The organism is Enterobacter sp. IF2SW-B1, assembly GCF_001743375.1.
In the GTDB taxonomy this organism is placed as follows: Bacteria; Pseudomonadota; Gammaproteobacteria; order Enterobacterales; family Enterobacteriaceae; genus Enterobacter; species Enterobacter bugandensis.
The window spans coordinates 1-57,199 of sequence record NZ_MJAA01000002.1 but is presented as its reverse complement, the minus strand read 5'-3'; the positions used below and the strand labels follow the sequence as shown (position 1 = coordinate 57,199).

The 57,199-nt window shown below is 53.9% G+C and carries 53 protein-coding genes, 1 tRNA gene and 4 rRNA genes; 26 read left to right on the top strand and 32 right to left on the bottom strand.

Features of this window, described 5'->3' with window-relative positions; all coding sequences use genetic code 11:
• Positions 1-110: 110 nt before the first annotated feature.
• The 3 genes from argR to yhcN (A6013_RS04590) all read left to right on the top strand — a co-directional run bounded on the left by argR (position 111) and on the right by yhcN (A6013_RS04590) (position 1,596).
• Positions 111-581, top strand: coding sequence for a transcriptional regulator ArgR (argR, locus tag A6013_RS04600; protein WP_008502836.1), 471 nt, complete (start codon positions 111-113; stop codon positions 579-581).
• 375 nt (positions 582-956) lie between these two features.
• Complete coding sequence (yhcN, locus tag A6013_RS04595; protein ID WP_014885423.1) at positions 957-1,220, top strand: peroxide/acid stress response protein YhcN; 264 nt, start codon at positions 957-959, stop codon at positions 1,218-1,220.
• A gap of 109 nt (positions 1,221-1,329) precedes the next feature.
• A complete protein-coding gene (gene yhcN, locus A6013_RS04590) occupies positions 1,330-1,596 on the top strand; it encodes a peroxide/acid stress response protein YhcN (protein WP_069732645.1) in 267 nt (88 codons plus the stop codon).
• A 61-nt stretch (positions 1,597-1,657) separates the two neighbouring features.
• Here yhcN (A6013_RS04590) and A6013_RS04585 read toward each other — a convergent pair whose 3' ends face one another.
• The 5 genes from A6013_RS04585 to aaeX all read right to left on the bottom strand — a co-directional run bounded on the left by A6013_RS04585 (position 1,658) and on the right by aaeX (position 6,635).
• Positions 1,658-1,930 (bottom strand): barstar family protein, encoded by a 273-nt coding sequence (locus tag A6013_RS04585; protein WP_028014596.1) that lies wholly within the window; start codon positions 1,928-1,930, stop codon positions 1,658-1,660.
• A gap of 45 nt (positions 1,931-1,975) precedes the next feature.
• The gene (locus tag A6013_RS04580; RefSeq protein ID WP_028014597.1) at positions 1,976-3,430 is read right to left on the bottom strand and encodes an NAD-dependent succinate-semialdehyde dehydrogenase; all 1,455 of its coding nucleotides are present in this window, start codon (positions 3,428-3,430) and stop codon (positions 1,976-1,978) included.
• A gap of 88 nt (positions 3,431-3,518) precedes the next feature.
• Complete coding sequence (gene aaeB / locus A6013_RS04575; protein ID WP_047364742.1) at positions 3,519-5,486, bottom strand: p-hydroxybenzoic acid efflux pump subunit AaeB; 1,968 nt, start codon at positions 5,484-5,486, stop codon at positions 3,519-3,521.
• 5 nt (positions 5,487-5,491) lie between these two features.
• Positions 5,492-6,424 carry a p-hydroxybenzoic acid efflux pump subunit AaeA gene (gene aaeA, locus A6013_RS04570; protein ID WP_028014599.1) on the bottom strand — a complete coding sequence of 311 codons (933 nt, stop codon included), beginning with the start codon at positions 6,422-6,424 and terminating at the stop codon, positions 5,492-5,494.
• A gap of 7 nt (positions 6,425-6,431) precedes the next feature.
• Positions 6,432-6,635, bottom strand: coding sequence for a p-hydroxybenzoic acid efflux pump operon protein AaeX (aaeX, locus tag A6013_RS04565; protein ID WP_003860416.1), 204 nt, complete (start codon positions 6,633-6,635; stop codon positions 6,432-6,434).
• A 179-nt stretch (positions 6,636-6,814) separates the two neighbouring features.
• Here aaeX and aaeR point away from each other — a divergent pair, with 179 nt between their 5' ends.
• Together aaeR and A6013_RS04555 are read left to right on the top strand one after the other, a co-directional pair.
• The gene (gene aaeR / locus A6013_RS04560) at positions 6,815-7,741 is read left to right on the top strand and encodes an HTH-type transcriptional activator AaeR (RefSeq protein ID WP_028014600.1); all 927 of its coding nucleotides are present in this window, start codon (positions 6,815-6,817) and stop codon (positions 7,739-7,741) included.
• Positions 7,742-7,958: 217 nt separating this feature from the next.
• Positions 7,959-8,573, top strand: coding sequence for a YagU family protein (locus A6013_RS04555; RefSeq protein WP_032644925.1), 615 nt, complete (start codon positions 7,959-7,961; stop codon positions 8,571-8,573).
• A gap of 46 nt (positions 8,574-8,619) precedes the next feature.
• On the opposite strand, the gene tldD is transcribed toward A6013_RS04555, so the two are convergent.
• The 8 genes from tldD to csrD all read right to left on the bottom strand — a co-directional run bounded on the left by tldD (position 8,620) and on the right by csrD (position 20,767).
• Positions 8,620-10,065, bottom strand: a complete 1,446-nt coding sequence (gene tldD, locus A6013_RS04550; protein ID WP_028014602.1) for a metalloprotease TldD — start codon at positions 10,063-10,065, stop codon at positions 8,620-8,622.
• 84 nt (positions 10,066-10,149) lie between these two features.
• Entirely contained in the window at positions 10,150-13,830 is a 3,681-nt protein-coding gene (gene yhdP, locus A6013_RS04545; RefSeq protein WP_069732644.1) for an AsmA2 domain-containing protein YhdP, read from the bottom strand.
• Between the two features lie 42 nt (positions 13,831-13,872).
• A complete protein-coding gene (gene rng / locus A6013_RS04540) occupies positions 13,873-15,342 on the bottom strand; it encodes a ribonuclease G (protein ID WP_008502847.1) in 1,470 nt (489 codons plus the stop codon).
• Complete coding sequence (locus tag A6013_RS04535; RefSeq protein WP_028014604.1) at positions 15,332-15,925, bottom strand: nucleoside triphosphate pyrophosphatase; 594 nt, start codon at positions 15,923-15,925, stop codon at positions 15,332-15,334. Before A6013_RS04535 ends, rng begins: the two co-directional genes overlap by 11 nt.
• Positions 15,926-15,934: 9 nt before the next feature.
• Entirely contained in the window at positions 15,935-16,423 is a 489-nt protein-coding gene (gene mreD, locus A6013_RS04530; protein WP_008502849.1) for a rod shape-determining protein MreD, read from the bottom strand.
• Positions 16,423-17,439, bottom strand: a complete 1,017-nt coding sequence (mreC, locus tag A6013_RS04525) for a rod shape-determining protein MreC (protein WP_028014605.1) — start codon at positions 17,437-17,439, stop codon at positions 16,423-16,425. Before mreC ends, mreD begins: the two co-directional genes overlap by 1 nt.
• Positions 17,440-17,500: 61 nt before the next feature.
• Positions 17,501-18,544: a rod shape-determining protein MreB gene (gene mreB, locus A6013_RS04520; protein ID WP_000913396.1), complete on the bottom strand. Its 1,044-nt coding sequence runs from the start codon at positions 18,542-18,544 to the stop codon at positions 17,501-17,503.
• A 282-nt stretch (positions 18,545-18,826) separates the two neighbouring features.
• A complete protein-coding gene (gene csrD, locus A6013_RS04515) occupies positions 18,827-20,767 on the bottom strand; it encodes an RNase E specificity factor CsrD (protein WP_069732643.1) in 1,941 nt (646 codons plus the stop codon).
• 182 nt (positions 20,768-20,949) lie between these two features.
• On the opposite strand from csrD, the gene A6013_RS04510 reads away from it, so the two are divergent.
• The 12 genes from A6013_RS04510 (at position 20,950) to fis (ending at position 31,316) form a co-directional block, all read left to right on the top strand.
• Positions 20,950-21,924, top strand: coding sequence for an MDR family oxidoreductase (locus A6013_RS04510; protein WP_069732642.1), 975 nt, complete (start codon positions 20,950-20,952; stop codon positions 21,922-21,924).
• A 77-nt stretch (positions 21,925-22,001) separates the two neighbouring features.
• Positions 22,002-23,003 (top strand): protein-methionine-sulfoxide reductase catalytic subunit MsrP, encoded by a 1,002-nt coding sequence (gene msrP / locus A6013_RS04505; RefSeq protein WP_028014608.1) that lies wholly within the window; start codon positions 22,002-22,004, stop codon positions 23,001-23,003.
• Positions 23,004-23,603 (top strand): protein-methionine-sulfoxide reductase heme-binding subunit MsrQ, encoded by a 600-nt coding sequence (gene msrQ / locus A6013_RS04500; protein WP_028014609.1) that lies wholly within the window; start codon positions 23,004-23,006, stop codon positions 23,601-23,603. It begins immediately after the preceding gene.
• 234 nt (positions 23,604-23,837) lie between these two features.
• The gene (aroQ, locus tag A6013_RS04495) at positions 23,838-24,290 is read left to right on the top strand and encodes a type II 3-dehydroquinate dehydratase (RefSeq protein WP_069732641.1); all 453 of its coding nucleotides are present in this window, start codon (positions 23,838-23,840) and stop codon (positions 24,288-24,290) included.
• Positions 24,291-24,311: 21 nt separating this feature from the next.
• Positions 24,312-24,776: an acetyl-CoA carboxylase biotin carboxyl carrier protein gene (gene accB, locus A6013_RS04490; RefSeq protein WP_008502856.1), complete on the top strand. Its 465-nt coding sequence runs from the start codon at positions 24,312-24,314 to the stop codon at positions 24,774-24,776.
• 10 nt (positions 24,777-24,786) lie between these two features.
• Positions 24,787-26,136, top strand: coding sequence for an acetyl-CoA carboxylase biotin carboxylase subunit (gene accC / locus A6013_RS04485; RefSeq protein WP_003860388.1), 1,350 nt, complete (start codon positions 24,787-24,789; stop codon positions 26,134-26,136).
• 109 nt (positions 26,137-26,245) lie between these two features.
• Entirely contained in the window at positions 26,246-26,488 is a 243-nt protein-coding gene (locus A6013_RS04480) for a YhdT family protein (RefSeq protein ID WP_006178860.1), read from the top strand.
• Entirely contained in the window at positions 26,478-27,929 is a 1,452-nt protein-coding gene (panF, locus tag A6013_RS04475) for a sodium/pantothenate symporter (RefSeq protein WP_028014612.1), read from the top strand. Before A6013_RS04480 ends, panF begins: the two co-directional genes overlap by 11 nt.
• 11 nt (positions 27,930-27,940) lie before the next feature.
• Positions 27,941-28,822 (top strand): 50S ribosomal protein L11 methyltransferase, encoded by an 882-nt coding sequence (gene prmA, locus A6013_RS04470; RefSeq protein ID WP_028014613.1) that lies wholly within the window; start codon positions 27,941-27,943, stop codon positions 28,820-28,822.
• A 137-nt stretch (positions 28,823-28,959) separates the two neighbouring features.
• Entirely contained in the window at positions 28,960-29,700 is a 741-nt protein-coding gene (locus A6013_RS04465; protein WP_069732640.1) for a carbonic anhydrase, read from the top strand.
• Between the two features lie 330 nt (positions 29,701-30,030).
• Positions 30,031-30,996 carry a tRNA dihydrouridine synthase DusB gene (gene dusB / locus A6013_RS04460; RefSeq protein WP_008502861.1) on the top strand — a complete coding sequence of 322 codons (966 nt, stop codon included), beginning with the start codon at positions 30,031-30,033 and terminating at the stop codon, positions 30,994-30,996.
• A gap of 23 nt (positions 30,997-31,019) precedes the next feature.
• A complete protein-coding gene (fis, locus tag A6013_RS04455; RefSeq protein ID WP_000462905.1) occupies positions 31,020-31,316 on the top strand; it encodes a DNA-binding transcriptional regulator Fis in 297 nt (98 codons plus the stop codon).
• Positions 31,317-31,393: 77 nt separating this feature from the next.
• On the opposite strand, the gene A6013_RS04450 is transcribed toward fis, so the two are convergent.
• The 13 genes from A6013_RS04450 to A6013_RS04405 form a co-directional block, all read right to left on the bottom strand.
• A complete protein-coding gene (locus A6013_RS04450; RefSeq protein ID WP_254677880.1) occupies positions 31,394-33,010 on the bottom strand; it encodes a phage tail tape measure protein in 1,617 nt (538 codons plus the stop codon).
• A gap of 43 nt (positions 33,011-33,053) precedes the next feature.
• Positions 33,054-33,434 carry a hypothetical protein gene (locus A6013_RS27500; RefSeq protein ID WP_254677879.1) on the bottom strand — a complete coding sequence of 127 codons (381 nt, stop codon included), beginning with the start codon at positions 33,432-33,434 and terminating at the stop codon, positions 33,054-33,056.
• A gap of 21 nt (positions 33,435-33,455) precedes the next feature.
• Entirely contained in the window at positions 33,456-33,668 is a 213-nt protein-coding gene (locus A6013_RS04445) for a hypothetical protein (RefSeq protein ID WP_069732639.1), read from the bottom strand.
• 12 nt (positions 33,669-33,680) lie between these two features.
• Positions 33,681-33,899, bottom strand: coding sequence for a hypothetical protein (locus tag A6013_RS04440; RefSeq protein WP_069732638.1), 219 nt, complete (start codon positions 33,897-33,899; stop codon positions 33,681-33,683).
• Position 33,900: 1 nt separating this feature from the next.
• Positions 33,901-34,233 carry a hypothetical protein gene (locus tag A6013_RS04435; RefSeq protein ID WP_069732637.1) on the bottom strand — a complete coding sequence of 111 codons (333 nt, stop codon included), beginning with the start codon at positions 34,231-34,233 and terminating at the stop codon, positions 33,901-33,903.
• 208 nt (positions 34,234-34,441) lie between these two features.
• Positions 34,442-34,609 (bottom strand): hypothetical protein, encoded by a 168-nt coding sequence (locus A6013_RS27255; RefSeq protein WP_164883211.1) that lies wholly within the window; start codon positions 34,607-34,609, stop codon positions 34,442-34,444.
• A 2-nt stretch (positions 34,610-34,611) separates the two neighbouring features.
• The gene (locus tag A6013_RS04430) at positions 34,612-34,926 is read right to left on the bottom strand and encodes a hypothetical protein (protein ID WP_069732636.1); all 315 of its coding nucleotides are present in this window, start codon (positions 34,924-34,926) and stop codon (positions 34,612-34,614) included.
• Between the two features lie 2 nt (positions 34,927-34,928).
• Positions 34,929-35,840, bottom strand: coding sequence for a hypothetical protein (locus A6013_RS04425; protein ID WP_069732635.1), 912 nt, complete (start codon positions 35,838-35,840; stop codon positions 34,929-34,931).
• A gap of 717 nt (positions 35,841-36,557) precedes the next feature.
• On the bottom strand, positions 36,558-36,779 hold the full coding sequence (locus A6013_RS04420) for a hypothetical protein (protein WP_069732634.1): 222 nt from the start codon (positions 36,777-36,779) through the stop codon (positions 36,558-36,560).
• A gap of 9 nt (positions 36,780-36,788) precedes the next feature.
• Positions 36,789-38,477 carry a VapE domain-containing protein gene (locus A6013_RS04415; RefSeq protein WP_083264067.1) on the bottom strand — a complete coding sequence of 563 codons (1,689 nt, stop codon included), beginning with the start codon at positions 38,475-38,477 and terminating at the stop codon, positions 36,789-36,791.
• A complete protein-coding gene (locus A6013_RS04410) occupies positions 38,461-38,742 on the bottom strand; it encodes a hypothetical protein (protein WP_047054300.1) in 282 nt (93 codons plus the stop codon). Before A6013_RS04410 ends, A6013_RS04415 begins: the two co-directional genes overlap by 17 nt.
• Positions 38,743-38,750: 8 nt before the next feature.
• Positions 38,751-38,930 carry an AlpA family transcriptional regulator gene (locus A6013_RS25000; protein ID WP_001439227.1) on the bottom strand — a complete coding sequence of 60 codons (180 nt, stop codon included), beginning with the start codon at positions 38,928-38,930 and terminating at the stop codon, positions 38,751-38,753.
• A gap of 294 nt (positions 38,931-39,224) precedes the next feature.
• Positions 39,225-40,460: a site-specific integrase gene (locus A6013_RS04405; RefSeq protein WP_069732632.1), complete on the bottom strand. Its 1,236-nt coding sequence runs from the start codon at positions 40,458-40,460 to the stop codon at positions 39,225-39,227.
• A 363-nt stretch (positions 40,461-40,823) separates the two neighbouring features.
• Here A6013_RS04405 and A6013_RS04400 point away from each other — a divergent pair, with 363 nt between their 5' ends.
• Both A6013_RS04400 and A6013_RS04395 read left to right on the top strand, forming a co-directional pair.
• Positions 40,824-40,988: a DUF2556 family protein gene (locus A6013_RS04400; protein WP_014885446.1), complete on the top strand. Its 165-nt coding sequence runs from the start codon at positions 40,824-40,826 to the stop codon at positions 40,986-40,988.
• A 138-nt stretch (positions 40,989-41,126) separates the two neighbouring features.
• Positions 41,127-43,208: a bifunctional diguanylate cyclase/phosphodiesterase gene (locus A6013_RS04395; RefSeq protein ID WP_069732631.1), complete on the top strand. Its 2,082-nt coding sequence runs from the start codon at positions 41,127-41,129 to the stop codon at positions 43,206-43,208.
• On the opposite strand, the gene envR is transcribed toward A6013_RS04395, so the two are convergent.
• Positions 43,124-43,840 (bottom strand): acrEF/envCD operon transcriptional regulator, encoded by a 717-nt coding sequence (gene envR, locus A6013_RS04390; protein WP_063155260.1) that lies wholly within the window; start codon positions 43,838-43,840, stop codon positions 43,124-43,126. The genes A6013_RS04395 and envR overlap by 85 nt on opposite strands.
• A 384-nt stretch (positions 43,841-44,224) precedes the next feature.
• On the opposite strand from envR, the gene A6013_RS04385 reads away from it, so the two are divergent.
• From A6013_RS04385 to A6013_RS04355, 7 genes are all read left to right on the top strand, one after another.
• The gene (locus tag A6013_RS04385) at positions 44,225-45,364 is read left to right on the top strand and encodes an efflux RND transporter periplasmic adaptor subunit (RefSeq protein ID WP_028014617.1); all 1,140 of its coding nucleotides are present in this window, start codon (positions 44,225-44,227) and stop codon (positions 45,362-45,364) included.
• Between the two features lie 11 nt (positions 45,365-45,375).
• Complete coding sequence (locus A6013_RS04380; RefSeq protein WP_069732630.1) at positions 45,376-48,489, top strand: efflux RND transporter permease subunit; 3,114 nt, start codon at positions 45,376-45,378, stop codon at positions 48,487-48,489.
• Between the two features lie 301 nt (positions 48,490-48,790).
• A complete protein-coding gene (locus A6013_RS04375; RefSeq protein WP_008502867.1) occupies positions 48,791-49,012 on the top strand; it encodes a lipoprotein in 222 nt (73 codons plus the stop codon).
• A gap of 449 nt (positions 49,013-49,461) precedes the next feature.
• On the top strand, positions 49,462-50,487 hold the full coding sequence (locus A6013_RS04370; RefSeq protein ID WP_028014619.1) for an amino acid ABC transporter substrate-binding protein: 1,026 nt from the start codon (positions 49,462-49,464) through the stop codon (positions 50,485-50,487).
• Between the two features lie 67 nt (positions 50,488-50,554).
• Positions 50,555-51,736, top strand: a complete 1,182-nt coding sequence (locus tag A6013_RS04365; protein ID WP_069732629.1) for an amino acid ABC transporter permease — start codon at positions 50,555-50,557, stop codon at positions 51,734-51,736.
• A gap of 9 nt (positions 51,737-51,745) precedes the next feature.
• Positions 51,746-52,849 (top strand): amino acid ABC transporter permease, encoded by a 1,104-nt coding sequence (locus tag A6013_RS04360; protein WP_069732628.1) that lies wholly within the window; start codon positions 51,746-51,748, stop codon positions 52,847-52,849.
• Positions 52,850-52,856: 7 nt separating this feature from the next.
• Positions 52,857-53,615 carry an amino acid ABC transporter ATP-binding protein gene (locus A6013_RS04355; RefSeq protein ID WP_041907797.1) on the top strand — a complete coding sequence of 253 codons (759 nt, stop codon included), beginning with the start codon at positions 52,857-52,859 and terminating at the stop codon, positions 53,613-53,615.
• 106 nt (positions 53,616-53,721) lie between these two features.
• Here A6013_RS04355 and rrf (A6013_RS04350) read toward each other — a convergent pair.
• The 5 genes from rrf (A6013_RS04350) to A6013_RS04330 all read right to left on the bottom strand — a co-directional run.
• Positions 53,722-53,837 (bottom strand): 5S ribosomal RNA (gene rrf / locus A6013_RS04350).
• A gap of 43 nt (positions 53,838-53,880) precedes the next feature.
• Positions 53,881-53,956: transfer RNA gene (locus A6013_RS04345), tRNA-Thr, on the bottom strand.
• 14 nt (positions 53,957-53,970) lie between these two features.
• Positions 53,971-54,086, bottom strand: a 5S ribosomal RNA gene (rrf, locus tag A6013_RS04340).
• Between the two features lie 17 nt (positions 54,087-54,103).
• Positions 54,104-54,219 (bottom strand): 5S ribosomal RNA (rrf, locus tag A6013_RS04335).
• Positions 54,220-54,286: 67 nt separating this feature from the next.
• Positions 54,287-57,199: ribosomal RNA gene (locus A6013_RS04330) — 23S ribosomal RNA — on the bottom strand; the annotation flags it as partial.

The following is a 57,199-nucleotide window of genomic DNA, read 5'->3' as shown; positions in this document are numbered from 1 at the left end:
TCACTCCCTTTCATAACATTATTTCAGCCTGCCGTTGAGCAGATAATTTGCATAAAAATTCATCCACATGCATAATAATGTTGTTTCTTTCGTCATATTCCGGGTGACTTATGCGAAGCTCGTCTAAGCAAGAAGAATTGGTAAAAGCGTTTAAGGCGCTACTTAAAGAAGAGAAATTCAGTTCTCAGGGAGAAATTGTTCAGGCGCTGCAGGAACAAGGCTTCGATAACATCAACCAGTCGAAAGTCTCCCGCATGTTAACCAAGTTTGGCGCGGTGCGTACCCGCAACGCCAAGATGGAGATGGTCTATTGCCTGCCGGCTGAACTTGGCGTGCCGACCACCTCCAGCCCGCTCAAGAATTTGGTTCTGGATATCGACTATAACGACGCCGTTGTGGTCATCCACACAAGCCCGGGTGCCGCGCAGCTGATTGCCCGCATGCTGGACTCGTTAGGTAAAACAGAGGGTATTCTCGGCACCATTGCCGGTGATGACACCATCTTTACCACCCCGGCTAGCGGTTTCTCCGTGAAGGATCTCCACGAAGCGATTCTGGTTCTGTTCGAACAGGAACTGTAATGCGCCATCCCCCGTAGCGCCACTGCGGGGATCATTCTGCTCTCGCATCATTTCCCCCTTTATTTCACTGCCCTTGCTTTGACAATTAGTGCTTTTTACCACTCATTAACATTCACCCAGTGAATAGCAATCCCGCAAATCGCACAAAAAATCAAAAAGCATTATCCCTATGATTTTCTTATTAATACCAACACAAATTGCTCATAAAACACCCAGCATTATGCAATTAGGTTATAAAAAAAAGCGTGTTTAACACGTGATAACAAGGGAAACCATTAGCCTGGTATTAATTTTTTACGTTATTAGTGTATACTTGATTTTGTGATGAGGGTCACGAAACAAGACCCCACTAAAAAATTCGACGAGGTAAGAATCATGAAAATCAAAACTACTGTAGCGGCGCTGAGCGTCCTGTCTGTCCTGTCCTTCGGTGCTTTCGCGGCTGACGCTATTAATGCTGACCAGGCGCAATCCCGTGAGGCAATCGGTACGGTTTCTGTCGGCGCTGTTGGCACGTCTCCAATGGACATGCATGAGATGCTGAACAAAAAAGCGGAAGAAAAAGGTGCGTCATCCTATCGCATTATCGAAGCGCGTTCCGGTGACCACTGGCACGCCACCGCCGAGCTGTACAAATAAGTTTTATTAATCACTGAAGACATAACTCTCCACTCAACGGCACCAGGCATAAAAATAGCAGTTCAACCCTTCTCGCCGTTGAGCAAAAACCTGTTCAGGAGTAAAGACTATGAAAACCAAATTGATCATCGCAACCCTGGGTCTGGCATCCGCTCTCTCTTTCGGCGCAAGCGCAGCCGTACAGCAAGTGAATGCCGATCAGGCACAAAATCTGCAGCCAATGGGCAGCGTCTCCGTGACGTCAGTCACCGGCTCCCCGATGGACATTCGTCAGGAGCTTGCCGCCAAAGTTGAAAAAGCAGGCGCCAGCAGCTATCGCGTCACCGAACTGAATCAGGGTGACCACTGGCACGCCACGGCTGAACTGTATAAATAAACCCTCGTCGTATCTCATCATACGACTTGCCCCTGGCCTCGTGGTCAGGGGCTTTTTTCATTTAATGCCGCGCGTTAAAGCGAAGCTGTCCTTCAAGCTCTTCCTCCGCTTCATCGAAGAGTAATATCAGCGCGCCGAAACGTCTGCGCAGCTTATCGGGCAGATGGATAAACTCAATCTCCAGCGGTAGCGGCAGCATGCTGCCGGTGACCACGTCCCACAGCGTATCCAGATTGGTCACGCTTTCCCGTTCAAGATCAAACGCCCGGATAAATTCCCGATAAAAGTCTTCCTGACTGTCGATTTCGTCAAAATCAAAAGTATAGGTTTTCATTGCCAGCCACCCAGTCCAGGCGGGCGGCAGATGCCGCCCAGTCTATTATAATCCCCCGATATGCAGGGTTTTAACTTCCAGATACTCTTCAAGCCCCAGCACGGATCCCTCACGTCCAAGACCGGACTCTTTTACGCCGCCGAAAGGCCCCAGCTCGGTGGAAACGGCGCACTCGTTAATGCCAATCATCCCGCTCTCGATGGCCTGTGAAACGCGGAAAACCCGGGAAAGGTTCTGGGTGTAGAAGTAAGCTGCCAGCCCGTAAGGCGTGTTATTCGCACGCTGGATAACTTCATCTTCCGAGGTGAAGCGAAAACACGCCGCAACCGGACCAAACGTCTCTTCTTCTGCCAGCTTCATGCCTTCGTGACAGTCGCCCAGCACGGTTGGCATCCAGAAATTACCGCCCAGCGGATGGGGTTTGCCGCCCGCCAGCACGGTCGCCCCTCGTGTGACAGCATCTTCAACATGCTCACGGACCTTGTCGACCGCTGCGGATTCAATCAGCGGTCCGACGACGACGCCGTCCTCAAGGCCATTCCCCACCTTAAGGGCATTAACCGCATCTGCGAGCTTATTCACAAACTTGTCGTAGACGGTTTCCTGAATGTAGAAGCGGTTCACGCTGACGCAGACCTGCCCGGCATTGCGGAATTTATTGGCAATTGCGCCTTTTACCGCAGCCTCGATGTCGGCATCCTCAAAGACGATATACGGAGCATTTCCCCCCAGCTCCATCGAGACTTTTTTCATGGTTTCTGCGGCGTTGCGCACCAGCGTTTTGCCGACGGAGGTCGAACCGGTAAAGGAGATTTTACGCACATCGTGGCTGGCCATGATCGCATCGCTGATTTCATGGGTATTTCCGGCCACCGCGTTGAGCACACCGTCGGGCACGCCCGCCTGTTTTGCCAGCGTCAGCAGCGCAAAGGCGCTGAGCGGCGTGTTATTGGCCGGTTTGATGACACCGGTACACCCGGCTGCCAGCGCCGGGCCTAGCTTGCGGGTGAGCATCGCCATCGGGAAGTTCCACGGCGTGATGGCCGCGACCACGCCGATGGGCTCACGGGTCGCCAGAATGCGCGAGCCGGGCTTGATTGGCGGAATAATCTCACCGTTCGCGCGCTTGGCCTCTTCGGCAAACCACTGGATAAAGCTGGCGGCATACTCCACTTCCCCTTCCGCCTCTTTCAGGGGCTTGCCCTGCTCGGTGGTCATTAACCGCCCGAGCCAGCTTTTATTTTCAATAATCAGTTCGTACCAGCGGTACAGAATCGCCGAACGCTCTTTCGCGGTTTTGGCACGCCATGCCGGGAAGGCTTTGGTGGCCGCTGCGATCGCTTCTTCGGTTTGCGCTTTACCCGCTTTCGCAACTTTAGCGATGACCTCACCGGTCGCGGGGTTCAGCACATCAAACGTTGTGTCCAGCGTTTTCCAGATGCCGTCGACCAGATAGCCGGTCTGAAAAAGGGTGTTGTCCTGAAGCGCCTGAGTCGTCATGTGTCCTCCCTTCCTGATGTAAGTACGTGCTGGAATAAGTATAGCCACAAAAAAACCGGCGCTTTTGGCGTCGGTTTTTTTACTTCAGTCAGTTATCCGTGAGGGCATTCTGGTAGCGATGCAGCATAAACACCAGCCGCCCTACCGGCTCGGTCACCTGTGGAGGCGCTTGCCAGTGCTTGAGCTTTTCCTGATAAATATCCAGTTCTTCAAGCAGTTGGGTAAAGTAACGACGGCGTTTGTCGTCACTGCTGGCGGAAAGCACATGGTCGGCGGTACGACGCAGCTGACGGTGGAAGGCCGAGAGATCGTCGTTGATCGGCACCGGCGCGTTGCGCAGACGCTGGTGCGCGATGATCATGGTTAACGCCAGGCGGAACTTCGCTATGTCGCCCGGGAACTTGTTCAGCAGTAAAAACAGCTGCTGGTAGAGCGCGGGCAGGTGGTTCTCTTTACGACGCGCGGTATTGGTAGTCATCGACGACACGGCAGCCGATACAAACTGGTTCAGCAATACGCGCCCCGTCCGCGCCTGCGAGTTATCCCGGACCAATAGAATCACCATCATCGCCAGGAAGCAGCCCACCAGCTGACCCAGCGCGCTGTCGAGGAACTGGCTGAAGTGGAAGGTCATCGGGTTATCCAGCACGATGATGTTAATCGTACTCGCCAGCGCCCCCAGCGATCCCAGGCGGCGCTTTTGCACTTCAATGCCGATAAAGAACGCCATCACCGCCAGGCTAATACAGAGCAGCAGCATGCTCTGCTGCGTCGACGGGATGATGACCAGGAAATAGAGCGCGCCTATCGGCAGAGCGGCGATGGTGCCGTAGAGGAAATCAATGGCGACCATGCGCGGGTTAGGCAGACGCATCGCCAGTGCGGTCACGACGGCAATCATCACCATCGCCCCGCTGCCGGACGTCCAGCCCGTCCACAGCCAGAACAGCGTGCCGAGCATACAGGCAAGCGTGGTACGCCAGAAGTTGACCATCGCGTGATGCCGCTCGGCAGACTCCGCCTTGATCACCACTTCGCCCTGGAGCACCTCTTCTTCCGCCGCGCTGATTTTGGTGTTACCGATCACGCCGCGCTTAAGCAGCAGATAGCGCGTTGCGGCCCCAACCCAGGTGTAGATCGTCACCGGCGTCTCGCGCTCCCCGGTCCAGGCAATCACCCGGCGCATGCGCTTAAGCTGCTTATGCACGTCCTGTACGGTCTCTACCGGCTCGGCAAACAGCTCACGGAACGTGTCGGTGACTGCTTCCGGGCGGGTGTTCTGGATGAGATAGGTTTCGCACGCCTGGGTAATCAGCGTTAAGGAGACGGTATTCAGGGCTTTAAGGCGACGATTCGCCCGCGCCCAGCGAGACGACTCCATATTGAGGTTGCTGCGCATCCCTTCCAGCGCCTGCGTACGACGAACCAGCCCGCTCCAGGCTTTATCCACCTCTTCGCTGTCGCCGTGTTTAATGCACAGCTGCATCAGCTGGTACTGGGCAACGATCAGCGCGTCCAGCTCGCGATCCACCTCTTGCTTGATCGAGCGCGGGGAGAAAAGCAGGTCAGCCACGATCGCGCAGACAATACCAATCACAATCTCGCTGCAGCGCTCCACGGCAAACTGCGGCGCGAGCAGCGGTTCGCTTTGGATGGTGATGACAATGATCAGCGCGGTATAGCCCGCCAGCCCCCAGGCGTAGGAGTTCTCGACTTTTACCAGAGACGAGACCCAGGTGCAGAAACCCGCCCAGATGCAGCAGACCATTAGCATCAGCAGCGGCGTGCGGATCATCAGAATAATAATGGTCAGCGCCGCGAAACAGCCGATAAACGTCCCGATGATACGCAGCATCCCGCGATAGCGGATCGCACCAGAGTAGGGTTCTCCACCCGCGGCGAAGGCAGGGCCCGCCGCGACAATCGCGGCGGTCAGCACCGCCCAGCGAGGGGTTTCAAGCTGGAAGTGGAAGCCAACGAACAGCGCCAGCACGATGGCGCACGCCAGCTTCACGGCGAAGCGAATGTGCTGGCTGGCGATGGAAAAGATACCCATGGCGATTAACCAAACTCGCGCAGGCGATGGGCAATTTTACGGAAGAGGGAGTCCTGGCTGGCATCCCGATCTTTTTCTCCGGTGATCACCACCGTCGCCGTGGTACCCGCTGGCCACAGGTTGCCCTGCTGCTCATCCAGATGAATACGTACCGGCACGCGTTGCGCCAGACGCACCCACTCCAGGTTAGAATCTACCGTCGCCATCCCTTTGGCATCGTTAGAGCTGCTGGAGTTGGTTACCCCTGCGGCGACGCTATCGACGGTACCTTTAAAGACGCGGTTGCTGCCAAGCGGCGTGACTTCTGCGCGATAACCCGGACGAACGCCCTCCAGCTTGGTCTCTTCCATATAGGCGAGCACGTAGAAGGAGTTCTGTTTAACCAGCGCCACGGCGGTTGAGCCACGGGTGATAAACTCCCCGGCATAGACGTTCAGGTTGGTCACCCAGCCATCGGCCGGCGCGCGGATCACGGTACGCTCCAGGTCGAGCTTCGCCAGATCGCGCGTTGCCTGCGCTTTCGCTAACTGGTGCAGCACGGTTTGCAGCACGTTGTTGGACTGGTCAATCTCTTCGCGGGACATGGCCTGAACGCCCAGCTGGTTACGACGGCCTGCCTCACGGCGTTTCTCTGCGGCCAGCGCCTGGTAATAGGCCACGTCTGCTTCTGCTTCCTCCAGCGCCTTCTGGTAACGAGGCTGGTCGATGGTGAACAGGACCTGATCTTTCTTCACCAGCTGGTTATCGTGAACGTTAACCGCCGTGATAAGGCCGGCCACGTCGGGGGCAATTGCCACCACATCGGCGCTAAAGCGCGCGTCACGCGTCCACGGTGATTCGGTGTAATAAACCCAGGCGCGAAAAATAGCGATGAACGCGAGGATAACCAGCGCCATGGTAATGGCGGTGCGGGAGATTTTTCTTGTTAGCGTTTTCACATCAACCTCAGACAAACATGCGCGATATCAGGTAAAACAGGCAGCAATACAGCGCGGTATTGAACAATGCAGGGTGCCAGACGAAATCGTAGATCCCGGTCGGGACCAGCACCTTACGCACCAGCCAGAAGATCGCCAGTGATAAAAGAAGCTCGAAAAATATCGGTGGGAACGACAGACCGAACACCACGATAACGGGAAACAGACTCATGTTGACCTTGATAAGAGAGAGTGCAGGCTTCAGAATTTTTTAGCGCACGCCATCGCAGGAGAGCTAGAAACGCAGGGCGAGAATGGCGCAGCCGTTATGTAATTAATAATATATTAACGTAACTGTTATGCTGTTATCTATCATATGTGATCTAAATCACTTTTAAGCCAGAGTGAACAATGGAACGTTTAAAACGCATGTCCGTCTTCGCCAAAGTGGTTGAACTCGGCTCATTTACCGCCGCTGCGCGCCAGCTTCAGATGAGCGTCTCATCCATCAGCCAGACGGTGTCCAAACTGGAAGATGAGCTTCAGGTTAAGCTGCTCAACCGCAGCACCCGCAGCATCGGGTTGACGGAAGCCGGTAAAATTTACTATCAGGGCTGTCGCCGCATGCTGCATGAAGTGCAGGATGTTCACGAGCAACTCTATGCCTTTAACAACACGCCCATCGGCACGCTGCGTATAGGGTGTTCTTCAACTATGGCACAAAATGTTCTCGCTGCCATGACGGCGGACATGCTGAAAGAGTACCCTGGGCTTACCGTCAATCTGGTGACGGGCATCCCTGCCCCAGACCTGATCGCCGATGGATTAGACGTGGTGATCCGCGTTGGCGCGTTGCAGGACTCCAGCCTGTTCTCACGTCGCCTCGGAAGCATGCCGATGGTGGTCTGTGCCTCGAAGAGCTATCTGGCGCAGTACGGTGTGCCCGAGAAACCTGCCGATCTCGCTAACCACTCCTGGCTGGAGTACAGCGTCCGCCCCGATAATGAATTTGAGCTGATTGCTCCGGAAGGGATCTCCACCAGGCTGCTGCCGGAAGGCCGGTTCGTCACCAACGATCCGATGACCATTTCGCGCTGGCTGGTGGCCGGCGCCGGGATCGCCTACGTGCCGCTGATGTGGGTGATCAATGAGATCAACAGCGGCGTGCTGGAGATCCTCTTCCCGCGCTATCAGTCCGATCCACGCCCGGTCTACGCCCTGTATACCGAGAAGGACAAGCTGCCCCTCAAAGTACAGGTGTGTATTAACTATCTGACCGACTATTTTGTCGACGTAGCAGAGCTGTTTCAGGGAATGCGCGGAAGAAGAAAGGAATAAGTAATTAATTTCTGAAATATCCGCGCCATTAATATTTCAGGATGAAGCTGGCCTTCATCCAGGGATATTCTTTAGCTTCTATCAAGAATAGCGAATTGACACTGCCGCCGCCTGCCCTTTACCTTATAAACAGTCTGGCATTCAGACTGTTATTATTTTGTTGCTGATTTGAATAATAAAATGTATTCCGCAGGATGACGTTAAACAAGGAAACGAAATGAATCTATTTGAACAAACACCGCCGTCACGCAGGCGCTACGGACTCGCCGCGTTCATTGGCTTAATTGCAGGAATTGTCTCCGCGTTTGTCAAATGGGGAGCCGAGGTACCACTCCCGCCACGCAGTCCCACCGATTTATTTACCGGCGCATGCGGCCCTGAGCAATTAATAAGAGCCGCAGGCCAGATAGATTGCTCCCGCAATTTTTTAAATCCACCCTATGTTTTTTTACGCGACTGGCTGGGCGTAGTTGATCCTAACGCAGCAGTTTATACCTTTGCCGGACATATATTTAACTGGGTCGGCGTAACGCATATTATTTTCTCAATCGTCTTCGCGGTTGGGTATTGTGTCGTTGCTGAAGTCTTCCCGAAAATTAAACTCTGGCAGGGTTTGCTGGCGGGTGCATTGGCACAGCTTTTTGTTCACATGCTCTCCTTCCCGCTGATGGGGCTGACGCCACCGCTGTTTGATCTGCCCTGGTATGAACACGTGTCAGAGATCGTGGGTCATCTGGTCTGGTTCTGGTCGATCGAAATCATTCGACGTGACTTGCGTAACCGCATTACTCACGAGCCGGATCCGGAGATCCCGCTGGGTAACTTACGTTAAAAAAATGGCGCTACATCTGTAGCGCCATTTTTTATGTTTGCTCAGGTCAGGCCGTGCCGCCCACCGTCAGATTATCCACTTTCAGCGTTGGCTGACCCACGCCAACCGGCAGGCTCTGGCCTTCTTTACCGCAAACACCCACGCCGTTATCCAGCTTCAGATCGTTACCGACCATGGAAATCTGCTGCATGGCTTCAATACCGGAGCCGATCAGCGTCGCGCCTTTCACCGCTTTGGTCACTTTGCCCTTCTCGATCAGATACGCTTCTGAGGTCGAGAAGACAAACTTACCGGAGGTGATATCCACCTGGCCGCCGCCAAAGTTTGGCGCAAAGATACCGTAATCCACGGATTCGATAATCTCCTGCGGCGTGGATTTGCCCGGCAGCATATAGGTGTTGGTCATGCGCGGCATCGGCAGGTGCGCGTAAGATTCACGGCGGCCGTTACCCGTTGGCGCTACGCCCATCAGGCGCGCGTTGAGTTTGTCCTGCATGTAGCCTTTCAGCACGCCGTTTTCGATCAGCACGTTGTACTGGCCTGGCGTACCTTCATCGTCGATAGAAATCGAGCCGCGGCGGTCAAGCATGGTGCCATCATCCACTACGGTGCAAAGCTCAGAGGAGACGAGCTGTCCGATCTGGCCGCTGAACACGGACGTCCCACGACGGTTAAAATCGCCTTCCAGACCGTGGCCCACCGCTTCGTGCAGCAGCACGCCCGGCCAGCCTGCGCCCAGCACCACCGGGAACGTCCCGGCCGGCGCCGCAACAGCATTAAGATTCACCAGCGCCATGCGCACGGCTTCTTTAGCCCACGCGTCAGCGCGCGCTTCGCCGTCAACATCACCCAGGAACCAGTCATAGCCGAAACGACCGCCGCCGCCGCTTGAGCCGCGCTCGCGTTTGCCGTTGTCATCGACCTGCACGCTGATGGAGAGACGCACCAGCGGACGCACATCGGCCGCCAGAGTACCGTCCGTTGCCGCCACCAGAATCAGTTCATACACACCGCTCAGGCTGGCGGAGACTTCCTGAACACGTTTGTCGGCCGCGCGGGCCACTTTGTCCACGCGGCGCAGGATGTCCAGCTTCTCTTCGCGGCTCATGCTCTGCAGCGGGTCGATGCTGGTATAAAGCGCGGAGTGCTGCACTTCACCCAGGGTTTTCACGCGACCGTCGCCGGCATCGCGCACAATGGTACGCGCGGCCTGAGCGCTCTGCTCAAGCGCGGCCAGGCTAATCTGGTCGGCATAGGCAAAACCGGTTTTTTCGCCGCTGATGGCGCGCACGCCGACGCCCTGGTCAATGTTATATGAGCCATCTTTGATGATGCTGTCTTCTAAAACCCAGGATTCGTGATAGCTCGACTGGAAATAGAGATCGCCGTAGTCGAGACGGCGTTCGGTCAGTTGACCAAGAATGGAGAACAGGTCCTGATGGCTCAGGCCGTTCGCTGCGAGCAAATGTTCACTTACCAGGTTCAGACTCATCGTATTGCTACTCGTTCGTTGCCGCCCGTGGCGGTATAAAGATCGTATTTATTGAGAGTGAGGCAATTACCAGCCCACGTCAAATCATTGCTGTGCATCTTTGCGCGGCTGGCGCAGCACCTCGTTAATCTGCGGTTTATCCACCGGACCGGTAATGCGGTAGCGCAGAATGGAGACCTTGCTCCACAGCGGCCCCAGCACTTTACTGGCGGCAAACACCGCCGCACCGACAATCGGGTTAACCACAAAGGCCGCCGCCACGCCCACGCTGGCGGAAATTTCCGGCGCCACCACGGCTTCCATATCAAGTTCGCGACGCACGAGGTTGACTGAGCCTTTCATGGCGATGTCCGCTTCCAGCCCATCCACCAGCGTGTCGCTCAGCAGACGCAGGATCTGCCCGGCACGCCCCGTGCTCACGTCGGCGATCTCACCTTTGCCAAAGTGTGTTTTCAGAATACCGTTCAGTGACGCTTCGTCCGGTGTCCACGGCGCGGCACGCCAGTGAAGATCGTAATTAACGTTAAACGAGGAGCCGCGCAGCGGCGTGCTGATGCCAAAGAAGTTGGCTGCCGCATCCAGCTTGTTGCCTTTAATGTCGCCCTTCAGGGACGTGCGCTGCTCGCCCGGGTTATTCACCCACTCTCCACCCGCCGTCATGCGGCCAAAGCCGGTGTCGATCAATCCGCCGGAGAGCTTGAGCGTATTCCCCTGGATGGCAAAATCACCGTCGATACGGCCATATTTTTGCCCCCACAGCCAGCACTCCGCGCAGCGCAGCTGCAGATCGGGCCAGCCGCTAAAATCGACGCGGGTAGTATTACTCAGCGGCGATGTATTCGCCGGTTTATCTTTACTCGCGGCAGCCGGGTTGTAGTAGAGATAGCGGATCGCTGCCTGCCACGGCGCGTTATTGCGCATGGTCAGCGTGCCGTTGATTTCCCGGCCCTGCGCCTCCACTTTTGAGCCGTTAGCGGTTGGCTGGGAGACAATGCTCAGATTGTTCCACTGCTGTCCGCCCAGCATCAGCGACGGCGTACGTACGGTAATGGTCTGCGGGAACTGGGCGGCCTCATCAACGTTTTGCCCAACGCCTTTCTGAAACAGCGCCAGCCACTCCGCGCCGTCCATCGGCGGGAGATTCAGCTCAACGCCCGCATGCTCAGGCAACGGCGGCGTGGTTTTGCTGTCCGTCGTCCAGATGGCTTTGTCGAGGGTAAGCTTGCGGTTAAGCAGCCAGCGGCTGTTAAAGTGGTTTGTTCCGCCCGCGCTTCCGGTCAGCGCGAAGCTGTCCAGATTGCCATCCACGTTAAGCTTCACCGGCAGCGGCTGTCCGGCCTGTTTATCCAGCGGCGCAGGCAGCTGGCTTTGAAGATTCTTCAGGTCACCCGTAATGTCGACCTTATAGTGTGCACCCGCGTGATAAGGCAGGTCGATTGCCACTTTGCCCTGCCAGGCGACCGCGCCCGCTACTGACGCCTCAATCGGCTTCGGCAGGACGTCCATACGCGACGGCTGCCAGTTGCCGTCCAGATTAACGGCCACCTGATAAGCCTTTTGCCCCTCGGCTGTTGAGAAGTCGATATTCACCGGCTGATTAAACCAGCTGGCGGTCAGCGGTTCGCTTTTCAAATTACCGTTCACAAAGCTGAACTGTCCGCTGAGGTCTTTCAGGGTGCTATCAAGCGGTTTAATGTACAGGCTGTTGTTCTTCAGACGGACGTCACCTTTGGCGGTGGTCATTTCACCGTCCAGCGGGATATCAAGATGTAAGCGAGCATTCACATCGCCATCGAGCTGGAGCTGCTGAAGGGTCGCCGCCAGCGACTCTTTGAGTGGCGTCTCCTCAAAGTACGGCCCCACCGCTTTCCCCGGGCCGTTGATGTCGGCATCAATCAGCAGCTTCTCTTTTGAGTAGTCCGGGATGTTGGCCGTCAGGTTGCTGGCCGTTACGCCTCCCAGCGCAACGCTGTCCGCCTTCATCCATAATCCGTCGTTGAGGAAGTTAAGCTCGATATCCAGGTTTTTCAGCGCGGGCCAGCCCGGCTGGAACGCGAAGGTGGCGTCGTGCAGCGGCACCAGCACCTGGAACTGCCCCTCATTATGTTTGTACGGGAAAAGATGCGGGTTACCGCCGTAGACCAGCGTGGCGTTTTCCGCCTGACCGCCCTGAATTGCGCCGCTCAGATAGTCGACCAGCGCTTTACCCATCAGATTTTCCGGGAAATAGCGCCAGGCCTGAGAACCGTCATCGGTACTGATCCCGGCCAGAATGCCCAGCCACGGTTCGTCACCCTGCGGCTGTAAATAGCGGAAGTCACCCCGCGCGTGTACCGCTTTGGCTTTGACGTCGATATGGCGACCATCAAGCTGGAAGCCCTTATCGTTACGGAGCCAGTTAAGCACCGCGCTGCCCTGCTCAATTTCCAGCGGCGCGCGGAAGACCGTCTCGTAAGGCATTTTAGCGTTGTGCATATCGGCCGTCAGCCTGCCGTTCTCCACGCTGCCTTCCAGCTTGCCGCTGAAATGCTCCGCGCCCGGCAGCATCTTCCACTGCTTCCAGGCAAGATCTTTCCATGTTGCCTGGAAACGGGTTTTTTCCGTCGCCTGAAGCGGGATATCCAGCGCCAGAGAATCAATTTTTCCGCTCGGCTGCGTTGCCAGCCAGATCTCGCCCAGGTCCGGAGAGAGCTTTGCCGCCATGGAGCGCAGGCCTTCAATGGCCGCCAAATCCAGGTTACTGGCGCGGATGCGCAGCTCATCGCTGCGTTTACTCGCCGCGCCGCCCACGTCCTGCTCCGGCATCCAGGCCAGCGTCAACGCACCGCGCGGCCACGGCTTGCCGTCCATCGTGATGCGCGTATCCGGGATGGCGAACTGCCAGCCCTCTTTTTCCTGCGTCACGTGCGCGGTGAGGTTATCGACGGAAAGCTGATGCTGCTGTCTTTCACCCTTCCAGCTCGCGCCCCCTTGCTTCAGCCAGATATCGCCGCTGGCAAATTTCCCTTTCGTCAGGGTCATCCAGCCCTCAAGGCTGAAACGGGCGGTTTCCAGCTGCATGTTTTGCTGCAGCCAGTCGCCGAGCCAGGGCTTTACATCCACATCGTCGGCCTGCAGCCAGACTTTGCCGTTGTTTAACAGGCCGTCATCGTCACGCAAGTCCATACGCACCTGCATGACGCCGTGCTGGCCGTTCAGGCTGGAAAGATTGACCTGCCCCTCGGCGCGGTGTCGATCCTTGCCGTTAAGCCAGGTCAGCTGCGGGATCGCCAGTTCGGCGCGCTGGCCAGAAAGGGTAATAAAGCTCACTTCGCTGTCGCGCAGATCGAAATGATCGAACTGGCGGAGGAAGAGATCGCTGAAGCGGTTGGCTTCCAGGCCCTGATTGTTATCACCGCCCGTCAGCGGCGTATTGGTCAGAAACTGGAGTTGATAAAAGGTGAGATCGCGAAACTGCCAGCGCAGATGCAGCAGGCTTTGCCAGACGTCCAGCGCCAGGGTTACGCGTTTGATTTTGAGATGACCGCCATCTTTCAGGCTGGCCTTGATGTCACGGACATCCAGCGTCGGGCCAAAATTCTGCCAGCTGGCGCTAACCTGGCTTACGTCGACCGGCACGCCGGTGGTGGATTCGATTTTCGCCAGCAGCTGCGGACGCCAGCTGTCCAGATGCGGTAAAACGAGGCGTAGCCCGCTCACGAGCAACGCGACAATCACGACCAGCGTTGCCCCTGTAAGCACTAAAATCCCCGGCAATCGCCTCACGCATCTCTCCTTGTCAGCTTTCGTCACGCAGCGTACTGCGTTTTACATCATTACGACGTCAAACTGCTCCTGGTTATAGAGCGGTTCAATTTGTACTTTTACCTGTTTGCCGACAAAGATTTCCACTTCCGCCAGCGCGTGCGACTCTTCGCCTTTCAGGGCTTCAGCCACCGCAGGGGAAGCATAGACCAGAAAACGATCGGAGTCGTAGGCATGATGAACACGGACGATTTCACGCATAATTTCATAGCAGACGGTCTCAACCGTCTTTACCGTTCCGCGTCCATGGCAGGTTGGACACTCATTACACAGGACATGTTCCACGCTTTCGCGGGTCCGTTTCCGGGTCATTTCCACCAGGCCGAGCTGCGAGAAGCCGTTGATGCTGGTCTTCACGCGATCTTTACTCAGCGCCTGTTCCAGCGAGTGCAGCACACGACGACGATGGTCTTCATTACTCATATCGATAAAGTCGATGATGATAATGCCGCCGAGGTTGCGCAGACGAAGCTGACGCGCAATCGCCTGCGTGGCTTCGATGTTGGTGTTGAAGATGGTATCGTCCAGATTGCGATGACCGACAAACGCGCCGGTGTTGATATCGACGGTGGTCATCGCTTCGGTCTGATCGATGATCAGATAGCCGCCGGACTTCAGTTCAACCTTACGCTCCAGGGCTCGCTGGATCTCGTTTTCGACATCATAGAGATCGAAGATCGGCTGACGCCCGGTGTAATGCTCCAGCAGGCCCGGCATTTCCGGGATGTATTCAGCGGTAAACTCCAGCAGCGCTTCATACGTCAGGCGAGAATCCACGCGGATGCGGTCGAGCTGCGCGTCGGCAAAATCACGCAGCACGCGCTGCGCAAGCGCCAGCTCACCGTATAGCTGGTAGCGAGTCTGGTTGCGTTTTTTACGCTCCATCACTTTGGTCCAGACGCGCTTCAGGTAAGCCGCATCCGACGCCAGGTCTTCTTCGCTGATCCCTTCTGCAGCGGTACGGATAATAAACCCGCCCTGTTCATCGCAGTAGGCGCTGACCACTTTCTTCAGCCGCTCGCGCTCGCTTTCGCTCTCAATACGCTGTGAGACACCCACGTGCGACGCGCCGGGCATAAAGACCAGATAGCGGGAAGGTAAGGTAATGTCGGTGGTCAGACGGGCGCCTTTGGTGCCAAGGGGATCTTTCACCACCTGCACCATTAAGTCCTGGCCCTGACGCACCAGCTCGGAAATGTCGCGCACGGCAAACTGCTTTTGCTCTTCGCCCGCGACGCACTCGGTGTGCGGCATGATGTCGGAGGCATGTAAAAATGCCGCCTTATCCAGTCCAATATCTACAAAAGCCGCCTGCATACCCGGCAGTACACGACTGACACGACCTTTGTAGATATTGCCTACTATTCCGCGCCGCGCTTCACGCTCAATATGAATTTCCTGAAGAATGCCACCGTCAATATAGGCCACACGGGTTTCCGATGGCGTTACGTTTACCAACAATTCAGCCGTCATAATTATCCCTTCCCTCACGCAGTGAGTTAAAATTGCTCAGCAACTCATACGTTTCCACCAGCGGTAAGCCGACTACGGCGTGATAGCTGCCATTAATCTTCCTGACAAAACAGCCACCCAACCCTTGAATACCGTATGCACCTGCTTTATCCATCGGTTCACCGCTGGCAATATAAGCGGCGATCTCGTCGTCGGTAATCACTCTGAACGTGACATCCGTAACTACCAGGCAATCCAGCACGTGCTGGCTGTCCGCCAGCGCGACGGCCGTCATCACCTGGTGCGTTTGCCCGGACATCTTGCGCAGCATGCGCGCCGCATGGTCGGCGTCATGCGGTTTCTCGAGGACTTCACCGTTAAGGATAACGATGGTATCTGCTCCCAGCACGGGCAGATCGCGCGGCACACAGGCCACGCCCGCCTGCGCTTTCTCGCGTGCCAGGCGAGACACGTACTGCTGAGCACTTTCGCCCTCAGCACGTTTTTCTTCAATGCCGGTCACGATGCGTTCAAAAGAGACCCCTAACTGCGTCAGGAGTTCCTGACGGCGCGGGGAGCCGGAAGCAAGATACAGAGACGTCATAGAAACCTTTTATTGCACAGCAAACTGCTGGCGAACCTTACGCATCAGCAGGAATAGCCACGGCCAGAGCACACCGTTTACTACACTACTCCAGAACACTTCCGGTCGGAAAGAGACGTTGATCACTAAAAACTCTGCCCAGAAAACAACGATATCCGCAGCAAGCGACAACAGCATCACGACCAGGGCCTGTTGCCAGAGCGCGAGGTTACGGAAGAGCTGGAATTTCAGTGCGACGAGGTACGCAATAATGCTCATGGACAGGGCGCGCACGCCCAGCGTAGAGCCACTAATGAGATCCAGTATGGCACCCATCACAAAACCCGTGCCGACATTTACGCGATGCGGCAGGGCAAGGATCCAGTAAAGTAAAATGAGCAAGACCCAGTTTGGCCGGAAAACGAGAATGTTATCCGGCCAGGGCATAATCTGCAGCAACAGTGCAATGAGGAACGAGAGCCAGATGACCCAGCGTCCCTGGCTACGATAGCTTGCCACTACTGCCCTCCCGAAGAGAGTTTAGGCGGTGGCGGCGCATCAGGCTGCGGCTGCGTTAACCCGGTTGCCGGCGCAGGCACGGGCGCAGGCGGCCCCATAGAGTCCGCTGGCGGAAGAACCTGCGGCATCATCTGCATCAGGCGTTCGTTCGCCACGCGATGCACCTCTTCAGGCGTCATCGGGTTAGCACCGTTACGATCGGCACCCCAGAGCAGCAGCAGGTAGCGCAGACGCTGTAAACCGGCGGTTGGACGGGCCTGAATCACGGTGTATGCACGCTGCGTATCCAGCTTAACCGAAGAGACCACCGCAACCGGGTAACCTTCAGGGAAGCGTCCACCGAGACCGGACGTCACCAGCACGTCGCCGACACGGATGTCCGTGTTAGCAGGCAGATGTTCCAGCTGCAGATCGTCCGTGCAGCCGTTACCGGCCGCAATCACGCGGATATCGTTACGCAGGACCTGGATCGGCAGCGCGTGGGTGGCGTCGCAAATCAGCAGCACACGGCTGGTCAGTTTGGCGACGGCAACGACCTGGCCTACTACGCCCTTATCACTGATGACGGGCTGACCTTCATACACCCCGTTCACGCTCCCTTTGTCGATCACAACCTGATCGCTGTAAGGGTCGTTCACGGTGGAGATCACCTGGGTAACCATCTTCTGCTCGTCCTGACGCAGCGGCGAGCCGAGCAGTTCACGCAGACGCGCGTTTTCCTGCTTGTATTGCCCCAGCATCAGCAGTTCGCTGTTTTTCAGCAGCAGTTCCTGGCGTAATGCCCGGTTTTCAAGTTCGAGCTGGTCTCGTGAAGACAGCGTTTGAGAAACGGAGTCGAGCAGTTCACGGGGACCATTTGATATAAAGTAGAAAGGACTGACGGCGGTATCCATGTACGTTCGGATCTGGCTGAACGTACCGAGGCGGCTATCGGCAATAATGACGCCAAGCGCAACCAGAACCGCCAGAATGAGGCGAAACTGTAGCGATGGGCCACGGCTAAAAATTGGCTTCATAGGCTATGCGTATTCTCGTGTCAGAGAGAAAGGGTAGCGATTCGCTACCCTTTCACCATGACTACTCTTCGCTGAACAAGTCGCCGCCGTGCATGTCGATCATTTCCAGCGCCTTGCCACCACCGCGGGCGACGCAAGTCAGTGGATCTTCTGCAACTACGACAGGAATACCTGTCTCTTCCATCAACAGGCGGTCGAGGTTACGCAGCAGCGCACCACCACCGGTCAGAACCATACCGCGCTCGGAGATGTCGGACGCCAGCTCTGGTGGGCACTGTTCCAGCGCAACCATTACCGCGCTCACGATGCCCGTCAGTGGTTCCTGCAGTGCTTCCAGAATTTCGTTGGAGTTCAGGGTAAAGCCGCGTGGAACACCTTCCGCCAGGTTACGGCCACGCACTTCGATCTCACGCACTTCATCGCCCGGATACGCAGAACCGATTTCGTGTTTGATACGCTCTGCGGTGGCTTCACCGATCAGAGAGCCGTAATTACGGCGCACGTAATTGATGATGGCTTCATCGAAGCGGTCACCACCGATACGTACGGAGGAGGAGTACACCACGCCGTTCAGTGAGATAACGGCCACTTCAGTGGTACCACCACCGATATCCACCACCATAGAACCGGTGGCTTCAGAAACTGGCAGACCCGCACCGATTGCCGCAGCCATTGGCTCTTCAATCAGGAACACTTCACGTGCGCCTGCACCCTGGGCAGATTCACGGATTGCGCGACGTTCTACCTGGGTTGCGCCAACCGGCACACACACCAGAACACGCGGGCTTGGGCGCATGAAGCTGTTGCTGTGAACCTGCTTGATGAAGTGCTGAAGCATTTTTTCAGTCACGAAGAAATCAGCGATAACGCCGTCTTTCATTGGGCGAATAGCGGCGATGTTGCCAGGGGTACGACCCAGCATCTGCTTCGCGTCATGACCCACTGCGGCCACGCTTTTCGGCGAGCCTGCACGATCCTGACGAATGGCCACAACAGAAGGCTCATTCAATACGATGCCTTGTCCTTTTACATAAATAAGGGTATTCGCGGTACCCAGGTCAATGGACAGGTCATTGGAAAACATGCCACGAAATTTTTTCAACATACTAAGGGATAATCCTGAAAGCTGGGGCGGAAAACAAAATCCGCTTACTTTACCAACCACACGCAGCAGCGACAAGGCGCAAAAATCATCTGCAACGGTGAAAATTTGTGCAGTACGTTTCCTGTTGTTACAAATTCATCCCCTGACTCCCTCAGGGCTGAGTAAACAGTCGTGTTCCTCACTGATATTTGTAACCCATTAAAGGTCGTTCACTGGCTTTTTGCTCGACATACTCAAAGCTACAGGCGCGATATTCTACGTGAAAACAACGTAAACGGCAGGTCAAACAGAGTATCTTTGCAAATATTTTTTCACGTTGGTGTCAAGCGGCTGAGAGGCGGCAAAAAAATCGCCCTGACCGCCCGTCACTCCGCGCTCTGTTAACATCTGCCATTCGCCTCTGGAGCGCACGCCTGCGGCAAATACCTGTGTTCGCGTTCCCTTACACGCTTCAACCAGACTCTGAACTAGCAGCTGGTTTTCCGTGCGCTTCTCAATATTCCTTACCAGCCCCGGATGTAGCTTTAATAGCTCCACATCCAGCTCCTTGATCCAGCTGGTACTGACCAGCGTTAAACCCGCCTGCGTTACCGCGACACGGGCACCGAGCGCGTTGATCAAACGGACCACTGGACGCAACCGGCTGATGTGTTGACCCACATCCGCCTCAGCAAGTTCAAAAATAATGCGTTTGCGTTGCGATTTTTCGCATTGCATTAATGTATCACGCAGCCAGCGCTGAAAACGCGGGCGTATTAATGACTCAACGGTAACCTGTAACGCCAGATTCTCTTCAGGCCAGAATGATAAAAATGGAATCAAGCGTGTAATTTGCTGGCGGTCATACTCTTCGGAGAGCCCAAATTGCAGAACCATCGGCAGATATTCCGCAGAAATAACCTCTTCCGTCCCGTCGAAAATTCGGCACATCAATTCCCGGTGGTGGACAAAACCGTTCTTCATGACCGCCGGTTTTTGATAAATACGCGGCCCGCCGCGACTCAGCATTTGCTCAATCAAAGTACGCCAGCGCACGTTTCCACGCCCTTTTTCAGGCAGCGAATCATCATAGACCGCCCATCCGTTCGCCCCTTGCAATACCGCGTTGCGGGTGGCCGCTTCCGCATGCTCCATCACCTGCTCTGTCGACTGTCCGCCGCGCCAGGCGCAAATCCCCATATGGACCATATCGTCTCTGTCGAGCATTTTGCTCTGCGGCAGCGCGTCGACGGCCTTAAGTAGCTGGCTGGCAATGCTTTCTGATTCCTTCAACGTGCGATGCGGCAGCAATACGGCAAAGTCGCTGCGGTGGTAGCGGGCCAGCAGCGCCCCCGGATAGCGCATAATAAAGGTGGAGAGCAGGTTGATCAGCGTAAAGAGATTTTCTTCCGCCGCCCGCTGCCCCCATGTGTCGCGCAGCAGATCGAAATCGGGCAGGCGAATCATCATCACCACCCCGTGCGTGCCCACTTTTTCCGGGTCGTCGAGCAGCGTGGCGAGTTGATTGTCAAAGAAAAGGCGGTTGTTAAGGCCGGTTTTATTATCCTGCGCGGCATAAGAGCGGATCAGCGTATCCATTCGGCTGCGCTGGTCGCTGGCAAACTGGATCTCTGAGAGCAGCGTATCCAGCGCGCTGCTGGCGCGTGAGGGCCATTCATGGACCGAGCCGCGAACCTGCGGGCCGCGTTCACCGTTCAGGATGCGCACGGAGCGAATCTCCAGCAGTTCCTGGCCTGAAAGCTGGCGGCGCAGCCAGCGGACCGCGAGAAAAATCAGCAAAATAATGAAGGCGACGGCAACAGTGAGCGGCGCGGTGGTCATCATAGAACGGAAATAGCTGGCCATCGGATCGAGGTAGACCATGTGTATGGTCATCCCCGGATTTTTGAGGGAGTGCACCGTTACTTCCCGATACTGGCTCACCACGCCCGCAGGTCGATAGCTGTCCTGTCGTTTATGGCTTAAAACCGGATGCTTTCCCTGCTGGATGTCGACCTGAATAATATCAACCGGCACCATCAACTCATCCAGCTCCCGGGATAGCTCAGGAAGTGGAGTGGTCAGCAGACGCGTATCAATGACCGACGCAACGGACTGCACCCGGTTGACCAGTTTGTCCTGAATGGCGTTATAAAAGCTCAGAGAGCAACCAAGAAGCGTGACAAAGATGGTAAGCCCCGTCAGCAGGGTGATAAAAGCCGAGAACTTCGTCGTTAATCGCATCCTTGAGATTACTCCGTGGGTTGATGGGGTAGCGAGTAAGCGCTAACTTGCATTTCAAATGCGGCATACTACCAAACCTGGCGTATCTGGCAATTTATTGCGTTAAATCGGCATTGCTTTACCCTGAGCGAGTATAGTCTTCAGGAACTCTTTTCCAATCATCTGAGCCGTGAGGACCCCGTATGCAGGCTTTAATCTTAGAACAGCAGGACGGCAAAACGCTTGCCTCCGTACAGGACGTAGAAGAGACTCGCCTGCCGGAAGGCGACGTCACCGTCGACATCGACTGGTCCAGTTTAAATTATAAAGATGCGCTGGCGATCACCGGCAAGGGTAAAATCATCCGAAATTTCCCTATGGTGCCGGGTATTGATTTTGCTGGCCGGGTTCATAGCAGCGAAGATCCCCGTTTTCATGCGGGCCAGCAGGTGCTGCTCACCGGCTGGGGCGTGGGCGAAAATCATTGGGGCGGGCTGGCAACGCAGGCGCGCGTGAAGGGCGACTGGCTGGTGCCTATGCCGAAAGGCATAGATGGCCGCAAAGCGATGATCGTTGGTACCGCAGGCTTTACCGCCATGCTGTGCGTGATGGCGCTGGAAGAGGCGGGTGTTCGCCCCGAGTCGGGTGAAATTGTTGTGACCGGGGCCAGCGGTGGCGTGGGCAGCACGGCGGTCACGCTGCTGCACAAGCTGGGTTATCAGGTTGCGGCGGTTTCCGGCCGTGAAAGCACGCATGATTATCTGCGCCAGCTCGGCGCCAGCCGCATTCTTGGCCGCGATGAGTTTGCCGAGACCCGCCCGCTGGAAAAACAGGTCTGGGCAGGTGCGGTGGATACCGTCGGTGACAAGGTGCTGGCAAAAATCCTGGCGCAGATGAACTACGGCGGCTGCGTGGCAGCCTGCGGCCTGGCCGGGGGATTTGCCCTGCCAACGACCGTCATGCCATTTATTCTGCGTAACGTCCGCCTGCAGGGCGTGGATTCCGTGATGACGCCTGCGGCTCGCCGTGCAGAGGCATGGGAGCGTCTGGTGCGCGATTTGCCGGAATCGTTCTATACCCAGAGCGCTACCGAAATTACGCTCAGCCAGGCACCTGAATATGCCAGTAAAATCATGGATAACCAGTTCCACGGCCGCGCGCTGGTGAAAATCGCCTAATCTTCAAATTTTCGTGACATATTCGCGCTAACGCTTCTCCTCCGTCATGCTTAGAAAAACGCATGACGGAGGATGCCATGAAAAACCGAAAACTGACGGAAGCCGACGTAACGTCTGAATCTGTCTTTATGTTACAGCGCCGCCAGATCCTGAAAATGCTTGGCATCAGCGCCACGGCACTGACGCTCTCTCCAGCGGCACACGCCGACCTGCTCGACTGGTTTAAAGGCAACGATCGCCCTAAGGCGCCTTCCGGTGCCCCGCTTACCTTTACCAAACCCGCCGAATGGCAAAACACGCTGGCGCTCACGCCGGAAGATAAAGTCACCGGCTACAACAACTTCTACGAATTTGGTCTGGATAAAGCCGATCCTGCCGCCAATGCCGGCAGCATGAAAACCGATCCGTGGACGCTGAAAATCGACGGTGAAGTGGCAAAACCTCTGACGCTGGACCATCACGATCTGACCACCCGCTTCCCGCTTGAAGAGCGTATCTATCGCATGCGCTGCGTAGAGGCCTGGTCGATGGTGGTGCCCTGGGTAGGCTTCCCGCTGCATAAGCTGCTGGCGATGGTTGAACCCACCAGCAATGCAAAATACGTCGCCTTCCAGACGCGCTACGCCCCGGACGAGATGCCGGGCCAGAAAGACCGGTTCATCGGCGGCGGGCTGGAGTATCCCTACGTTGAAGGGTTACGTCTTGACGAAGCCATGCATCCCCTTACCCTCCTGACCGTCGGCGTTTACGGCAAGGCGCTTCCGCCGCAGAACGGTGCCCCCATCCGTTTAACCGTGCCGTGGAAATACGGTTTCAAAGGGATTAAATCGATCGTCAGCATTAAGTTGACCCGCGAACGTCCGCCGACGACATGGAACCTGGCGGCGCCGGGTGAATACGGCTTCTTCGCCAACGTGAACCCGCATGTGGATCATCCCCGCTGGTCGCAGGCGACGGAACGCTTTATTGGCTCCGGCGGCGCGCTGGACGTGAAGCGCCAGCCCACGCTGCTGTTTAACGGGTATGCGGATGAAGTGGCGTCCCTTTACCGTGGCCTCAATTTACGGGAGAACTTCTGAGTGCGTTTAACGGCAAAGCAGATTACCTGGCTGAAAGTGCTGCTGCATTTAGCCGGGATACTTCCTTTTATCTGGCTGTTCTGGGCGGCCAGCCAGGGCCTCTTTAGCGCCGATCCGGCAAAGGATATCCAGCATTTTACCGGTCGGATGGCTCTGAAATTTTTACTGGCCACCTTGCTCGTCTCGCCGCTGGCGCGCTACGCTAAACAGCCATTATTGATACGCACCCGTCGGCTTTTGGGGCTATGGTGTTTTGCCTGGGCGACCCTGCACCTCACCAGTTACGCCCTGCTGGAACTGGGAATTAACAATCTGACACTGCTTGGCCGCGAGCTGGTAACACGCCCTTACCTGATGCTGGGCATTGTTAGCTGGCTGATCCTGCTGGCGTTAGCGCTGACATCCACGCAATATGCGCAGCGAAAGCTGGGCCGTCGCTGGCAGTTGCTGCACAACTTCGTCTATCTTGTCGCGATCCTCGCCCCCATTCATTATCTGTGGTCGGTGAAGATCCTCTCTCCGCAGCCGGTCCTTTACGCGCTGGCAGCCGTGGCGCTTTTAGCATGGCGTTACAAGAAGTTCCGCCAGTGGTTGCGATAGTTCGCGAAACTGTGCGTTTTCCCGCAGATTACCTCTCAACCGCAAATCTTTTTTGGATTGCGGTTGATAATCTTCCCTGATAAGACCAGTATTTAGCTGCCAAATGCTACGAAATCGTTATAATGTGCGACCTTGGTTCGCCTGACAGCGGTTTTGGGCCTCTGAAAAGGTGACATTTGCGCTTCGACGGTATATTTTGTTTTTTACCCGAAAATCGCAGGAGATAGCGGCATAATGACTGATAAGTTCCACATCTTAGTTTTAAACGGACCGAACCTGAACATGCTCGGCACCCGTGAGCCAGAGAAGTACGGCACGCTGACATTGAGCGAAATTGTTAACCGTCTGAGCACGGAAGCAGCCTCGCTGAATGTGGATTTGGATCATTTTCAGTCAAACGCGGAGTACGCAATCATCGACCGTATTCATCAGGCTAAAGACACTGTGAACTATATCCTGATCAATCCGGCCGCGTTTACGCACACCAGTGTTGCTATCCGCGACGCACTGCTCGCGGTGGGTATCCCGTTTATCGAGATCCACCTGAGTAACGTGCACGCCCGAGAGCCGTTCCGCCACCATTCGTATCTGTCGGATATCGCTGCTGGCGTTATCTGCGGACTGGGCGCAGACGGCTATTCATACGCTTTACAGACAGCGGTAAAACGCTTGTCACAATCACACTAAACAAGAGTACGGAACCCACTCATGGATATTCGTAAGATTAAAAAACTGATCGAGCTGGTTGAAGAATCAGGCATCTCCGAACTGGAAATTTCTGAAGGCGAAGAGTCTGTACGCATCAGCCGTGCAGCCCCAGCCGCTAGCTTCCCGGTAATGCAGCAAGCTTACGCTGCGCCAGTGCAGCAGCCTGCGCTTTCCGCAGCCGTTGCGCCAGCAGCAGCTGAAGCCGCACCTGCCGCTGCAGCAGAAATCAGTGGTCACATCGTACGTTCCCCAATGGTTGGTACTTTCTACCGCACCCCGAGCCCGGACGCGAAGGCGTTCATCGAAGTGGGTCAGAAAGTCAACGTAGGCGATACCCTGTGCATCGTTGAAGCGATGAAAATGATGAACCAGATCGAAGCTGACAAGTCAGGTACTGTGAAAGCGATTCTGGTCGAAAGTGGTCAGCCGGTTGAATTTGACGAGCCGCTGGTCGTCATCGAGTAACGAGGCGAACATGCTGGATAAAATTGTTATCGCCAACCGTGGCGAGATTGCACTGCGTATTCTTCGTGCCTGTAAAGAACTGGGCATCAAGACCGTGGCCGTGCACTCAAGCGCGGATCGCGATTTAAAACACGTATTGCTGGCGGATGAGACGGTCTGTATTGGCCCGGCTCCGTCCGTAAAAAGCTATCTGAACATCCCGGCTATCATCAGCGCCGCTGAAATCACCGGCGCGGTGGCAATTCATCCGGGTTACGGCTTCCTCTCTGAGAACGCCAACTTTGCTGAGCAGGTTGAACGCTCTGGCTTTATCTTCATCGGTCCGAAAGCCGACACCATTCGCCTGATGGGCGACAAAGTGTCTGCAATCACCGCAATGAAAAAAGCCGGTGTTCCAACCGTGCCAGGCTCTGACGGCCCTCTGACCGACGACATGGATGCTAACCGTGCTCATGCTAAACGCATTGGCTACCCGGTTATCATCAAGGCGTCCGGCGGCGGCGGCGGTCGCGGTATGCGCGTTGTGCGCAGCGATGCTGAACTGGCGCAGTCCATCTCCATGACCAAAGCGGAAGCGAAAGCGGCTTTCAGCAATGACATGGTGTACATGGAAAAATACCTGGAAAACCCACGCCACATCGAAATTCAGGTGCTGGCTGACGGTCAGGGTAACGCGATCTATCTGGCAGAACGTGACTGCTCCATGCAGCGTCGTCACCAGAAAGTGGTCGAAGAAGCGCCAGCGCCGGGCATTACCCCGGAACTGCGTCGCTACATCGGCGAGCGTTGCGCCAAAGCGTGCGTTGATATCGGCTATCGCGGGGCGGGTACCTTTGAGTTCCTGTTCGAAAACGGCGAGTTCTACTTCATTGAGATGAACACCCGTATTCAGGTTGAACACCCGGTTACCGAAATGATCACCGGCGTTGACCTGATCAAAGAGCAGCTGCGTATCGCAGCCGGTCAGCCTCTGTCCATCAAGCAGGAAGAAGTTGTGGTGAAAGGCCACGCGGTAGAGTGCCGTATCAACGCCGAAGACCCGAACACCTTCCTGCCAAGCCCGGGTAAAATCACGCGTTTCCACGCGCCGGGTGGTTTTGGCGTGCGCTGGGAGTCTCATATCTACGCCGGTTACACCGTACCGCCGTACTATGACTCAATGATCGGTAAGCTCATCTGCTACGGCGAAAACCGTGACGTGGCGATTGCCCGCATGAAGAACGCCCTGCAGGAGCTGATCATCGACGGTATTAAAACCAACGTTGATCTGCAGATGCGTATCATGAGCGACGAGCACTTCCAGAATGGTGGAACCAATATCCACTACCTGGAGAAAAAACTCGGCCTGAACGAGAAGTAAGAGAGCTGTGTTGCTAAAAGGCCGGATTATCCGGCCTTTTTTTATTTCTGGGGATCGCAAAGCCCCATCATGTACAATCCCCGCTTTCTGCATCCACAAGGGACAAAAAATGGACAAACGTTTTGTTCAGGCCCATAAAGAAGCGCGCTGGGCGCTGTGGCTGACCCTTCTCTATCTTGCTGCATGGTTAGTAACTGCTTACTTACCTGACTCCGCTATTGGCATCACCGGCCTGCCGCACTGGTTCGAAATGGCCTGCCTGCTGGTACCGCTGGTGTTTATCCTGCTGTGCTGGGCAATGGTGAAATTCATCTATCGCGATATTCCGCTGGAGGACGATGATGCAGCTTGAAGTCATTCTGCCGCTTGTCGCATACCTGCTGGTCGTGTTTGGTTTATCCATTTACGCCATGCGCAAAAGAACGACCGGTGCTTTTCTGAACGAGTATTTCCTCGGCAGCCGTTCGATGGGCGGCGTTGTGCTGGCAATGACGCTGACCGCGACCTATATCAGCGCCAGCTCGTTTATTGGCGGCCCCGGTGCGGCCTACAAGTACGGGTTAGGCTGGGTACTGCTGGCTATGATCCAGTTGCCTGCAGTCTGGCTCTCCCTCGGTATTCTTGGTAAGAAATTTGCCATTCTGGCGCGCCGCTATAATGCCGTCACGCTCAACGACATGCTGTTTGCCCGTTACCAGAGCCGCTTACTGGTGTGGCTGGCGAGCTTAAGCCTGCTGGTGGCCTTTATTGGCGCGATGACCGTACAGTTTATCGGCGGGGCACGCCTGCTGGAAACGGCGGCCGGGATCCCTTACGAGACAGGCCTGCTTATCTTCGGGGTAAGCATCGCGCTCTATACCGCGTTTGGCGGGTTCCGCGCCAGCGTGCTGAACGATACGCTGCAGGGAATGGTCATGCTCATCGGCACGATTGTTCTGCTGGTGGGGATTGTTCATGCCGCGGGTGGACTCACTCATGCGGTGGAAACCCTGGAAGCGATTGACCCGAAACTGATTTCACCGCAGGGCGCGGATGATATCCTCTCGCCGACCTTTATGACCTCGTTCTGGGTGTTAGTCTGCTTCGGGGTGATTGGTCTGCCGCATACCGCCGTGCGCTGTATCTCCTATAAAGACAGTAAAGCCGTTCACAAGGGCATCATCATCGGGACGATTGTGGTCGCGGTCCTGATGTTTGGTATGCACCTGGCAGGTGCGTTAGGGCGCGCGGTGATCCCCGACCTTACCGTGCCGGATCTGGTGATCCCGACGCTGATGGTTAAAGTGCTGCCGCCCTTCGCCGCCGGAATTTTCCTCGCAGCGCCAATGGCCGCCATTATGTCGACCATTAACGCCCAGTTACTGCAAAGTTCCGCTACGATCATTAAAGATCTCTATCTGAACCTGCGCCCTGAGCAGGTTGAAAATGAACGTCGCCTGAAGCGGATGTCTGCCGTCATTACGCTGGTATTAGGAGCTTTGCTGATGTTAGCTGCATGGCGTCCGCCGGAGATGATCATCTGGCTGAACCTGCTGGCGTTTGGCGGTCTTGAAGCCGTTTTCCTGTGGCCGCTGGTATTAGGTCTTTACTGGGAACGCGCGAACGCTGCAGGCGCGCTGAGCGCGATGATTGTTGGCGGTGTGCTGTATGCCATCCTTGCGACATTTAAGATTCAGTATCTGGGCTTCCATCCGATTGTGCCTTCGTTACTGCTAAGTTTACTGGCGTTTGTGGTGGGGAACCGTTTCGGTCAGCCCGCCCCACAACCCGCTATGATTTCTACTGATAAATAAAGAGTTTTGCCATGCCGTGGATCCAACTAAAACTGAACACAACCGGCGCGAACGCCGAAGAGCTAAGCGATGCGCTGATGGAAGCCGGCTCTGTCTCCATCACCTTTCAGGACACGCACGACACGCCGGTCTTTGAACCGCTGCCGGGCGAAACGCGCCTGTGGGGTGATACCGACGTGATCGGCCTGTTCGATGCCGAAACCGACATGAAAGAGGTGGTGGCGATTCTGGAAAACCATCCGCTGCTGGGCGCAGGCTTCGCGCATAAAATCGAACAGCTGGAAGACAAAGACTGGGAACGCGAGTGGATGGACAACTTCCACCCGATGCAGTTCGGCAAACGTCTGTGGATCTGCCCAAGCTGGCGCGAGGTTCCCGATGAAAACGCGGTGAACGTGATGCTTGACCCAGGCCTGGCGTTTGGCACCGGCACCCATCCAACCACGTCTCTGTGCCTGCAGTGGCTGGATGGTCTGGATCTGGAAGGTAAGACGGTGATCGACTTCGGCTGCGGTTCCGGGATCCTCGCGATTGCCGCTCTGAAACTGGGCGCGGCGAAAGCCATCGGGATCGATATCGATCCGCAGGCCATTCAGGCCAGCCGCGATAATGCTGAGCGTAACGGCGTGTCCGATCGTCTGGAGCTCTACCTGCCGGAAGCGCAGCCAGAAGCCATGAAAGCCGATGTGGTGGTCGCAAACATTCTCGCTGGCCCACTGCGTGAACTGGCGCCATTAATCAGCGTGCTGCCGGTTGAGGGCGGTCTGCTGGGACTTTCCGGCATCCTGGCAAGCCAGGCGGAGAGCGTTTGCGAAGCCTACGCCGATCTCTTTGCGCTCGACCCGGTCGTCGAGAAAGAAGAGTGGTGCCGCATTACCGGTCGTAAAAAATAAGCATTTGGCGTGGTCCTCTGACCACGCCTTTTCTCCTCAATATTCCTCCCGCCCCTGGCCTGCCTCCAGTAAAATAGCCCCACAAATCATACTGATAAATTTTGATTTGGATAATAAAAATTCACGGGAAGAATATTATGAAACACGTTTATAGCAAGGCAGCGCTGTTAGCGCTGAGCATGATCTCGGCTTCAGCATGCGCATCACACTGGAGCTACAAAGGAGAAAGTTCACCGGAGCACTGGGGTGAACTGGATGAAGCGTACAAGACCTGTAACAGTGGAATGAACCAGTCTCCCATTGATATTGATTCAACCGCTAACGCCCATCTCTCCCCGCTGCAAACGCACTACGTTGACGGCCCTGTGACGCTGACAAACAATGGCCATACTATTCAGGCAAGCGAGCAGGCCGACACTCGCGACACTATCACGCTGGATAAGCAAACCTGGACATTACAGCAGTTCCACTTCCACGCGCCGAGCGAAAACACCGTACACGGCAAGCATTACGCGATGGAAATGCACCTTGTGCATAAAAATGCGAAGGGGGAACTGGCGGTGGTCGCGGTCATGTTCGACAAAGGGGCAGAGAACCGTGAACTTGATAAACTGTGGGACGTCATGCCTCAGCAGGCTGAGCTGAACATCTCCATCAAGCAGGAGCTCAACCTGAATAAGCTGCTGCCGGAAGATAAAACGTACTGGCGCTTTAGCGGCTCGCTGACAACGCCACCGTGTTCAGAAGGCGTCACCTGGATCGTGCTTAAGCATCCTCTGACGGTCTCCGCCGGGCAGCTCGAGAAATTCACCCACACAATGCATCACGATAATAACCGGCCGGTACAGTCCCTCCATGGTCGTGTTATCCTCGAATAACGTCTATTTTTTGCCCTGAGATCATGTTCTAAAATGCGACGCAGATCGCAAAGAAGTGGGGAAATCTGCTGTTAAAAACAGCAGATTATCCCGCTCATCTGTCGCATTTATTCAGAAATGATGAGAAGTTACGGGAAATTGTAAGCGCACATAAAATAGCCATCAGCGCATAACTCAATGATTTCAATAATGAATAATTTTAAACGAAAAGATTGCGCGGCGATTCCTTGATCTACAACAGTGGATTGTTCAAAGTTTGGCCTTTCATCTCGTGCAAAAAATGCGTAATATACGCCGCCTTGCAGTCACAGTATGGTCATTTCTTAACTCATGCGCATCGGACACCACCAGCTTAGAAATCGCCTGATCGCAGCCCCAATGGCAGGTATTACCGACCGGCCGTTCAGGACGCTGTGCTATGAGATGGGAGCCGGTTTAACCGTATCCGAGATGATGTCGTCTAACCCGCAGGTTTGGGAAAGCGATAAATCCCGCCTTCGGATGGTGCACATTGATGAACCAGGTATTCGCACCGTGCAAATTGCCGGAAGCGTGCCTGAAGAGATGGCAGATGCCGCGCGTATTAACGTGGAAAGTGGTGCCCAGATTATTGATATCAATATGGGTTGCCCGGCCAAAAAGGTGAATCGCAAGCTTGCAGGTTCAGCCCTTCTGCAATACCCCGACCAGGTGAAAGCTATCCTGACGGCGGTTGTCAGCGCAGTGGACGTTCCTGTTACGTTGAAGATTCGCACGGGTTGGTCGCCGGAACACCGTAACTGTGTAGAGATTGCCCAACTGGCCGAAGATTGTGGTATTCAGGCCCTGACCATCCACGGACGCACTCGCGCCTGTTTGTTCAATGGTGAAGCTGAATACGACAGCATTCGGGCAGTTAAGCAGAAGGTTTCCATTCCGATTATCGCGAATGGCGACATAACTGACCCGCTTAAAGCCAGGGCTGTACTCGACTATACGGGAGCTGATGCTCTGATGATAGGACGTGCAGCTCAGGGAAGACCCTGGATCTTCCGGGAAATCCAGCATTATCTGGACACTGGGGAGCTGCTTGCCCCACTGCCTCTGGCAGAGGTAAAGCGCTTGCTTTGTTCGCATGTTCGGGAACTGCATGACCACTACGGTCAGGCAAAAGGGTACCGAATTGCGCGTAAACACGTCTCCTGGTATCTCCAGGAGCACGCTCCAGATGACCAGTTTCGGCGCACATTCAACGCCATTGAGGATGCCAGCGAACAGCTGGAGGCGTTGGAGGCATACTTCGAAAATCTTGCGTAATGAAATAAAGAGCTGACAGAACTATGTTCGAACAACGCGTAAATTCTGACGTACTGACCGTTTCTACCGTTAACTCTCAGGATCAGGTAACTCAAAAGCCCCTGCGTGACTCGGTTAAACAGGCACTGAAGAACTATTTTGCTCAACTGAATGGTCAGGATGTTAATGACCTGTATGAGCTGGTACTGGCTGAAGTTGAACAGCCACTGTTGGACATGGTGATGCAATACACCCGCGGTAACCAGACCCGCGCTGCGCTGATGATGGGTATCAACCGTGGTACTCTGCGTAAGAAACTGAAAAAATACGGCATGAACTAAAGTCAAGCTGTAAGGGTATGAAACTAAAGGGGCTATTTCAGCCCCTTTGCTTTATGTTGCAACTGTACTGACAACGCTTATGGTGTTAGCACGCCATCCGTCATCATGCTGCGCTGCCTTACAGATTGCTGCTGCCGTAACTGCTGCGCCACCTTTCTGGCCAGTGCATCTTCATCCATTCCAGGAGTGGCCTGCACACTGATTTGATAACTGTCATTGGTGGTAATCTGCGTTCCGCCAGCACGGTTGGCCATCTGCGGCGCAGCCGGTGCCACCAGCACAGGCGCACCAGGGGAAGCGGCTGGCTTGCTGCTGTCGTCATCAATGCCGAAGAATTGTTTAGTACCCTTCCAGGCATCACCAACTCCTTCACTAACGGTGGTTTTGAAGGTGTTCCACTTCTCTCCAACGCTATTAATCAGCCCCACAATTTTGCCGATCGCCGCGTCAAACGTTGCGGTGATGTCTGCCCACAGGTCGGTAAACCATTTTTTCAGCGGTTCCCAATTCTTGTAAATCAGGTACGCGCCACCGGCGATGGCAGTGACCGCCAGGCCAATCGGGTTAAGCAGCAGCGCACGGCCAGCCCACAGAATGGATTTACCTACGAACCGGAACGCGGTTCCAAGCAGCGTTGTGCCTGCTGCGGCTGTAGTGTTGGCCGCGCCAGCCAGAGTGGCACCAGCAGCAACGCGGGCAAACAGACCAACGGTGTTGAGTAATCCACCTTTCAGGAACGTCCAAGCAAATCCGGCCCCGTAAGTTACAACGGTCAGGGTTGCCAGTGCGCCAGCGGTGCCAACAATAGCCTGCGTAACCACGGGGTGTTCTTTTGCCAGAGACACAACCTTGCCAATCCACGGGCTTACGGTTTTCAGCACGCCGTTAACGGCTGGCAGCAACACGCTGCCGATGGTGACACCCAGGGCGTTAACCTGGCCATTAAACAGTTTCACCTGATTGGCTGTGGTAGCTGCGGCTGCCTCATACTCCTTGTTCATTGAACCGGCGTATTTGGTAGCGTCTCCAACCATTTTAAGGTTACCCTGTAGCTGGTCCAGGTTCGTCAGCAGTGGCGCGATGGCCCCGATTGACTCCTTACCGAACAGTTCAGCCAGTGCGGATGCCTGCGCGTGCTTAGGTAGTCTGGAAATCTTCGCCAGGATGACACGGATAGTTTCATCCGCGTTCAACTGCATGGATTTTGAAACCTGCGTTGCAGTAAATCCAAGCTGTTTAAACACTGCCACCTGTGCTTTTGTGGCGGCCTTGCCAGATGTCAGGGTCAGCAGCATATTCTTGATGCCAGTGGCGGCAATCTCATTGGCCACGCCCATACCGCGCAGGGTTGCGCCCATAGCTGCAATCGAACCTGACGCAGAACCAGCCACTTCACCAAGCGGCCCGATGCGCTGCACGATCTCCATGATATCTTTGGCTGACGCGGCAGTGTTGTTGCCCAGGTAGTTAATTTTGTCAGCCAATACGTTTACCTGTGGCTGCGTCAGGCGGAAAGCAGAACGCAGTTCAGCCATTGACTGGCCAGCCTGTTCCGCGCTGATATCAAACGCCACACCCATTTTGATGGCGGATTCAGCGAACGCGGTAAGATCTTTGGCGGCAATGCCTGACTGACCACCAGCGGCAACAATCTTGCCAATGTCGTTAGCAGCCATTGGCAGGCGTGTTGACATTTCCAGGATGGCATCGCCCATCTTCCTCAGCCCATCAGGAGTGTCAAAATCCACCACTGACCGGAACGGCCACAGACGCGCCAAGGGCCACTGTGCCCATGATGCCGGATTTGTACCCTTCACGCTTAGCCAGGTTTCGTTCGCGGGCAGCCTCAACGCGGTTCAGGCGGTCATATGAGGATTTAAGCCGGTCAATCTGACTTCCCAGCGCTGCATAACGCTGGCGCATCCCGTCCACGTCCTTACCCTGGCGGCCAAACGTCTGAATTGACTGACTGAGCGTTTTTTGTCGTCGGGTCAGGTCAGCGATGGCACCGCCAACCCTCTCCGTTGATTTGGCCACAGTACCAAAGGCGGATTTCAGGCTGCTGCTGACGGCTCCCCCTATAGTTATTGTGGCATTCAATTGCTTATTGCTGGCCATAATGATTTTTTCTCAAATGGATTAATCGAGTAGGTTTTCTGCCAGGGAGTTTTCGCCAGCAGCCCGCAGGGCGGCAGCGGCCAGTTGCAGGGCTTCATTACGGCGCAGTTCTGTATGTTGGGCTTTTTCCTCCTGCGTGGTGCATACGGGCATTTTTCGCAGGGCGGCCACTACATACGCATCCCATACTGTTGCCGGGTCATCGCTTCGTGCGGGGTTCATGCGTGTCATCATGGCCTAACCCCATTATGCGGCTTTGTTGTCGTTTGCTGGCGTTGTGGTGTCTCCACCGCCAACGGTGTAATCACGCAGGGTGAATGCCGTGTTTTTGTATCCGGCCAGGCCGTCTTTGATTGCCTTCATCTTCTGTCTGTCCTGTGTGGTCAGGCTCTTGTTCTGTTGCAGGAGTTTGTCAGCCACGCCGATGGCTTGCATCAGGGATGAATATATGTCAGTCGATGCCATATCAAACCCCACGAACCAGCAGAGCGCCGCGCTTCATTGCCTGGCGCTTTGCACGCTCACCAGGGCTGATGGCTCTCAATCGTGGAGATCTCTTAACCTTGATTTGCTGGCGTTCCAGGGTGGCGCTGTGGCTTTCGGCTGCGCTGCGCATGACCAGCCCGGATTCATCCGTCATGTGTTCAAACGCGTTTAAACGGTTTCTGATGCTTGCCAGCAGTTCGGCAGCCTCGCGGCAGATAGGGTTTTTCGCAGATACGATCTGGAATCTTTTGGTTTCACTCGCCAGCAGGCGAGCTTCTTCGGTCATTTGTTCGTATAGGTTTTCAGTTTTCATGGTATTGGCCGCTAACAATTATTGTTGAAAGGAAGATTGCGCCGCTTTTAGGTGACCGGTGCGGCGCGACCGGGTGGAATTGGTGCGGTTTCTTACCCGCAGGATTACCGCAAACCTGCTTCCAGCGCGGAGGATAAGCGCGCCAAAACTTGAATTTGGCCGGTTATTTGGGGCACAGGGAACCGGTGAAACCTGCATTCTTTGGCCATTACTTGCCGTTCAGCCCTATGTTCAAGAATTTTTCAAGTACCTGGCTGCGTGACGGGCGGATGCCTGTTCTTCGCTCCAGTTTTGTTTGTTCGCGTTCCACTTGGCGCACCAGTTCAGGTGCCAGGCGAACCGTCACATGCTGACGTGCTGCGTTTTCTTTGCTCATAATCACCACCTGTTCACCCAATTATTGCGCTGGCGCTTTGGCTGTTGCTCCCGGTGGTGTTCCCGCACCAGGGAGGCGAGATAATTAACTGCACGTTCCACCTGATGCGGTGTCAGTTCGATAAACGCGCGCCTAACCCACTTTTCTGCTGCTTCGTCGCTGTAGATAAAGCCGGTGTAGCCTGCTGGCTGTACGATGATGCGCGGTGATTCATCATCGCCGTGGCGCGTGTACATGGCGGCACCTTCAATGGCGGCCAGCACTTCGCCCGATAAGGCGGCGCGTTCCGCCGCCACTTTCTTGATGCCCCAGCCCATGATTAAGCCCCGTATTTCCAGAAGTACGCAGAATCCGGAACCAACGCCTGTGCGTTGCACCATACGACGATCTCGACGGCACCGTTGTTGATGCGTTTGGCGGTTACGCGCAGTTCGTCATCAATCGCCACGGCTGCACGGCTGAAATCGCCAACAATAGTTGTTGTAATGGTGTCGGTCAGTTCGGCCTTAACCGCACAGGCTCGCAGGGTTCCGTCACCGCCCAAGGTAACGCCAGCAGCACTGGTTCCGGCGATGGCTGAAAGGTCAGCCCAGCGGCAGCCCTTAGCGGCTGCAACCTTCGCCACTTCGTCAACTGTGTCGTCGGTCAGTGTCGCGGCTTTGGTGTTCAGGTCGGTCAGCAGAACGCTGTCAGCCAGGCGGGCAATGCCCTGCTCGATAGCGATGTTGACGGCACGCAAAACGGTGTCAGGGTCAGCAAAGGTGTGTTTCAATTGCTGACGGGTCAGGGTGTAGCCGATACCGTAGGATGGCGCAGTGGCATCGTCGTAGCTGGCAACCAGATAAGGTGCATCACTCAGGGTGATTTCGGCATCATCGGCCACTGCTGCGAACTTACCAGGCGCTACAACGATGTAGTGGCGTGGCACTTCCTGCTGTTTCAGTGGGCGGCGGCGGCCTTCGGCGTCAATGTCAGGCTGCTGTGTCATCGGGCCAGGGATGCGGATGATTTCAGCCCCAGCGGCAGCTACCAATGAGCGCGCAGCAATGATGCCGTTGAACGTGGTCTGGCTACCGGCTTTCGGCGTCAGCACTTCGTTTAGTGACAGGTAGCGAACAGCGGCAGGCTCTACCGGGATAATTTGATTGATATCGCCGTTACCATCAAAGCGCAGATGAGCGCCCTGATGTTCCAGGGCTGACCGAATAAGTCCAGAAAGAACGTCATTCATTTATTGCCTCTCAATTACTATGTGGATTTATTGAGAGAGTACTCAGTAAAGGCACCGAACACAACGGCCACAAAGTGGCGATTTCAATGTAAAATCAACAAGTTATCATCGCGAATACTTCGGTTTCATCCGACATAATCCGGCGTAATCTTCATTTACATAACTTTACAATTATATCTGTGTTGGCTGTGTTCGCTTTGCAATGTAAATCAATCCGTTTCTCTACATGGCATTGATAACAATGGCATAAGCTGCTGATTTACTTAGCCTAATCATAAAATCGATTTTGGAGTGGCACGCAGAACGCGAATTATGCGGAGGTAATGCCCCCGCAAGGCAGTGCCGCAGGGAAGGACCCGGTGATTTTGGTGGTGAGTGGTGGCGAGTCAAAACACTCGTCACCACGCTCAAACACGCGCCACGCCTGGCTTACAAGAAAAAGTGGTGGCGAGTGGTGGCGAGTTTCTATATAGGATGTGTGGGGGTGTTGTGATTTATAGGTTTATACCCCCTGACGTTTGTTTTTCAATAATCATCACCACTCGTCACCATATTGCATGAAAACTCAATATAAACAGCGAGTTATTGATGGTGATGAGTGTGGTGACGAGTGTGGTGGCGAGCGCAAAATGGCCACCATTTCTGGCCACTCGTCACCATACACAGCCAATAAAAAAGCCCCGATATATAAACGGGGCTTAAGATTTCACAACACTGTTATTTTTTAAACGGCAATATCTCAGCGTTACCAATTTCAGGCACTTCAACCACATCGCAGTCTATATGCAGCACACGTTTTTCGGTCTTACTGGTGAAGTCAGTGATTTGCTTCTGGCCGTGGTTAAACGCCTCTATCTTACTGTCAAATTTCTCGTTAAAAAGAATACTAAACGGATCTCTGCCTTCGCAAAAAATTGTAATTTCAGCTTGGTATCTCATGTAATCCTCTCAGAATGGGCCTTCTTTATATTCAGTATTAACCGAAACCAAATGGCGAAAGCCTTTAGCGCTCGGCATATGATAAACCGTCAAGCCACGGCTAATCTTATGAGCGAACATTTTACGGAGCAGTGCTGATGCCTTGCGGGTATCGGTCTGCTTTGGATTCAGCACACCAATTTCATTCAACACGTCACTGGCTGATACGTAGCGGCCTGGCTGCGCGCTTGGGTCATATGATGCCAGTATCATTTCTTCGATACGATCCTTGCTGCGGAACGCGTCGTTATGCTCACCGATAACACGGTTTTCCTGCTGATCTAAGTGCCATGTTTCACCAGCGTTAATGCGCGCCAGCGCTTCTGCCCATACTTGCTGAACGTCAATACTATGCTGGTAGTTCACCGCAGCCACTTGGATAGGCCAGAAGCGGCGGTTGTTCGTGTCATCCATCAGAAATTGCACGTTGTTAACGCTGCCAAAAAAAGCAGTGCGGCGTTGGTAACGATTAGCAGCCCTGGCATAGGCCGGTCGCAGTTCGTCTTTGTCTTTACTCAAAAACGCTTTAAGACTTTCAATATCCGATTTGCTAAACGTCGCGCCTATCTCGCCAAGTTCCACCAGCCATTTACTGACTACCTGCAAAACGCTGTCTTTGTCATCCGGGTTGAGGGTCACGCCGTCAGCCTGAAAGTCTTTAGGGCAAAGGGTGTTAAAGAACCGCGTTTTGCCAAGGCCACCCATAGGGTCAACCAGAATCAGGACGTGTTCAAACTTGTTGGTTTTGCCACTCAGCAGGGCGGCAGCACCAAAGAACCACTTACGGAACAGCGTCCAACTGATTTCCGCTTTCTCTGTGTCTGCCAGTGTAAGGCAGTCGAACAACTCACGCAGACGACTGGTACCGTCCCAGGGGCGAGATTTAACCCAATCCAATGCGGGGTTATATGAATCCGCTGACGCTAAGTTATCCAGATGGCTGGCTGCCGCTGTATACGGGTAATCGTTGATGCGGCAAATGTCCTCAATCTTTGACAGCGACACGTTCCGCGCCAAGTCTCCGGCCGGAAGGTTGCCGTTCACGCTGATCTCAACATCGCGTGATAACTCGTTGTACCGAACGCGAACGCCATATGCCTTCATAAGCCTTGATAAATTTTCCGCCGTGCCTTTTGCTTTATGGAAAACCCATTCCTGCGTAACTTTATCGCGTTTCCAGTCTATGTGGTCTGGATGGTAGATATCCCCTGGCGTTGGTAATGGCTTGTTTAAAGGAAGACATTGAACCGGTTCGGACAGCATTTCAACCAGACTTTCGCCACGCTGGTGGTCGTCACGAATCCTGGTTAAATAGTTGCTCCAGTTTTCTGGCTCACGGTCAGAAATGCCTTTAAATAACCGAGCTTCCTTAACCCCAGCCAAAGCCAGCTTTTCAGCGATAGCGTTGATCTTTATCGGCTCAATGTAGCCAGCAAGGTATACACGCGCAGAACGTCGACCATCATCAATAATGCGCAAGTTGTTCAGTTCAGCGAGCTGCTTTGGCCCAAGGTAAACGGGTGGAGTATTATCACCAGCCGCAGGTCCAACAGCTTCCTGCCAATGTTTTGCATGGCTCCAAGCGTCAGCACCAGCAAAAATAATGGCTTCAGTAAAAACATCTTTGGGTAACTGCTTAACGTTAGGAGCGCTTCGCATCTTGCACCTCGCGCTTAAGGTCGAGATACATTGCCCATGCGTCAGCATCGCTAATACGGAACGGAACGAGTGTTTCCGCCATTTCTGCATGACTACTGATAATCGTCCAAGGACGCGTTACACCACGTTGGATGCAAAGCAATAACAATGTTTGTGCTGCCAACATCCGTTGTGCCGTAAGTTCTCCCACAGTTAGATGACGCACAGGATTACGCAGCAGTGCGTTGTAGCGACTGATAGCCTGGTTAACTGTTAGCTTCTTCATAAACCACCTCAGCGCTGAACTGGCTGGCGGCTTTCAAGCCACGCCATAACATCTTTGCGCCGCCAGGCCACACGTTTTGGCCCTAATTTTATGCAATTAGGAAACGTGCCAGCCTGGATATAGCGCCAGATAGTCATGCGGGATAATGTTGTTAGTGTTGTGACTTGCTTAGCAGTCAGTAATTCCATCTTACGGCCCTCAAAACATGGCCGGTGGATATGTGGTCTGTAATGATTTATGATTATGTTGCGTTAACAAAGAACGCGACCATTACAGCCTTCACCGGCTTTTTGGTATTAAGGGGTTCGGTTTTCTGTTTGGCGACGTGAACCGATCCCCGCCTTATTCAAGCCCTCAGTTCTGCTGGGGGCTTTTTATTACTACATGACAATAATACTCACATTGTATCAGCAGTAAATACCCTTTAAATTCATAAACTTAACTGCAAATAACGCTACATAATTCTATATTATCATCAATTTTTAATTGTCTGATTTTAAAGGGTTTATTTTTTCTAAATATTTTATCCATTTGTCCAAGGCTAACCGTTTTTCCGGGATGTACTGGCTACGGTTGTACACTGCCATCACTCCTGGCATTGAGTGGCCCAGCAACTGTTCAACCACATGCGGGGCTATCCCCAAGTTATTTAGACTGGTGGCAAAAGTGCGGCGCAGGTCATGCAACGTCCACGGCGTTGAATGCTCTAATCGGCTGTATAAGATACGCCCCCACTGGCTGACAGCTTCGGGTTTCTTCATTTCACCAAGCAGCATTCCGCTATCAAGGTGATTTTGGCGTAGCTGTAAAATAAATTGCTGTATAGATTCAGGCACGGGTCGGATGATTTTCTCCCCACCCTTGCTATGTTCTCGCGGAACTGTCCAAATCCATTCTTTCACGTTCCATTCCGACCATGTCGAAAGACGAATTTCTTGTGTTCTTGCACCAAACACTATTAGCAATTTTAAAAGCGCGGTGTAGTAAGGTAGAAACGCATATTCGCTTTTTAGCGCATTCCAAAGGCCACTAAGTTCTTCAGAAGTTAAAACACGATCACGTTTTGCCTGCTTTCTTCCAACATCAGTAACTTTGATATCCTCCAGCGCATCACTGTAAACATCGTGCAGCCTGCGGTTGTGAATCAACGCCTGCTTGCAGTTACCTAATATGTAGCCGCTTGCTACCGGCGCGACTTTTTTGATTCTGCTAAATGTCTCCATCCATCTTGCTTTAGAGCACTGTTCAAGTGGCAATTCGCCGATGAAAGGATAAATATGTCTTTCGAATTGGCGTCTATGCCTTTCAAAGTTGACCCGGTTTTCCGCCGCGTACTCATTAATCCAGCGTTCCAATGCCTCCCTGATAGTGACAGGTTTCATGGTTTTTGCTGACTCTTGGTCAAACTGGTCTTTAGGATCTAGATTATGAGCAAGCCACCGTTTGCATTGGTCGCGTTTCACCCTCGCCTCAGCAAGAGATAAGGCAGGATACTTGCCTAGCACTAGCGTCAAAGTATTGGCGCTTTTATGCTTATTCTTATAACGGAACAACCATTGGATGTTATTGGCCGGTCTCTTCTCGCCATCAAGGATTTTGCGCCTTGATGGTGTAACGCGAACAGAAAGGCTGCCACCGTCAGCAACATCAAAAGGTTTTTCGATGACTTTGCGGGTTAACGCACGCAATTGAACATCTGAGAGTTTATTTTCGGCCATAGAGTTAATGACAACCTTTTTGACAACTGTATGCAGGGAGTAACTGATAACTGATGATACAATGCGAGCCAATAAAAAATAAATATCTCGTTCCGCATCAATTATTTATGATGAATACAAATTATCTAGAGTGATAATAAATTACGTATAATGACTCTGTATTTTACAATACGGCATGAACTAATTTCGATTAGCTAACTGCTTGTTTAAAAAGGCGCTACCTGGCATGGGGATGCGCCTTTTTTATTGTCTTATTCTTTCACCGTCAACGCTTTGTAAACCTTTGCTTATCTCGCTTTTAAACCGCTTCTTTTCGTGTATATTTCCACCACTTCAGTGGCTCTCTTCTCGCGGAATGACACAATGATTCGTAAATACTGGTGGCTGGTCGTCTTTGCAATCTCCGTTTTTCTATTCGATGCCCTCCTGATGCAGTGGATTGAACTGATGAGCACCGAAACCGACAAGTGCCGCAATATGAACTCCGTCAATCCGCTGAAATTAGTGAACTGTTCAGAACTCGATTAACACCCTGCCGTCATCGGCCTCCCCGTATTGCCCACTAAAAACGGGGATTTAAATCCCTTTGAGCCGTTACCTGACGGTGATAATGTCTCGCCCTTATCAACCTCTCCTGCGTAACGTCATACTCGAGTAGAACCGACCATGCTGGTTAGCCAATACAACCCTATCCTTGTAGCCCTCTCCTTTGCTGTTGCCATCCTTGCTGCTTACACCGCGCTGAATATGGCTGCACGCGTCGCCGGGAGTCAGGGCGTCGCAGCGCGCGTCTGGCTGGCGGGAGGCGGTGTTGCGATGGGCATTGGCGTATGGGCCATGCACTTTATCGGCATGCTGGCGATGGATCTCTCCATGAGCATGAGCTACAACGCGACCCTGACGATTTTATCTATGGTCATCGCCGTGGGGTCGTCACTGTTTGCGCTATGGCTCGTCAGCTGTGAACAGCTGCGCATGCGCCGCCTGCTCCCCGGCGCTCTGGTGATGGGAATCGGCATTGTTGCCATGCATTACACCGGTATGGCGGCGCTGGAGGTGAGGCCGGGGATCGTTTGGGATACGCTGTGGGTGGCCATTTCGGTCGTGATTGCGCTTGCCGCTTCGCTTGCAGCATTGTGGCTGACCTTCCGCCTGCGTCACGAAGCCGCTCAGGTGGTGCTGATGCGCCTGGGTGCCGCCATCACGATGGGAATTGCTATCGCCGGTATGCACTACGCCGGGATGAAGGCCGCGCAGTTTCCAATGTCCACCATGGTTCACCATCATGGTATTAACGGCAGCTGGCTGGCCGTGCTGGTCAGCGTCGTCGCGCTCTCTATTCTTGGGATCACCCTGCTGGTGTCGATGCTGGATGCCCGCCTGCAGGCACGAACCGCCCTTCTGGCCTCGTCGCTGGCAGAAGCGAACCGGGAACTTGCGCAGCTGGCGCTGCACGATACGCTGACGCGTCTGCCCAACCGTATCCTGCTGGAGGACCGGCTCGATCAGGCCATCAGCAAAGCTGACCGTGAAGGTACCCATTTCGCCCTGATGTTCATGGATCTCGACGGTTTTAAAGCCATCAATGACGCCTACGGCCATGATGTCGGTGACAGGCTGCTGGTCGCCGTTACGCAGCGTCTGCTGCATCTCCTGAAGGGCCAGTTTACCCTTGCACGCATTGGCGGCGATGAGTTTGTTCTGCTGGCTGAGGGAGAAGGTCCGGACGATGCGGCCTCGCTGGCAAATTCGCTGGTGCGGGCGATCGATAGCCCGTTCACTCTCGACCCCTACGAACTGGTGGTAACGCTTAGCATTGGTATCGCCCTGTACCCTCACGACGGCAAAACCGAACGTGAGCTGATGTTTAACGCCGACGCGGCGATGTATCACACCAAGCATATGGGCCGAAACGGCTATCACTTTTTCCAGCCCTCCATGAACACTCTGGCGCAGACCCATCTTCAGTTAATGAACGATCTGTGGATGGCCGTCGATCGTAATGAACTGCGCCTGCTTTATCAGCCAAAGTTTCACGCGCCCGCGGGCCCTCTCCTCGGGTTTGAAGCGCTGCTGCGCTGGCAGCATCCTAAGCAGGGTTTACTGACGCCGGATCTTTTCCTGCCGCTGGCGGAAAAAACCGGGCTTATCATCCCTATTGGTAACTGGGTGCTCAATGAAGCCTGTCGCCAGCTGAGAGAATGGCATCTGCAGGGGCATCGAAACTGGTCAATGGCAGTAAACCTGTCGACGTTGCAGTTCGAACAGCCCTCGCTGGTTAAAACAGTGCTCGACTGCCTGGAGCGTCATCACGTCCCGCCGGAAATGTTGATCCTGGAAGTCACGGAAACTACGGCGATGAGCAACCCAGATGAGAGCGTGCGGGTGCTGACAGAGCTGACGGATGCTGGGGTGAAAGCCTCGATTGATGATTTTGGGACCGGATATTCGAGCCTGCTGTATCTTAAGCGTTTACCGGCCTGTGAACTGAAGATAGACAGAGCGTTTGTGAAAGAGTTAAGCGGTGAAAGCGAAGATGCCACCATTGTCTCTGCGATTGTGGCCCTCGCGAAAACGCTCAACCTGAAAGTCGTGGCCGAAGGTGTGGAAACCGAAGCGCAGCAAGTCTTTTTGACGGAGCTGGGCTGTAATACCTTACAGGGTTATCTGTTAGGTAAACCCGCCAGCGTGCAGACCATCGAGGCGCTTTGTGCACGGGGTGAAATGTTGCCAGGCGCTGAGCCGTAATCATTATGAGGCGACACGCGCAAGAGAGGGAGTGTCGCCAGAATACTGTCGACCAGGGCTGGCGCCTGCTGATAAAGATTAAAACTGTCGGTATTCATTAACCAGTTTTTAATGATGCCGCTAAAAAAACCGTGGAATACGATCATGGTCAGCTCAACGTTCACCTGCGACGAAATGATGTTTCGAGAAATACATTTTTCCAGCGTAACGCGCAAAGAATCATAATTGAACCCAATACGTTTCCGAATTTCATCCTCTGAAATCATATCGCTAGTAAATTCACATTTATGATACAAAATTTGTAATAGCGCACATTGACGGGGTTCGCGTGCGATATACTGAAGCGCAGTAATGAATTGCTCACGAAGTATTAACAACGGATCATCATTTTCGGAGAGAGAAAGCCTGTCGCGAATGATGTCACGTAGCGGTAATTGCTGTTCCCAAATGGCATTAAATATCTCTGCTTTACTGGTAAAGTGCCAGTAGATAGCACCACGCGTAACCTTTGCGGCATCGGCGATATCCGTCAGCGTCGTGCTGGCTACGCCTCGCGTCGCAAACTGCCCGATAGCCGCCTCAATCAACTGCTGTCGGGTTTGTTGAGCCTCTTCTTTCTTTTTACGCGCCATTGACAGCTACTCTTTACTCGCAGGGTATATACATAACATCAGGTTCGGATGGCTGGAAGTATTCACTAAAAGCCGTTTTAATTTTGCACAAAAAAAGTCAATTTACTTAATCTATAAACAATCTAAATACATGCCCGGAATTAAATTCACGGAATGAATAAATTTACCGGTTAAGCTCTATTAGCCTGATTTAGCGGGCAGAAGTATAGCCGTATTTTCTACGGGACTGATTCTGATTTTCCTCTCAGGCCTCGTCATTCGCACTTATAAATTAAAAAACATTAAATACCCTCATTATTATACGCAGCTACATTTTATTTTTTCCCTCTGCCCCACTACCGATCTACGGCAAACATCGGTTAATGGGTATTTAAAGGAACAGTCATGACGAATCATTTCAGACGTTTACCCTTAGCCGGTTTCATTGTCTGCGCTGTACTGCTCACTGGATGCGATGGCCAGGAAAATCAACAACAACATGCACAGGCGCCTCAGGTCAGCGTCCATATCGTGAAAAGTGCGCCGCTGGCCGTCACAACTGAACTCCCGGGCAGAACAGATGCGTTCCGCGTTGCGGAGGTTCGTCCACAGGTTAGCGGTATCATTCTGCGTCGCAACTTCACGGAAGGTAGCGATGTAAAAGCTGGGGACTCACTTTATCAAATTGATCCTGCGACCTATCAGGCGGCTTACGACAGCGCGAAAGGCGAGCTGGCAAAGGCGCAGGCGGCGGCCAATATTGCACACCTGACGGTGAAACGTTATCTCCCACTGGTGGGAACACAGTATGTCAGTAAACAAGAGTATGACCAGGCCGTGGCTACGGCCCAGCAGGCAGATGCCAGCGTTGTCGCCGCAAAAGCGGGCGTTGAAAGCGCACGTATCAACCTTGCGTATACCAAAGTAACGTCCCCTGTCGATGGCCGCATCGGCAAATCCAGCGTGACGGAAGGGGCGCTCGTGACGAACGGACAGGCCGCAGCGCTGGCGACGGTCCAGCAGCTTGATCCGATTTATGTCGATGTGACCCAGTCGAGCAATGAATTTATGCGCCTGAAGCAGACGAGCCTGCAAAAAGGCGACACGGCCAGCAGCGTTGAGCTGCTGATGGAGAATGGTCAGCCCTATCCGCTGAAAGGCACCCTGCAGTTCTCCGACGTTACGGTGGATGAAAGCACCGGCTCAATCACGCTGCGCGCCATTTTCCCGAATCCTCAACACCTGCTGTTACCGGGGATGTTCGTTCGCGCCCGAATTGATGAAGGCACACAGCCAGATGCCATTCTGGTTCCGCAGCAGGGCGTGACCCGAACGCCGCGAGGCGACGCAACCGTGCTGGTGGTTAATGATAAAAACCAAGTTGAATCACGTACCGTCGTTGCGCCTCAGGCCATTGGCGACCGCTGGCTGGTGACGGAAGGGCTGAAAAACGGTGACCGCGTGATTGTCAGCGGATTACAAAAAGTCAGACCAGGGGCTACCGTCGTCGCCACGCCAGATACCACCACGACTCCCGCCAGTTAAGGAACGACGACATGGCTAATTTCTTTATTCAAAGGCCGGTTTTCGCCTGGGTACTTGCCATCATTTTGATGATTGCAGGCGGGCTGGCCATTCTCAAACTGCCCGTCGCCCAGTATCCGACGATTGCTCCGCCAGCCGTGGCGATTTCTGCGACCTACCCCGGCGCTGATGCCCAGACGGTGCAGGATACCGTGACCCAGGTTATCGAACAGAACATGAACGGTATCGACAACCTGATGTACATGTCTTCCACCAGCGATTCAGCAGGTAATGTCACCATCACACTGACCTTCGAGTCAGGAACGGATCCGGACATCGCCCAGGTGCAGGTGCAGAACAAACTGCAGCTCGCCATGCCGCTGCTGCCGCAAGAGGTACAGCAGCAAGGGATTGGCGTTGAGAAATCCAGCAGCAGCTTCCTGCTGGTCGCCGGTTTTGTTTCGGACAACAAAAACCTCACTCAGGATGATATCTCCGACTATGTCGCCTCGAACGTCAAAGATGCTATCAGCCGAACGACGGGTGTCGGCGACGTTCAGCTGTTTGGCGCCCAGTATGCGATGCGCATCTGGCTCGACAGCAACGCGATGAATAAGTACCAGCTGACGCCGCTGGATATTATCAACCAGCTGAAAACGCAGAACGACCAGATAGCAGCAGGTCAGCTGGGCGGTACGCCATCGGTTCCTGGACAGCAGTTGAATGCCTCCATCATCGCGCAAACTCGCCTGAAATCACCGGAAGAGTTTGGCCGCGTGACGCTCAAGGTGAACCAGGACGGCTCGATGGTTCACCTGAAGGATGTCGCTCGCATTGAGCTCGGCGGCGAAAACTACAATATGGTGACCAAAATCAACGGGCAGGCAGCCACCGGCCTTGGGATTAAGCTGGCAACCGGGGCAAACGCGCTGGATACCGCGGCAGCCATCAAGAGCAAACTGGCGCAACTGCAACAGTTCTTCCCGCAGGGGTTGAAGGTCGTCTATCCCTATGACACCACGCCTTTTGTGAAAATTTCTATTCATGAAGTGGTGAAGACCCTGTTTGAAGCGATCGTTCTGGTTTTCCTGGTCATGTATCTGTTCCTGCAAAACCTGCGCGCGACGCTCATTCCGACGATCGCGGTGCCGGTGGTTCTGCTGGGTACCTTCGCGGTTCTTGCGGCGTTCGGTTTCTCCATCAACACCCTGACGATGTTCGGGATGGTACTGGCGATAGGGCTACTCGTTGATGACGCCATCGTGGTGGTCGAGAACGTTGAGCGCGTGATGGTAGAGGACAAGCTGCCGCCGAAAGAGGCCACGCAGAAGTCGATGGAGCAGATCCAGGGCGCGCTGGTGGGGATCGCGATGGTTCTCTCGGCGGTCTTTGTCCCGATGGCCTTTTTTGGTGGCTCGACGGGCGCCATCTATCGCCAGTTCTCGCTGACTATCGTTTCCGCCATGGCGCTCTCCGTGCTGGTTGCGCTGATCCTGACGCCCGCACTCTGCGCAACGCTGCTTAAGCCCGTCTCTGGCGATCATCATGAGAAGAAAGGGGGGTTCTTTGGCTGGTTCAATGCGCTCTTTGATAAGAGCGTGGAGCACTACAGCAACAGCGTAAGCGGTATTTTGCGTAAGACCGGCCGCTATCTGGTGGTGTACGTCATTATTGTCGGTGGGATGGCGGTGCTGTTCCTGCGCTTACCTACCTCCTTCCTGCCTGAAGAGGATCAGGGGGTATTTATGACGATGGTTCAACTCCCGGCGGGTGCGACCCAGACGCGTACTCAGCAGGTTCTCGACCAGGTTCAGGACTACTATCTGACCAAAGAGAAAGCGAACGTTGAGTCCGTCTTTACCGTTAACGGCTTTAGCTTTAGCGGTCAGGGCCAGAACTCCGGTATCGCCTTCGTCAGCCTGAAGCCCTGGGAAGAACGTTCTGGGGAGAAAAATAGCGTTGAGGCCATCGTGGGCCGAGCGACAAAAGCGTTCAGCCAGATTAAAGACGGCCTTGTATTTCCGTTTAACCTGCCTGCCATTATCGAACTGGGAACCGCAACGGGCTTCGACTTTGAACTTATCGATCAGGCAAACCTGGGGCATACCCAGCTGACGCAGGCGCGTAATCAGCTGCTCGGCATGGTGAAAGAGCACCCTGACCTGCTGGTTCGCGTGCGTCCTAACGGCCTGGAGGATACACCGCAGTTCAAACTGGATGTCGATCAGGAGAAAGCGCAGGCGCTGGGGATTAGCATTTCTGACGTCAACCAGACGATATCGACGGCGTTGGGTGGTACCTATGTGAATGACTTTATCGATCATGGCCGCGTGAAAAAAGTTTACGTCCAGGCGGATGCGAAATTCCGAATGTTGCCGGGGGACATCAACAATCTCTACGTGCGCAGCGCGAATGGGGAAATGGTGCCGTTCTCATCCTTTAGCAGCGCTCACTGGGTTTACGGTTCTCCTCGTCTGGAACGCTATAACGGCATGCCGTCCATGGAGATCCTCGGTGAGTCAGCCCCAGGTAAAAGTACCGGTGAGGCCATGGTGATGATGGAAAGCCTGGCGGCAAAACTGCCTTCCGGCATCGGCTATGACTGGACGGGAATGTCTTATCAGGAACGCCTTTCCGGTAACCAGGCGCCTGCACTGTACGCCATTTCACTGATCGTGGTGTTCCTGTGCCTGGCTGCACTGTATGAAAGCTGGTCCATACCCTTCTCTGTCATGCTGGTTGTGCCGTTAGGCGTCATCGGGGCTCTTTTCGCAGCGTCGCTGCGCGGGTTAAACAATGACGTCTATTTCCAGGTCGGCCTGCTCACAACGATTGGGTTATCGGCGAAAAACGCCATCCTGATCGTCGAATTTGCTAAGGACCTGATGGATAAAGAAGGTAAAGGTATCATTGAGGCCACGCTGGAAGCCTCAAGAATGCGCCTTCGCCCGATCCTGATGACCTCCCTGGCCTTCATTCTTGGCGTCATGCCGCTGGTAATTAGCACCGGAGCCGGGAGCGGCGCGCAAAACGCCGTCGGTACGGGTGTGATGGGAGGCATGCTTTCCGCAACGCTTCTGGCTATTTTCTTTGTGCCCGTTTTCTTTGTGGTTGTCCGGAGACGGTTTACCAACCATAAGGATTAACGTATCCCTGAAGGCACCGTTTGGTGCCTTTTTTATTTTAATATAAACAATGGATTAGTCATTATTGAATCGCATATTAAAAATTCATGAGTTTGCATTAAGTAAAAGCGCCCTCTTGCGACTCCATAATTTCTCCATGAATTTATCCAGAAAACGCTTTTTCTCCATGATTTTTACAAACTACATAATTTGAGATTATTCCACGTGTAACGGGAACTTACCCTGGTGGTAAAATAATCTCCAGTTCGTTAATAGCCCTCCTGGCTTTGTAGCGAATAAGAAATAATACTGAGGTAACATCATGAAAAGATTCATTTCCGTTGCACTTCTCGCTGCGCTGCTTGCTGGTTGCGCGCACGACTCTCCTTGTGTACCGGTTTACGATGATCAGGGCCGACTGGTTCATACCAATACCTGTATGAAAGGCACCACCCAGGACAACTGGGAAACAGCGGGTGCCATCGCCGGCGGCGCTGCCGCAGTAGCGGGTTTAACGTTAGGTATTGTTGCCCTGACGAAGTAACATCTGTTCAGAAAGCGCGGCTCCGGCCGCGCTTTTGCTTTTAATGAGTGCACCATTTTCTAATAAATAAAAAAAGTTCCGCATTTATTCTTATATTTCATTTCAACCAACCGCTATCAACACCTTTTTCTTATCTCTGATGATTTTCATACATTAATACTATTGAATACTCTGCCAATATTCACCTAAGAAACTATCTCTTCTTTTTATTTCATCCCGGTTAAAACTTTTGCTCCAATTTGTGGCACAGGTTGTAATTTCGCACTGTTTCGGGGCGCTCATTTTATTTAAGCCTGTCTACACTCTGCATTAAGCGTTCAGTTTTCTCTTATCTCGATGAACTCAAAACTGGCATTACGTTTGCTTTATAAACGTTGGCCAATGCCACAGACAGGTTAAGCGCTTAAAAACGCTTCTATAACAATAAATTTCGCCACACAGGATCCATTATGAAAAAGACGATGATAGCCAGCCTGACCGCTGCAGGCATGTTGTTTGCCATAGCCGGTCAAGCCCATGCGGGAACGACGCTGGATGCCGTTAAAAAGAAAGGTTTTGTTCAATGCGGTATCAGCGACGGTCTGCCTGGCTTCTCTTATGCAGATGCGAACGGCAAATTTACCGGTATTGATGTGGATGTCTGCCGTGGCGTCGCAGCAGCGGTTTTTGGTGATGACAGCAAAGTAAAATACACCCCGCTGACGGCGAAAGAGCGCTTTACGGCGCTGCAGTCCGGCGAAGTTGACATGCTCTCGCGTAACACCACCTGGACCTCCTCCCGCGATGCAGGTATGGGGATGTCATTTACGGGCGTGACCTATTATGACGGCATCGGCTTCCTGACCCACAATAAAGCGGGCCTGAAAAGCGCCAAAGAACTGGATGGCGCCACCGTGTGTATCCAGGCGGGTACCGATACCGAGCTGAACGTCGCGGATTATTTCAAAGCAAATAAGATGAAATACACCCCTGTAACTTTCGACCGCTCGGATGAATCAGCCAAAGCGCTGGAATCCGGTCGCTGCGACACCCTGGCCTCTGACCAGTCACAGCTGTATGCCTTACGCATTAAGCTGAGCAATCCGGCGGAATGGATTGTCCTGCCTGAAGTGATCTCCAAAGAACCTCTCGGACCGGTTGTGCGTCGTGGCGATGAAGACTGGTTCTCTATCGTTCGCTGGACGCTGTTTGCCATGCTGAATGCAGAAGAGATGGGCATCAACTCGAAAAATGTTGATGAGAAAGCGGCGAATCCTTCCACCCCGGATATGGCGCACCTGCTCGGTAAAGAAGGTGATTTCGGCAAGGATCTGAAGCTGGATAACAAGTGGGCTTACAACATCATCAAACAGGTGGGTAACTACGCTGAGATCTTCGAGCGTAACGTGGGATCGGAAAGCCCGCTGAAGATCAAACGCGGCCAGAACAATCTCTGGAATAACGGCGGTATTCAGTACGCGCCACCAGTACGTTAAGTCATAGCTGTAACGGGCACTGCTCGGGCAGTGCCCACTCCAGAGTCATGGTTACTGAGGTTTCTTTATGTCCCATCGCCGCTCAGCCGTAAAAGGATCGCTATCCTTTTCTCATCCCGCGGTCCGCGCCTGGCTATTCCAGATTATTGCTATTGTTGCGGTTGTTCTTATCGCCGTGTATCTCATCCATAACACCATCACTAACCTGAATAATCGAGGTATCACCTCAGGTTTTGCGTTTCTGGATCGCAGCGCGGGCTTTGGGATTGTTCAGCACCTTATCGACTATCAGGAGGGTGACACGTACGGACGCGTGTTTGTGGTCGGTTTACTGAATACGCTGTTGGTATCGGCACTTTGTATTGTCTTCGCGTCCATCCTGGGCTTCTTTATTGGGCTGGCGCGTCTTTCTGAAAACTGGCTGCTGCGAAAGCTTTCCACCATCTATATTGAGACGTTTCGCAACATCCCACCGCTGCTGCAGATCTTCTTCTGGTATTTCGCGGTGCTGCGTAATCTTCCCGGTCCCCGCCAGGCCGTCGATGCGTTTGAGCTGTTTTTCCTGAGTAATCGTGGGTTATACATTCCCTCTCCGCAGGTGGCCGAAGGGATTTACTCCTTTATCGTCGCCATTATTGTTGCGCTCGCGATTTCCGTCGGCCTGTTCCGCTATAACCGTAAGCATCAGATTAAAATCGGACAGCTTCGTAAAACATGGCCAGTTGCCGCTGCGCTGATTGCTGGCTTACCGTTAGTTGCTCACTGGCTTTTTGGTGCAGCCTTGCACTGGGATATTCCTCACCTACGCGGGTTCAACTTCCAGGGTGGTATGGTGTTAATTCCTGAACTGGCAGCACTCACGCTGGCGCTTTCAATTTATACCTCCGCGTTTATTGCGGAAATCATCCGCTCCGGGATCCAGGCCGTGCCTTACGGGCAGCACGAGGCGGCACGTTCACTCGGTTTGCCGAATACCGTGACGCTTCGCCAGGTCATTATTCCGCAGGCTTTACGGGTGATCATTCCGCCCCTGACCAGCCAGTATCTCAACATTGTCAAAAACTCATCGCTGGCAGCTGCCATTGGTTATCCGGATATGGTGTCTCTCTTCGCCGGAACCGTGCTTAACCAGACCGGACAGGCCATAGAAACCATTGCCATCACCATGTCCGTCTATCTAATCATCAGTCTGGCCATTTCGTTGCTGATGAACCTTTATAACCGTCGTATAGCACTGGTCGAGCGCTAAGGATCTATGATGACAAAAGCGATACTGTCGCACTCCTCGCCCCCTGCCAGCTCGACGGGTGGACGTTTTATTCTCTGGGCACGCAAGAATCTCTTCTCCAGCTGGAGTAATAGCCTGCTGACGATTGTCTGCCTGTGGCTAATGTGGGAATTGATTCCTCCCCTGCTGAACTGGGCGGTTATACAGGCCAACTGGGTCGGTTCAACCCGAGCTGATTGCACAAAAGCCGGCGCTTGCTGGGTATTTATTCATGAGCGCTTCGGTCAGTTCATGTATGGGTTGTATCCCCACGAACAGCGTTGGCGGATTAATCTGGCGCTGGTTATCGGCCTGCTCTCTGTTGCAGTCATGTTCTGGAAAAAGCTGCCTCACCGTGGACGCTATATTGCCGTCTGGGCGGTGGTTTATCCGATTATTGTCTGGGTGCTGCTGTATGGCGGTTTTCTGGGGCTGGAACGCGTTGAAACACGCCAGTGGGGTGGCCTGACGCTGACATTGATTATCGCTTCAGTAGGGATCGCCGGCGCGCTACCGTTGGGTATTTTACTCGCCCTGGGTCGCCGTTCAAAAATGCCGGTCGTACGCGTGCTCTCCGTTATCTTTATTGAGTTCTGGCGCGGCGTACCGCTTATCACCGTACTGTTTATGTCGTCGGTCATGCTGCCACTGTTTATGGCGGAAGGTACAACGATCGACAAGCTGATCCGTGCCCTGGTCGGGGTGATTCTCTTCCAGTCCGCCTATGTCGCTGAAGTTGTACGTGGTGGCCTGCAGGCATTGCCTAAAGGCCAGTACGAAGCGGCGGAATCGCTGGCGCTCGGTTACTGGAAAACGCAGGGGCTGGTGATCCTTCCGCAAGCACTCAAGCTGGTTATCCCTGGGCTGGTCAATACAATCATTGCTCTCTTTAAAGATACCAGCCTGGTGATCATCATCGGATTGTTCGATCTCTTTAGCAGCGTGCAGCAGGCAACCGTTGACCCTGTCTGGCTGGGTATGTCCACCGAGGGATATGTCTTTGCCGCTCTGATCTACTGGATCTTTTGTTTTAGCATGTCGCGCTATAGCCAGCATCTGGAAAAGCGCTTTAACACCGGGCGTACACCGCACTGAGGAAATTATGAGCCAAATGACTATGACAACCGCCAACGCGATGATTACGCTGGAAAACGTCAATAAATGGTATGGACAGTTTCATGTCCTGAAGGACATCAATCTTAAGGTAAAGCAGGGCGAACGCATCGTCCTTTGCGGCCCTTCCGGTTCAGGTAAATCCACAACCATTCGCTGTATTAACCATCTTGAAGAGCATCAACAAGGGCGCATTGTGGTTGATGGTATTGAACTGAATGAAGATATCCGCAATATCGAACGCGTGCGGCAGGAAGTGGGAATGGTATTTCAGCACTTTAATCTGTTTCCACACCTGACCGTTCTGCAGAACTGTACGCTTGCGCCGATTTGGGTCCGAAAGATGCCGAAACAGGAAGCGGAGGCGCTGGCGATGCACTACCTTGAACGCGTACGTATCGCGGAGCATGCCAATAAGTTTCCAGGTCAGATCTCGGGCGGGCAACAGCAGCGCGTGGCTATCGCCCGTTCGCTGTGCATGAAACCCAAAATCATGCTGTTTGACGAACCAACATCTGCGCTGGATCCGGAAATGGTGAAGGAGGTTCTGGATACCATGATTGGGCTGGCCCAATCCGGCATGACGATGCTGTGCGTAACGCATGAGATGGGTTTTGCCAGAACGGTAGCTGACAGGGTGATCTTTATGGACCGCGGCGAGATTGTTGAGCAGGCACCGCCGGATGAGTTCTTTGCGCATCCGAAGTCAGAACGTACGCGAGCATTTTTATCGCAGGTAATTCATTAGTCGTTTGCTCTGCCGGGTGGCGGCTTCGCCTTACCCGGCCTACGATTTGTGCAGCGCAGAAACGCAAAAAGGCCATCCTTTCGGATGGCCTTTTCACTTATTTGATGTCTGGCAGTTCCCTACTCTCACATGGGGAGACCCCACACTACCATCGGCGCTACGGCGTTTCACTTCTGAGTTCGGCATGGGGTCAGGTGGGACCACCGCGCTAAAGCCGCCAGACAAATTCTTTTACTTCTTGCCGAACTTTAACCTAAGTATAAAGTGGTGCTGATACCCAGAGTCGAACTGGGGACCTCACCCTTACCAAGGGTGCGCTCTACCAACTGAGCCATATCAGCACGCTAAATTTGATGCCTGGCAGTTCCCTACTCTCACATGGGGAGACCCCACACTACCATCGGCGCTACGGCGTTTCACTTCTGAGTTCGGCATGGGGTCAGGTGGGACCACCGCGCTAAAGCCGCCAGGCAAATTCTGTTATTGATGCCTGGCAGTTCCCTACTCTCACATGGGGAGACCCCACACTACCATCGGCGCTACGGCGTTTCACTTCTGAGTTCGGCATGGGGTCAGGTGGGACCACCGCGCTAAAGCCGCCAGGCAAATTCTGTTAATCTGTATCAGGCTGAAAATCGTCTCTCTCACCGCCAAAACAGCTTCGGCGTTGTAAGGTTAAGCCTCACGGTTCATTAGTACCGGTTAGCTCAACGCATCGCTGCGCTTACACACCCGGCCTATCAACGTCGTCGTCTTCAACGTTCCTTCAGGAGACTTAWAGTCTCAGGGAGAACTCATCTCGGGGCAAGTTTCGTGCTTAGATGCTTTCAGCACTTATCTCTTCCGCATTTAGCTACCGGGCAGTGCCATTGGCATGACAACCCGAACACCAGTGATGCGTCCACTCCGGTCCTCTCGTACTAGGAGCNAGTCTCAGGGAGAACTCATCTCGGGGCAAGTTTCGTGCTTAGATGCTTTCAGCACTTATCTCTTCCGCATTTAGCTACCGGGCAGTGCCATTGGCATGACAACCCGAACACCAGTGATGCGTCCACTCCGGTCCTCTCGTACTAGGAGCAGCCCCCCTCAATTCTCCAGCGCCCACGGCAGATAGGGACCGAACTGTCTCACGACGTTCTAAACCCAGCTCGCGTACCACTTTAAATGGCGAACAGCCATACCCTTGGGACCTACTTCAGCCCCAGGATGTGATGAGCCGACATCGAGGTGCCAAACACCGCCGTCGATATGAACTCTTGGGCGGTATCAGCCTGTTATCCCCGGAGTACCTTTTATCCGTTGAGCGATGGCCCTTCCATTCAGAACCACCGGATCACTATGACCTGCTTTCGCACCTGCTCGAGCCGTCACTCTCGCAGTCAAGCTAGCTTATGCCATTGCACTAACCTCCTGATGTCCGACCAGGATTAGCTAACCTTCGTGCTCCTCCGTTACTCTTTGGGAGGAGACCGCCCCAGTCAAACTACCCACCAGACACTGTCCGCAACCCGGATYACGGGTCCACGTTAGAACACCAGCCATTAAAGGGTGGTATTTCAAGGACGGCTCCACGCAGACTGGCGTCCACGCTTCAAAGCCTCCCACCTATCCTACACATCAAGGACCAGTGTTCAGTGTCAAGCTATAGTAAAGGTTCACGGGGTCTTTCCGTCTTGCCGCGGGTACACTGCATCTTCACAGCGAGTTCAATTTCACTGAGTCTCGGGTGGAGACAGCCTGGCCATCATTACGCCATTCGTGCAGGTCGGAACTTACCCGACAAGGAATTTCGCTACCTTAGGACCGTTATAGTTACGGCCGCCGTTTACCGGGGCTTCGATCAAGAGCTTCGCGTTGCCGCTAACCCCATCAATTAACCTTCCGGCACCGGGCAGGCGTCACACCGTATACGTCCACTTTCGTGTTTGCACAGTGCTGTGTTTTTAATAAACAGTTGCAGCCAGCTGGTATCTTCGACTGATTTCAGCTCCGTCCGCAGGGACTTCACCTACATATCAGCGTGCCTTCTCCCGAAGTTACGGCACCATTTTGCCTAGTTCCTTCACCCGAGTTCTCTCAAGCGCCTTGGTATTCTCTACCTGACCACCTGTGTCGGTTTGGGGTACGATTTCGTGTTACCTGATGCTTAGAGGCTTTTCCTGGAAGCAGGGCATTTATCACTTCAGCACCGTAGTGCCTCGTCATCACGCCTCAGTGTTAAAGTGAACCGGATTTGCCTGGAACACACACCTACACGCTTAAACCGGGACAACCGTCGCCCGGCTGACATAGCCTTCTCCGTCCCCCCTTCGCAGTAACACCAAGTACAGGAATATTAACCTGTTTCCCATCGACTACGCCTTTCGGCCTCGCCTTAGGGGTCGACTCACCCTGCCCCGATTAACGTTGGACAGGAACCCTTGGTCTTCCGGCGAGCGGGCTTTTCACCCGCTTTATCGTTACTTATGTCAGCATTCGCACTTCTGATACCTCCAGCATGCCTCACAGSMCACCTTCRACGGCTTACAGAACGCTCCCCTACCCAACAACACATAGTGTCGCTGCCGCAGCTTCGGTGCATGGTTTAGCCCCGTTACATCTTCCGCGCAGGCCGACTCGACCAGTGAGCTATTACGCTTTCTTTAAATGATGGCTGCTTCTAAGCCAACATCCTGGCTGTCTGTGCCTTCCCACATCGTTTCCCACTTAACCATGACTTTGGGACCTTAGCTGGCGGTCTGGGTTGTTTCCCTCTTCACGACGGACGTTAGCACCCGCCGTGTGTCTCCCGTGATAACATTCTTCGGTATTCGTAGTTTGCATCGGGTTGGTAAGCCGGGATGGCCCCCTAGCCGAAACAGTGCTCTACCCCCGAAGATGARTTCACGAGGCGCTACCTAAATAGCTTTCGGGGAGAACCAGCTATCTCCCGGTTTGATTGGCCTTTCACCCCCAGCCACAGGTCATCCGCTAATTTTTCAACATTAGTCGGTTCGGTCCTCCAGTTAGTGTTACCCAACCTTCAACCTGCCCATGGCTAGATCACCGGGTTTCGGGTCTATACCCTGCAACTTAACGCCCAGTTAAGACTCGGTTTCCCTGCGGCTCCCCTATACGGTTAACCTTGCTACAGAATATAAGTCGCTGACCCATTATACAAAAGGTACGCAGTCACACCACGAAGGTGCTCCCACTGCTTGTACGTACACGGTTTCAGGTTCTTTTTCACTCCCCTCGCCGGGGTTCTTTTCGCCTTTCCCTCACGGTACTGGTTCACTATCGGTCAGTCAGGAGTATTTAGCCTTGGAGGATGGTCCCCCCATATTCAGACAGGATACCACGTGTCCCGCCCTACTCTTCGAGTTCACAACCTGTGCATTTTCGTGTACGGGACTGTCACCCTGTACCGTGCGACTTTCCAGACGCTTCCACTAACACACAAGCTGATTCAGACTCCGGGCTGCTCCCCGTTCGCTCGCCGCTACTGGGGGAATCTCGGTTGATTTCTTTTCCTCGGGGTACTTAGATGTTTCAGTTCCCCCGGTTCGCCTCGTTAACCTATGTATTCAGTTAACGATAGTGTG

What these genes read in the sequence shown, in the direction of transcription:
- argR (WP_008502836.1), top strand. Translation starts at nt 111, where the DNA reads ATGCGAAGCTCGTCTAAGCAAGAAGAATTGGTAAAAGCGTTTAAGGCG.
- yhcN (WP_014885423.1), top strand. Translation starts at nt 957, where the DNA reads ATGAAAATCAAAACTACTGTAGCGGCGCTGAGCGTCCTGTCTGTCCTG.
- yhcN (WP_069732645.1), top strand. Translation starts at nt 1,330, where the DNA reads ATGAAAACCAAATTGATCATCGCAACCCTGGGTCTGGCATCCGCTCTC.
- A6013_RS04585 (WP_028014596.1), bottom strand. Translation starts at nt 1,930, where the DNA reads ATGAAAACCTATACTTTTGATTTTGACGAAATCGACAGTCAGGAAGAC.
- A6013_RS04580 (WP_028014597.1), bottom strand. Translation starts at nt 3,430, where the DNA reads ATGACGACTCAGGCGCTTCAGGACAACACCCTTTTTCAGACCGGCTAT.
- aaeB (WP_047364742.1), bottom strand. Translation starts at nt 5,486, where the DNA reads ATGGGTATCTTTTCCATCGCCAGCCAGCACATTCGCTTCGCCGTGAAG.
- aaeX (WP_003860416.1), bottom strand. Translation starts at nt 6,635, where the DNA reads ATGAGTCTGTTTCCCGTTATCGTGGTGTTCGGTCTGTCGTTCCCACCG.
- aaeR (WP_028014600.1), top strand. Translation starts at nt 6,815, where the DNA reads ATGGAACGTTTAAAACGCATGTCCGTCTTCGCCAAAGTGGTTGAACTC.
- A6013_RS04555 (WP_032644925.1), top strand. Translation starts at nt 7,959, where the DNA reads ATGAATCTATTTGAACAAACACCGCCGTCACGCAGGCGCTACGGACTC.
- tldD (WP_028014602.1), bottom strand. Translation starts at nt 10,065, where the DNA reads ATGAGTCTGAACCTGGTAAGTGAACATTTGCTCGCAGCGAACGGCCTG.
- rng (WP_008502847.1), bottom strand. Translation starts at nt 15,342, where the DNA reads ATGACGGCTGAATTGTTGGTAAACGTAACGCCATCGGAAACCCGTGTG.
- A6013_RS04535 (WP_028014604.1), bottom strand. Translation starts at nt 15,925, where the DNA reads ATGACGTCTCTGTATCTTGCTTCCGGCTCCCCGCGCCGTCAGGAACTC.
- mreC (WP_028014605.1), bottom strand. Translation starts at nt 17,439, where the DNA reads ATGAAGCCAATTTTTAGCCGTGGCCCATCGCTACAGTTTCGCCTCATT.
- mreB (WP_000913396.1), bottom strand. Translation starts at nt 18,544, where the DNA reads ATGTTGAAAAAATTTCGTGGCATGTTTTCCAATGACCTGTCCATTGAC.
- csrD (WP_069732643.1), bottom strand. Translation starts at nt 20,767, where the DNA reads ATGCGATTAACGACGAAGTTCTCGGCTTTTATCACCCTGCTGACGGGG.
- A6013_RS04510 (WP_069732642.1), top strand. Translation starts at nt 20,950, where the DNA reads ATGCAGGCTTTAATCTTAGAACAGCAGGACGGCAAAACGCTTGCCTCC.
- msrP (WP_028014608.1), top strand. Translation starts at nt 22,002, where the DNA reads ATGAAAAACCGAAAACTGACGGAAGCCGACGTAACGTCTGAATCTGTC.
- aroQ (WP_069732641.1), top strand. Translation starts at nt 23,838, where the DNA reads ATGACTGATAAGTTCCACATCTTAGTTTTAAACGGACCGAACCTGAAC.
- accB (WP_008502856.1), top strand. Translation starts at nt 24,312, where the DNA reads ATGGATATTCGTAAGATTAAAAAACTGATCGAGCTGGTTGAAGAATCA.
- accC (WP_003860388.1), top strand. Translation starts at nt 24,787, where the DNA reads ATGCTGGATAAAATTGTTATCGCCAACCGTGGCGAGATTGCACTGCGT.
- A6013_RS04480 (WP_006178860.1), top strand. Translation starts at nt 26,246, where the DNA reads ATGGACAAACGTTTTGTTCAGGCCCATAAAGAAGCGCGCTGGGCGCTG.
- panF (WP_028014612.1), top strand. Translation starts at nt 26,478, where the DNA reads ATGCAGCTTGAAGTCATTCTGCCGCTTGTCGCATACCTGCTGGTCGTG.
- prmA (WP_028014613.1), top strand. Translation starts at nt 27,941, where the DNA reads ATGCCGTGGATCCAACTAAAACTGAACACAACCGGCGCGAACGCCGAA.
- A6013_RS04465 (WP_069732640.1), top strand. Translation starts at nt 28,960, where the DNA reads ATGAAACACGTTTATAGCAAGGCAGCGCTGTTAGCGCTGAGCATGATC.
- dusB (WP_008502861.1), top strand. Translation starts at nt 30,031, where the DNA reads ATGCGCATCGGACACCACCAGCTTAGAAATCGCCTGATCGCAGCCCCA.
- fis (WP_000462905.1), top strand. Translation starts at nt 31,020, where the DNA reads ATGTTCGAACAACGCGTAAATTCTGACGTACTGACCGTTTCTACCGTT.
- A6013_RS04450 (WP_254677880.1), bottom strand. Translation starts at nt 33,010, where the DNA reads ATGTCAACACGCCTGCCAATGGCTGCTAACGACATTGGCAAGATTGTT.
- A6013_RS27500 (WP_254677879.1), bottom strand. Translation starts at nt 33,434, where the DNA reads ATGGCCAGCAATAAGCAATTGAATGCCACAATAACTATAGGGGGAGCC.
- A6013_RS04445 (WP_069732639.1), bottom strand. Translation starts at nt 33,668, where the DNA reads ATGATGACACGCATGAACCCCGCACGAAGCGATGACCCGGCAACAGTA.
- A6013_RS04440 (WP_069732638.1), bottom strand. Translation starts at nt 33,899, where the DNA reads ATGGCATCGACTGACATATATTCATCCCTGATGCAAGCCATCGGCGTG.
- A6013_RS04435 (WP_069732637.1), bottom strand. Translation starts at nt 34,233, where the DNA reads ATGAAAACTGAAAACCTATACGAACAAATGACCGAAGAAGCTCGCCTG.
- A6013_RS27255 (WP_164883211.1), bottom strand. Translation starts at nt 34,609, where the DNA reads ATGAGCAAAGAAAACGCAGCACGTCAGCATGTGACGGTTCGCCTGGCA.
- A6013_RS04430 (WP_069732636.1), bottom strand. Translation starts at nt 34,926, where the DNA reads ATGGGCTGGGGCATCAAGAAAGTGGCGGCGGAACGCGCCGCCTTATCG.
- A6013_RS04425 (WP_069732635.1), bottom strand. Translation starts at nt 35,840, where the DNA reads ATGAATGACGTTCTTTCTGGACTTATTCGGTCAGCCCTGGAACATCAG.
- A6013_RS04420 (WP_069732634.1), bottom strand. Translation starts at nt 36,779, where the DNA reads ATGAGATACCAAGCTGAAATTACAATTTTTTGCGAAGGCAGAGATCCG.
- A6013_RS04415 (WP_083264067.1), bottom strand. Translation starts at nt 38,477, where the DNA reads ATGCGAAGCGCTCCTAACGTTAAGCAGTTACCCAAAGATGTTTTTACT.
- A6013_RS04410 (WP_047054300.1), bottom strand. Translation starts at nt 38,742, where the DNA reads ATGAAGAAGCTAACAGTTAACCAGGCTATCAGTCGCTACAACGCACTG.
- A6013_RS25000 (WP_001439227.1), bottom strand. Translation starts at nt 38,930, where the DNA reads ATGGAATTACTGACTGCTAAGCAAGTCACAACACTAACAACATTATCC.
- A6013_RS04405 (WP_069732632.1), bottom strand. Translation starts at nt 40,460, where the DNA reads ATGGCCGAAAATAAACTCTCAGATGTTCAATTGCGTGCGTTAACCCGC.
- A6013_RS04400 (WP_014885446.1), top strand. Translation starts at nt 40,824, where the DNA reads ATGATTCGTAAATACTGGTGGCTGGTCGTCTTTGCAATCTCCGTTTTT.
- A6013_RS04395 (WP_069732631.1), top strand. Translation starts at nt 41,127, where the DNA reads ATGCTGGTTAGCCAATACAACCCTATCCTTGTAGCCCTCTCCTTTGCT.
- envR (WP_063155260.1), bottom strand. Translation starts at nt 43,840, where the DNA reads ATGGCGCGTAAAAAGAAAGAAGAGGCTCAACAAACCCGACAGCAGTTG.
- A6013_RS04385 (WP_028014617.1), top strand. Translation starts at nt 44,225, where the DNA reads ATGACGAATCATTTCAGACGTTTACCCTTAGCCGGTTTCATTGTCTGC.
- A6013_RS04380 (WP_069732630.1), top strand. Translation starts at nt 45,376, where the DNA reads ATGGCTAATTTCTTTATTCAAAGGCCGGTTTTCGCCTGGGTACTTGCC.
- A6013_RS04375 (WP_008502867.1), top strand. Translation starts at nt 48,791, where the DNA reads ATGAAAAGATTCATTTCCGTTGCACTTCTCGCTGCGCTGCTTGCTGGT.
- A6013_RS04370 (WP_028014619.1), top strand. Translation starts at nt 49,462, where the DNA reads ATGAAAAAGACGATGATAGCCAGCCTGACCGCTGCAGGCATGTTGTTT.
- A6013_RS04365 (WP_069732629.1), top strand. Translation starts at nt 50,555, where the DNA reads ATGTCCCATCGCCGCTCAGCCGTAAAAGGATCGCTATCCTTTTCTCAT.
- A6013_RS04360 (WP_069732628.1), top strand. Translation starts at nt 51,746, where the DNA reads ATGACAAAAGCGATACTGTCGCACTCCTCGCCCCCTGCCAGCTCGACG.
- A6013_RS04355 (WP_041907797.1), top strand. Translation starts at nt 52,857, where the DNA reads ATGAGCCAAATGACTATGACAACCGCCAACGCGATGATTACGCTGGAA.